General features: G+C 69.4%; 44 protein-coding genes and 1 pseudogene (2 of these 45 only partly in view). 35 read left to right on the top strand and 10 right to left on the bottom strand.

Going from position 1 to position 57,671, the window contains the following annotated elements:
- From phnE to Sp245p_RS25300, 4 genes are all read left to right on the top strand, one after another.
- A protein-coding gene (gene phnE, locus Sp245p_RS25315) for a phosphonate ABC transporter, permease protein PhnE (protein ID WP_014199520.1) crosses the window boundary here: on the top strand, positions 1 to 289 show its 3' end. 548 nt of this gene lie to the left of the window's left edge; the window shows 289 of its 837 coding nt (coding positions 549–837); its start codon lies beyond the left edge, outside the window; the stop codon is at positions 287 to 289.
- A 29-nt stretch (positions 290 to 318) separates the two neighbouring features.
- Positions 319 to 813 (top strand): PAS domain-containing protein, encoded by a 495-nt coding sequence (locus Sp245p_RS25310; RefSeq protein WP_014199521.1) that lies wholly within the window; start codon positions 319 to 321, stop codon positions 811 to 813.
- A 10-nt stretch (positions 814 to 823) separates the two neighbouring features.
- The gene (locus Sp245p_RS36320) at positions 824 to 2,122 is read left to right on the top strand and encodes a methyl-accepting chemotaxis protein (protein WP_014199522.1); all 1,299 of its coding nucleotides are present in this window, start codon (positions 824 to 826) and stop codon (positions 2,120 to 2,122) included.
- Positions 2,123 to 2,193: 71 nt separating this feature from the next.
- Positions 2,194 to 3,480, top strand: a complete 1,287-nt coding sequence (locus Sp245p_RS25300; protein WP_014199523.1) for a DUF2478 domain-containing protein — start codon at positions 2,194 to 2,196, stop codon at positions 3,478 to 3,480.
- 274 nt (positions 3,481 to 3,754) lie between these two features.
- Here Sp245p_RS25300 and Sp245p_RS25295 read toward each other — a convergent pair.
- A pseudogene (locus tag Sp245p_RS25295) lies at positions 3,755 to 4,522 on the bottom strand (TolC family protein); the annotation flags it as partial.
- Between the two features lie 521 nt (positions 4,523 to 5,043).
- Between Sp245p_RS25295 and Sp245p_RS25290 the strand changes: the two are divergent.
- The gene (locus Sp245p_RS25290) at positions 5,044 to 6,048 is read left to right on the top strand and encodes an IS481 family transposase (protein WP_014199526.1); all 1,005 of its coding nucleotides are present in this window, start codon (positions 5,044 to 5,046) and stop codon (positions 6,046 to 6,048) included.
- Positions 6,049 to 6,764: 716 nt separating this feature from the next.
- Here the strand turns inward: Sp245p_RS25290 and Sp245p_RS25285 are convergent.
- From Sp245p_RS25285 to Sp245p_RS25265, 5 genes are all read right to left on the bottom strand, one after another.
- A complete protein-coding gene (locus Sp245p_RS25285; RefSeq protein ID WP_014199529.1) occupies positions 6,765 to 8,687 on the bottom strand; it encodes a nitric oxide reductase activation protein NorD in 1,923 nt (640 codons plus the stop codon).
- 26 nt (positions 8,688 to 8,713) lie between these two features.
- Entirely contained in the window at positions 8,714 to 9,526 is an 813-nt protein-coding gene (locus Sp245p_RS25280) for a CbbQ/NirQ/NorQ/GpvN family protein (protein ID WP_014199530.1), read from the bottom strand.
- Positions 9,527 to 9,605: 79 nt separating this feature from the next.
- Entirely contained in the window at positions 9,606 to 10,958 is a 1,353-nt protein-coding gene (locus Sp245p_RS25275) for a cbb3-type cytochrome c oxidase subunit I (protein WP_014199531.1), read from the bottom strand.
- 16 nt (positions 10,959 to 10,974) lie between these two features.
- Positions 10,975 to 11,427 (bottom strand): c-type cytochrome, encoded by a 453-nt coding sequence (locus Sp245p_RS25270; protein ID WP_014199532.1) that lies wholly within the window; start codon positions 11,425 to 11,427, stop codon positions 10,975 to 10,977.
- Between the two features lie 213 nt (positions 11,428 to 11,640).
- Entirely contained in the window at positions 11,641 to 12,390 is a 750-nt protein-coding gene (locus Sp245p_RS25265) for a TrmB family transcriptional regulator (protein WP_014199533.1), read from the bottom strand.
- Positions 12,391 to 12,685: 295 nt separating this feature from the next.
- Here Sp245p_RS25265 and Sp245p_RS25260 point away from each other — a divergent pair, with 295 nt between their 5' ends.
- The 13 genes from Sp245p_RS25260 to Sp245p_RS25200 all read left to right on the top strand — a co-directional run bounded on the left by Sp245p_RS25260 (position 12,686) and on the right by Sp245p_RS25200 (position 26,583).
- Positions 12,686 to 13,525, top strand: coding sequence for an ABC transporter permease (locus Sp245p_RS25260; protein ID WP_014199534.1), 840 nt, complete (start codon positions 12,686 to 12,688; stop codon positions 13,523 to 13,525).
- A 17-nt stretch (positions 13,526 to 13,542) separates the two neighbouring features.
- Complete coding sequence (locus Sp245p_RS25255) at positions 13,543 to 14,385, top strand: ABC transporter ATP-binding protein (RefSeq protein ID WP_014199535.1); 843 nt, start codon at positions 13,543 to 13,545, stop codon at positions 14,383 to 14,385.
- Positions 14,382 to 15,440 carry an ABC transporter substrate-binding protein gene (locus Sp245p_RS25250; RefSeq protein ID WP_420867252.1) on the top strand — a complete coding sequence of 353 codons (1,059 nt, stop codon included), beginning with the start codon at positions 14,382 to 14,384 and terminating at the stop codon, positions 15,438 to 15,440. The genes Sp245p_RS25255 and Sp245p_RS25250 overlap by 4 nt, the downstream gene beginning before the upstream one ends.
- Positions 15,441 to 15,511: 71 nt before the next feature.
- The gene (locus Sp245p_RS25245; RefSeq protein ID WP_014199537.1) at positions 15,512 to 16,213 is read left to right on the top strand and encodes a flavin reductase family protein; all 702 of its coding nucleotides are present in this window, start codon (positions 15,512 to 15,514) and stop codon (positions 16,211 to 16,213) included.
- Positions 16,210 to 17,181 (top strand): carbon-nitrogen hydrolase family protein, encoded by a 972-nt coding sequence (locus Sp245p_RS25240; RefSeq protein ID WP_014199538.1) that lies wholly within the window; start codon positions 16,210 to 16,212, stop codon positions 17,179 to 17,181. Before Sp245p_RS25245 ends, Sp245p_RS25240 begins: the two co-directional genes overlap by 4 nt.
- A 301-nt stretch (positions 17,182 to 17,482) precedes the next feature.
- A complete protein-coding gene (locus tag Sp245p_RS25235; RefSeq protein WP_014199539.1) occupies positions 17,483 to 18,514 on the top strand; it encodes a ChuX/HutX family heme-like substrate-binding protein in 1,032 nt (343 codons plus the stop codon).
- A gap of 16 nt (positions 18,515 to 18,530) precedes the next feature.
- Positions 18,531 to 19,406: a heme/hemin ABC transporter substrate-binding protein gene (locus Sp245p_RS25230; protein WP_014199540.1), complete on the top strand. Its 876-nt coding sequence runs from the start codon at positions 18,531 to 18,533 to the stop codon at positions 19,404 to 19,406.
- Positions 19,403 to 20,512, top strand: a complete 1,110-nt coding sequence (locus Sp245p_RS25225) for a FecCD family ABC transporter permease (RefSeq protein ID WP_014199541.1) — start codon at positions 19,403 to 19,405, stop codon at positions 20,510 to 20,512. Before Sp245p_RS25230 ends, Sp245p_RS25225 begins: the two co-directional genes overlap by 4 nt.
- Before the next feature lie 2 nt (positions 20,513 to 20,514).
- Positions 20,515 to 21,336 (top strand): ATP-binding cassette domain-containing protein, encoded by an 822-nt coding sequence (locus tag Sp245p_RS25220; protein ID WP_109139002.1) that lies wholly within the window; start codon positions 20,515 to 20,517, stop codon positions 21,334 to 21,336.
- A gap of 62 nt (positions 21,337 to 21,398) precedes the next feature.
- Positions 21,399 to 22,067 carry a response regulator transcription factor gene (locus Sp245p_RS25215; RefSeq protein ID WP_014199543.1) on the top strand — a complete coding sequence of 223 codons (669 nt, stop codon included), beginning with the start codon at positions 21,399 to 21,401 and terminating at the stop codon, positions 22,065 to 22,067.
- Positions 22,054 to 23,526, top strand: coding sequence for a sensor histidine kinase (locus tag Sp245p_RS25210; RefSeq protein WP_109139001.1), 1,473 nt, complete (start codon positions 22,054 to 22,056; stop codon positions 23,524 to 23,526). Before Sp245p_RS25215 ends, Sp245p_RS25210 begins: the two co-directional genes overlap by 14 nt.
- Before the next feature lie 87 nt (positions 23,527 to 23,613).
- Positions 23,614 to 24,162, top strand: coding sequence for a heme utilization cystosolic carrier protein HutX (gene hutX / locus Sp245p_RS25205; RefSeq protein WP_109139000.1), 549 nt, complete (start codon positions 23,614 to 23,616; stop codon positions 24,160 to 24,162).
- 111 nt (positions 24,163 to 24,273) lie between these two features.
- Positions 24,274 to 26,583 (top strand): TonB-dependent hemoglobin/transferrin/lactoferrin family receptor, encoded by a 2,310-nt coding sequence (locus Sp245p_RS25200; RefSeq protein WP_014199545.1) that lies wholly within the window; start codon positions 24,274 to 24,276, stop codon positions 26,581 to 26,583.
- Between the two features lie 125 nt (positions 26,584 to 26,708).
- On the opposite strand, the gene Sp245p_RS25195 is transcribed toward Sp245p_RS25200, so the two are convergent.
- Together Sp245p_RS25195 and Sp245p_RS25190 are read right to left on the bottom strand one after the other, a co-directional pair.
- A complete protein-coding gene (locus Sp245p_RS25195) occupies positions 26,709 to 27,308 on the bottom strand; it encodes a hypothetical protein (protein WP_014199546.1) in 600 nt (199 codons plus the stop codon).
- An 11-nt stretch (positions 27,309 to 27,319) separates the two neighbouring features.
- Positions 27,320 to 28,129: a helix-turn-helix domain-containing protein gene (locus Sp245p_RS25190; RefSeq protein WP_014199547.1), complete on the bottom strand. Its 810-nt coding sequence runs from the start codon at positions 28,127 to 28,129 to the stop codon at positions 27,320 to 27,322.
- Between the two features lie 742 nt (positions 28,130 to 28,871).
- Between Sp245p_RS25190 and Sp245p_RS25185 the strand changes: the two genes are divergently transcribed.
- Complete coding sequence (locus Sp245p_RS25185) at positions 28,872 to 30,170, top strand: hypothetical protein (protein WP_014199549.1); 1,299 nt, start codon at positions 28,872 to 28,874, stop codon at positions 30,168 to 30,170.
- Positions 30,171 to 30,236: 66 nt separating this feature from the next.
- On the opposite strand, the gene Sp245p_RS25180 is transcribed toward Sp245p_RS25185, so the two are convergent.
- Both Sp245p_RS25180 and Sp245p_RS25175 read right to left on the bottom strand, forming a co-directional pair.
- Positions 30,237 to 31,085, bottom strand: coding sequence for a ParB/RepB/Spo0J family partition protein (locus tag Sp245p_RS25180; RefSeq protein WP_014199550.1), 849 nt, complete (start codon positions 31,083 to 31,085; stop codon positions 30,237 to 30,239).
- On the bottom strand, positions 31,075 to 32,070 hold the full coding sequence (locus tag Sp245p_RS25175; RefSeq protein WP_014199551.1) for an AAA family ATPase: 996 nt from the start codon (positions 32,068 to 32,070) through the stop codon (positions 31,075 to 31,077). Before Sp245p_RS25175 ends, Sp245p_RS25180 begins: the two co-directional genes overlap by 11 nt.
- Before the next feature lie 479 nt (positions 32,071 to 32,549).
- Between Sp245p_RS25175 and Sp245p_RS25170 the strand changes: the two genes are divergently transcribed.
- The 16 genes from Sp245p_RS25170 to Sp245p_RS25095 all read left to right on the top strand — a co-directional run.
- Positions 32,550 to 34,157: an ABC transporter substrate-binding protein gene (locus Sp245p_RS25170; protein WP_014199553.1), complete on the top strand. Its 1,608-nt coding sequence runs from the start codon at positions 32,550 to 32,552 to the stop codon at positions 34,155 to 34,157.
- Positions 34,158 to 34,173: 16 nt separating this feature from the next.
- Complete coding sequence (locus Sp245p_RS25165; RefSeq protein ID WP_014199554.1) at positions 34,174 to 37,827, top strand: hybrid sensor histidine kinase/response regulator; 3,654 nt, start codon at positions 34,174 to 34,176, stop codon at positions 37,825 to 37,827.
- A 30-nt stretch (positions 37,828 to 37,857) separates the two neighbouring features.
- Complete coding sequence (locus Sp245p_RS25160; protein ID WP_014199555.1) at positions 37,858 to 38,277, top strand: response regulator; 420 nt, start codon at positions 37,858 to 37,860, stop codon at positions 38,275 to 38,277.
- Between the two features lie 310 nt (positions 38,278 to 38,587).
- Positions 38,588 to 38,875, top strand: a complete 288-nt coding sequence (locus Sp245p_RS25155; RefSeq protein WP_014199557.1) for a hypothetical protein — start codon at positions 38,588 to 38,590, stop codon at positions 38,873 to 38,875.
- A gap of 3 nt (positions 38,876 to 38,878) precedes the next feature.
- Positions 38,879 to 39,196 (top strand): hypothetical protein, encoded by a 318-nt coding sequence (locus Sp245p_RS25150; protein ID WP_014199558.1) that lies wholly within the window; start codon positions 38,879 to 38,881, stop codon positions 39,194 to 39,196.
- Between the two features lie 43 nt (positions 39,197 to 39,239).
- Positions 39,240 to 40,880: a PepSY-associated TM helix domain-containing protein gene (locus Sp245p_RS25145; RefSeq protein WP_014199559.1), complete on the top strand. Its 1,641-nt coding sequence runs from the start codon at positions 39,240 to 39,242 to the stop codon at positions 40,878 to 40,880.
- Between the two features lie 152 nt (positions 40,881 to 41,032).
- The gene (locus Sp245p_RS25140) at positions 41,033 to 43,036 is read left to right on the top strand and encodes a TonB-dependent receptor domain-containing protein (protein ID WP_165360001.1); all 2,004 of its coding nucleotides are present in this window, start codon (positions 41,033 to 41,035) and stop codon (positions 43,034 to 43,036) included.
- 106 nt (positions 43,037 to 43,142) lie between these two features.
- Positions 43,143 to 44,393, top strand: coding sequence for an enterobactin transporter EntS (gene entS / locus Sp245p_RS25135; protein WP_014199561.1), 1,251 nt, complete (start codon positions 43,143 to 43,145; stop codon positions 44,391 to 44,393).
- Positions 44,390 to 45,475, top strand: a complete 1,086-nt coding sequence (locus Sp245p_RS25130) for an efflux RND transporter periplasmic adaptor subunit (protein ID WP_014199562.1) — start codon at positions 44,390 to 44,392, stop codon at positions 45,473 to 45,475. Before entS ends, Sp245p_RS25130 begins: the two co-directional genes overlap by 4 nt.
- A gap of 157 nt (positions 45,476 to 45,632) precedes the next feature.
- Complete coding sequence (locus Sp245p_RS25125; RefSeq protein ID WP_014199563.1) at positions 45,633 to 48,797, top strand: efflux RND transporter permease subunit; 3,165 nt, start codon at positions 45,633 to 45,635, stop codon at positions 48,795 to 48,797.
- 234 nt (positions 48,798 to 49,031) lie between these two features.
- The gene (locus Sp245p_RS25120; protein WP_014199565.1) at positions 49,032 to 50,237 is read left to right on the top strand and encodes an isochorismate synthase; all 1,206 of its coding nucleotides are present in this window, start codon (positions 49,032 to 49,034) and stop codon (positions 50,235 to 50,237) included.
- The gene (locus Sp245p_RS25115; protein WP_014199566.1) at positions 50,234 to 51,865 is read left to right on the top strand and encodes a (2,3-dihydroxybenzoyl)adenylate synthase; all 1,632 of its coding nucleotides are present in this window, start codon (positions 50,234 to 50,236) and stop codon (positions 51,863 to 51,865) included. The genes Sp245p_RS25120 and Sp245p_RS25115 overlap by 4 nt, the downstream gene beginning before the upstream one ends.
- 117 nt (positions 51,866 to 51,982) lie before the next feature.
- Complete coding sequence (locus Sp245p_RS25110) at positions 51,983 to 52,858, top strand: isochorismatase family protein (RefSeq protein WP_014199567.1); 876 nt, start codon at positions 51,983 to 51,985, stop codon at positions 52,856 to 52,858.
- Positions 52,855 to 53,607 (top strand): 2,3-dihydro-2,3-dihydroxybenzoate dehydrogenase, encoded by a 753-nt coding sequence (gene dhbA, locus Sp245p_RS25105; protein ID WP_014199568.1) that lies wholly within the window; start codon positions 52,855 to 52,857, stop codon positions 53,605 to 53,607. The genes Sp245p_RS25110 and dhbA overlap by 4 nt, the downstream gene beginning before the upstream one ends.
- Positions 53,608 to 53,632: 25 nt before the next feature.
- On the top strand, positions 53,633 to 53,839 hold the full coding sequence (locus Sp245p_RS25100; protein ID WP_014199569.1) for an MbtH family protein: 207 nt from the start codon (positions 53,633 to 53,635) through the stop codon (positions 53,837 to 53,839).
- 32 nt (positions 53,840 to 53,871) lie between these two features.
- Positions 53,872 to 57,671: the 5' portion of an amino acid adenylation domain-containing protein gene (locus tag Sp245p_RS25095; protein WP_109138997.1), read on the top strand. 3,391 nt of this gene lie beyond the right edge of the window; the window shows 3,800 of its 7,191 coding nt (coding positions 1–3,800); its start codon is at positions 53,872 to 53,874; its stop codon lies beyond the right edge, outside the window.

Raw genomic sequence — 57,671 nt, 5'->3', positions numbered from 1 at the left:
GCTGCGCAGCCAGGGCGTCTCGCCGCTGGGCGTCCTGCGCTTCAGCCTGTGGCCACAAATCATGCCGCGGATCGTCGACGTGACGCTCTACCGCTGGGAACACAATCTGCGCGCCGCCACCACGCTCGGCGTGGTCGGCGCCGGCGGGCTGGGGCTGGAGGTGGTGACGGCCTTCCACCTCTTCGAATACCGCGAGGCGCTGGCCCTGATCCTGGTCATGCTGGCCCTGGTGACCCTTATCAACGTCGCAGGCGCTGCCATCCGCGGCCATTTGCTTCACGGTGCCTGACGCCGCCCATCCGCAGGGGGACCACCACCATGGCCGAGCGCCGCTTCGACCGCGACGAGATCATCGTCAGCAAGACCGATCCCACCGGCCGCATCATCTACGCCAACGAGGTCTTCCTGCGCGTCGCCGGCTACCGCGAACGCGAGGTGATCGGCCGCCCGCACAACATCATCCGCCACCCCGACATGCCGCACGGCGTCTTCCGGCTCCTTTGGCAGACGATCCGCAGGGGCAGGGAATGCTTCGCCTATGTGCTGAACCGGGCGGCCAACGGGGACCACTACTGGGTTCTGGCCCACATCACCCCCACCTTCGGCACGGACGGGACGATCATCAGCTTCCATTCCAACCGGCGTTGCCCGCGTCCGCAAGCCGTTGCCAAGATCGCCGCCCTCTACGCCGAGCTGCGCGCGGCCGAGGCCGGCCGCGAGGGACCGGAGGCCGCCGAGACCGGATACCACACCCTTGTCGACCGGCTGCACCGGGCGGGCGTGAGCTATGACGAATTCGTCTTCGCTCTCTGACCGGTCATCATTGACTGGCGCCCTCTGGTCCGCCGGGCTGACCGCCGCGGCGCTGCTCGCCGGAATTGCCCTGCGGGAGGCCGGCGCGGCGGGGACCCCGGCACTCGCCGGCACCCTGGCCCTTGCCGGCGGCGGAACGATCGCCAGCCTGCTGTTCCTTCATCAACTCAGGCGCTCGCTCACCCGTTCGATCCTGGTGTTGGAGGCCGCGGCTCGCGGCCGCCTCGACATCCGGATCGTCGGCATTGCCGAGAGCGGCCTGCCGGGACGGCTCGATCACGCAATCAACCGCCTGCTCGACCTCACGGAAGCCTTCACCAAGGAGGCCGACGCCGCCATGGAGCGAACGGCCGAGGGCCGCTATTTCCGCCACATCCTGACGGATGGGCTGGTCGGCGACTTCTCCCGCCACGCCCGTCTCATCAACGAAGCCCTGGTTGGCATGGAGCGGCGAAGCGCCGACTTCGCCGGCGAGGCGGCGGCAATCGGGGCGACCGTACGCGGCACCGCGCGCGCCGTGGCCACCACATCCGCCGGACTGGAGGACACCGCCCGCCGCCTGACTGCGGAATCCGCCCTGACGAGCGAGCGGTCGGCCACGGTCGCCGGAGCGGCGGGCGAGGCCTCGGCACATCTCGCCGGAGTGTCCGCCGCGGTTGAGCAGGCATCAGCGGCCATCCGCGCCGTCGCCGCGCGCCTCTGCCAATCCGCCGGGGCGACCGACGCGGCCCGGCGCGCCACCAGCGACTCCGTTGCCGCCATGCAGCGGCTGAGCGACGCGGCGCAGAGCATCGGCTCCGTTGCCGACCTCATCGCCGGCGTGGCGGCGCAAACCAACCTGCTGGCGCTGAACGCCACCATCGAGGCCGCGCGCGCCGGGGACGCCGGCAAGGGCTTCGCCGTCGTCGCCGAAGAGGTGAAGGCGTTGGCCGACGCGACCGCGCGGGCAACCCACGACATCGGAGCACAGGCCATCGCCATGGCCGAAGCGGCCGAGCAGGCCTGCGGCCGGGTGGAGGCCATCGCCGCCATGATCCACCACATCGACGAGAACACGGCCGGCATCGCCGCGGTCACCGAGGAGCAATCGGGCGTCGTCGCCGACATCGCCACCGCGATCCGCGCCACCGCCGCCAGCGTCGACATCATTGCCGGCACCGTGACCGACCTGTCGGCGACCGCGGGGGTGACCGCCGCCGCGGCGCGTGTCGTTCTGACAGCCGCAACCGACCTGTCGGGCCGGACCGCGGCGATGGACAGCGAACTCGACGCCTTTGTCGTCCGCGTCTGCGGGGGCGACCGGCTGTGAGAGCGCCACCCGCCCCGCCCGCAACGCTCCGTCCCGGCCGCGCACCGCCACCCGCGGGAATGAGGTGACCCATGGACCGACCGACCATCACCATCCCAACCGCCGGGCCACCCGCCGCCCAGCCGTCACCGCCTTCGGGTCTCAACGCGGCGGCGTCTCCGGTGCCCTGGCTGAAGCCGGGCGTGGTGATGCACGACCCCTCCTTCCCCGTCGACCGGCTGCTCGCCGATTTCGCCCGAGCCGTGCAGGGACGGGGCTTCGCAGTCAAGGGCTTCGTTCAATGCAACCACCAGCCCGGTGAAGGCGCGGCGCCTCACATGGACCTGATGGATCTGTCGAACGGCAAGGTCATCAGGATCGATCAACACGCCGGTCCCCGCGGCGCCGGGATCGACATCGCGGTCGACACGCTGCGCCGGGCACTGCACGAACCCACCGACCTCGTGGTGGTCGGGCGCTTCGTTGCCCTGGAACGGGCGGGCCATGCGCTGGGCGACGCGGTGCGTGACGGCTTGTTGACCGGATTTCCGGTGCTCACGTCCGTCGCCGCCCGCTGCATGGCGAAATGGCAGAGCTTCTCGGGCCGCGAGGGCACGTTGCTGCCGGCAAGCGAGACGGCGCTGTGGCGCTGGTGGGGGCCGGACCGGCTCTATCCCGATCTGGTCCATGGCGTCGTGGACGGCGAGGTGCGGCGCATCGTCGTCGGGCCGCGCTGGCTGATGGTGGAAGGGGAACGAGGCACCGGGCTGGCCCACCTGTCCAAAGGCGGGGATGTGCTCCGTGCCCGGGCCGGGGTCTATCGGCGGCGGGGCCTGCGCGGCCTCGCGGCGCTGGCGCACGGCTGGGACCCGGCGGAGCGGGCACTGGCGGTGGCCGCCATCAACGCCTCCTACAATCGGCAGGACATGGATGCCCTTCCGGGCGACGGTCTGGATGACTTGGCCAGGGCGGACGGACGCACCGTTCTGATCGGCGCCATTCCCGGCTACCGCGACCGCATGCCCCGCGCGCAGGTCGTCGAAAGCAACCCGCGGGACGGTGAATTCCCCATGGCGGCCGCGGAATGTCTGCTGCCCGGCTGCACGACGGCAATCCTGTCGGCGGCCGGTCTCGTCAACCGCACGCTGCCTCGTCTGCTGTCCTTGGCCTGTCCCGCCCAAGTGGCGCTGACCGGGCCGGCGACGCCCCTGACCCCACGGCTTCACGCCTACGGTGTCGGAACGCTGGCGGGCTTTGTGGTGACCGATCCGGATGGTCTGGCCAACGCGATCGCCCAAGGTGCCAAACCCTGGGCCTTTGCTCCCTTCGGCCGGGTGGTGCATCGCCGCGGTGCGGTGTCCTCACCTATGACGGCGTGATGCCTCCAGAGGATCGGCGAAGAAAGCGGTCCGTACTCTGCTTCAACCCGATGGCAGTATATCATCGGCCGACGCCAAGAACTCCCCATGCCCCAATCTCAGCGACGGCTTCAAGGCCACCAGAACCTCAAGCTCAGCATCCTTGACGATGAGGCCGGCAGGAAAATCAGCACACCCTCGCGGAACTCCCACCAGAGGCCACTCTTCACCCTTCTCGTCAGCCGTCGGGTGCTTTTCACTTCGATTGTTTCGTGCTCAATCACAGATTGCTTGTTCAGCCACGTTTCGACGGTGACACGGCGCCAAGGGACGGAGTAGCGGGCTCGTCGTCGTCCATCGCGCCGCCCAGCGCCTTGTAAAGCGCAACCGCGTTGCCCAACTCGTCGCGACGCAGGTCCAGCAGGGCCTGCCACTCCGCATGGAGTTGGCGCTGGGAATCCAGCAGGTCCAACCGTCCCTCGACACCCGCACGGTAGCGCCGGCTGGAAAGCTCGACACGGCGCTCCGCGCTGGTGACCACGCGCGTCTGTGCTTCAATTTGGCGACGGAAAGTCGCCTGTCCCGCCAGACCATCGGCGACCTTGCGAAACGCGATCTGGATGGCGCACTCGTACTCGGCGACGGCGGCGGACTTGCGAAGTCCGGCCAAACGCAGTTCGGAGTTCAGCCGTCCGCCTTGGAACAGAGGCAGGGTGATCTGCGGCGCGAAGGTCCACGCCCCATGATCGGCACCGAACAGGCCGGCCATGGCCGGGCTGACGTAGCCCAGCGAGGTGGTCAGCGACAGACGCGGGAAGAACGCCGCCCGCGCCGCGCCAATGTCGGCGTTGGCCGCGATCAGAGCCTGCTCCGCCTGAAGAATGCCAAGCCGGCGAAGCAGCAAATCCGACGACAGGCCCGCCGGAGAGTGAAGCGTGACCGCCTGCCTTTCAAGCGGCAGGGCGTCCGGCAGGTCGGCTGGCGGTTCGACACCGATCAGGAGTTGCAGCGCGTTGCGAGCTTGTGCCACGGCTTGTGTCCGCGCCTCCAGATCGGCCTGGGCCGCGTCGGTTGGATGTTCACCCTGACCGCTACCGCTATAACCTGATCCGCCTGCCCAAGCTGCTGGCGGCGGCATAGTCATGCCCGGAGTCCGCCTAAACGGCGGCTCCGGGAGCCTCAGAGCAAGGAAAAGCGCCCAACCCGACAAAAGCGGGCGTAACAGACCCCAGTTTCAAGCTTCAGTGGGGGGAAAGAACGGCGTACCGGCCCGTTTTTCCGCGCCCTGCTAGGCTGTTTGATGGCGGAACGTTGTTGGGACCCGGTCTGTTGGGCCATTCAGGAATATGGCTGGTGGATCGAAAGGCGCTTGGGTCCTGCGCCACAGTAGGCCGGCTATTGGCGCAGTCCCGTCCGTCGTCGCCATGACAAGCCCAAAGCGCCCGCCGCGCGACGGCCGGTCAGCCCCACAGCCGCCTCCGGCGGTGGCCCGCCAGGGCCAGGGTTGACGGGCCGGACGCGGCGGGCATCATCCCGCGTGGCGGCGACGCTGAGCCTGTTCGGCCCCGACCGGGAGGAGCCGCCATGTACCACATCCATCCCAACGCCCGCACCACTCCGGCGGTACGCGCGGCCATCGCCGCCTCGACCGAACCCTCGGGCGTGCTGGCCAAGCGCTACGGCGTCAGCACCGAAACCATCCGCAAATGGCGCAGGCGTGGTTCCGAGGACATTCAGGATCACTCCTCGCGGCCCCAGCACCTGCGCTGGTGGGCCACCGAGGAAGAGCGCGCCATCGTCTGTGAGCTGCGCCGGAGCACCGGGTTCCCACTCGACGACCTCACGTTTACGGTGCGCCACTTCCTGCCCCGCCTCAACCGCGACGCCATCTACCGCATCCTGAAGGCCGAGGGCCTGGGGCGCCTGCCCGACCGCCCGACCGACGCGCCCAAGAAGGGCACCAAGCACTTCAAAGAGTACGACCTCGGCTTCCTGCACATCGACATCAAGCACCTGCCGATGCTGCACGTGATCGGCTCCGGGGCCCGCAAACGCTACCTCTACGTCGCCATCGACCGTGCCTCGCGCATGGTCCACCTGGCGGTCAAGGACGAGGAAACCGAGGCCTGCGCCACCGCCTTCCTCAGAGAGGCCGTGGCCGCCTTTCCCTTCACCATCACCCACGTGCTGACCGACCGCGGCAGTTGCTTCACCGCCGACGGCTTCGAGGCGGCCTGCCGCGCCCTGGGTGTGCAACACCGCACGACCAAGCCCTACACGCCGCAGACCAACGGCATGGTCGAACGCTTCAACGGCCGCATCGGACGGGAGGTTCTGATCATGTGCATCGGCACGCACAACGCCCTGGAGCGCCTGCTGCGCGGCTACAAGCTTGCCTACAATGCCCGCCGGCAACGCGTCCTCAAAGGCCACTCACCCGACGAGGTCATCCGCGAGCGCCTGAAGGCGAAACCCGAGCTGGCCAACCCCGCCTATCGACCTCCCGATCCCTGCTCCCTGACCAAAGCCAAGGTTGCCGCTCAGCTCGCGGTGTATGCCGCCAAGGACGTATCGCATCCTGACAACTAGGAAACCTGTGTGCAAGTGGGACTATCTGACGGGAAAATCCGGAGGTTAAGCGCCATGGAGGCGGTTGGTCGGCCGTCGAGCGTGCTGCCCGCAATCTCGGCACTGCGGCACGCTGGGCGCTGATCGATCTGCGCTTGGTCATCATGTCGTGACGGCCAGACGCCTGGAGGCCAGTTGGACCTTCGGCGCCGTCTTCGAATTGAGCGAAGCTATCGCCTTCATCACCGATGAACCAACCTTCTGGAACCCTACGTGACAGGACAGGCGTCCCAAAATGCGCAAACTGGAACATCCGCCGCAACGGCCCGAGGTCGGTTTCCAGCAGGGGATTGCTCCCCCCACATAATCGTCGGCAGACCGACGCGCTCCCATCCCAAAGGGACAACGCACCTCATCAATTCCGGGATGACGGCATGACCATGGGTCGCCAACTCGGTGAAGGCAGCTTCGAGATATGGCGATCCACACCGACCAGCCGGGCCGCTTCCGGACAACTCACTCCATCCGGAGCATGGGAAATGGCGAACATCCGTGCCGCCACCCGCCCATTGTTCCCTCGGCGCGCCAAGGCGCGCGACTCGCTGGCGCTCAGGTCTTTTCGGATCGGCAACGCCACTGGCATACGCTCCTCCTCGCGATGGGCAAGCGAATCGCGGATTGCCGGCGTTGGGGATCCCCCTCAGTGAGGCAGCGCTTCCGCTCACCGGTATAAGGGGCTACCCCACCACTTGCCGGTACAGCGCCGGCAGGGCCTTGGTCAGGTGCGTGACCTGCGGGAAGATCGCATAACCGCCCCGGCCGAACAGGTAGGGGAAATAGTCGCGCGCCTCGGCGTCCACGGTGATGCCGAACAGGGCGATGCCCTGGCGGCGGGCCTCCTGGATCGCCACGCGGGTGTCCTCTATGCCGTAGCGCCCCTCGTAATGGTCCACGTCGTTGGGCTTGCCGTCCGACAGCAGGATCAGCAGGCGGTGGCGGTTGGGCCGCTCCGCCAGACGCGCGGCGGCGTGGCGCAGCGCCGCTCCCATGCGGGTGTAATGGCCGGGCTTCAGCGCCTGGACACGCCGCTGCACCTGGGCGTTCAAGGGCTCGTCGAACTCCTTGACCGTCTGCACCCGCACCCAGTCGCGCTTCTTCGAGGTGAAGGCGAAGATGGCGTGCGGGTCGCCGCAGGCGTTCAGCCCGTTGGACAGGGCCAGCAAGGCTTCCTTCTCGACGTCCAGAACGCGGTGCCCGTCCACCCAGCCGTCGGTGGACAGCGAGGTGTCGACCAGCACCGCCACCGCCAGATCGCGCGCGGCGTTGCGCGCCGCCTGATAGACGCGGTCGCTGCCCGCCCCGCCCGCGCGCTGGTCAGCGCAGCGGCGCACCAGCGCGGTGAGGTCGAGGTCGTCGCCGTCCGGCTGGCCGGTGAAGACCATGCGCTTCGGGCGCAAGGCCTCGAACTGGCGACGGACCTGCCGGATTCGGCGCAGGGCGGCCTCGTCGGGCGCCCAGTCCTCACCGTCCTCCGGCGCCGGTTCGGCGACGACACGGCAATGGGCGGGGTGATAGGCGCGGCGGCGATGGTCCCATTCCGGATAGGTCAGCACCGCGGTCAGCGGCGCCGCGTCCACGGCGGCGGGCGCCAGATCGAGATCGAGTTTCAGCCGGGTCGAGGGCTTGCGCTGATGTTGGGCCAGCGCGATCTCCTCCATGTCATCGGCGGCCTGACGGGCGGCGTCCTCGTCGTCGTCATCGACCGGGCGGGGAATGTTCATCATCTCCGCCAAGCCGAAGATCTTTTCGAAGCGGTTCAGGATCAGCGGGTCCTCGCGCTGCACCTGATCGCTGTCGCGCCGCGTCGCCTTGCGACGCTGGCCGTCGCTTTCGGCGGATGGGGCTGCGGCGCCCTCCTCGGCCGCATCGGACACAGCTGGCGCACCGGACGGCGCGGGTCCCGAAACCTCGCCCCACAACGGCACCGGCAGGAAGGGCTTGTAGCCGGCCGGAGCGGTGAAGCGGTCCAACGGAATCGTCCCGTCCAGCACCGCGCCGCCGTCGCCGACACCCAGCAGAGCCAGCACCGCCGCCTCCACCATCGCCTCGTCCTTCGGCAGGGATCGCCGGGGCCGGACGGCGAGCAGCGCCGCGCACAGCTCACCATGCAGGCGGGCCAAACCCGGCCAGCGCCTGAGAACCCGGGCGGTGGTCGCCCGGGCCTGCCGCAGCGCCCGCACATCGGCTCGCAGCGGATCGGCCCGCAGCAGATCGGCGGCAGCCACGCCATCGGCCTCCGCGTGCGCGAAGTAGGCGGCCAGCCACTCATAGAGCCGCTCGTTCAACGCTGCGTCGGGAAACACGTCGAGCAGGGCGGGCAATTGCAGCACATCGCCGTCCAGCGCCGGCCGCTCCAGCCGCTCGGTGCCGAGGCCGATGCGCTCCAGCACCGACAGCCGGTGGCCGGAGGACGCCCGCGCCGCGGCGGCCAACCGCACGCCCCGGTCGCCGCCCAGCCCGCGGAAGAACACCGCCAGCCGGGGCCTGATCGCCTCCAGCGTCACCGCGGCATCCGGATGGTGTGGCAGGCTCGACCGGCCGCCGACCAGGCGGTGCCAGTGGCGGCCGATGAACTCCTCAGGCTCGAGCAGCGACAGCATGTGCGTTTCCCTTAGCCGAATTTCCCTTAGCCCAAGGCGATGTCGGCGACGCGCAGCAGCGCCTGCCGCACGTCGGCGTCGTCGGTCAGCGGCTCGATCAGCGCGGTGCGGATCGCCCGCTCGGGCTTGACGCCGGAGCGGATCAGCGTGGCGCAGTAGACGAGCAGGCGGGTGGAGACGCCTTCCTCAAGGTCCTGGCCCTTCAGGGCGCGCAGCGCCCCGGCCAGCCGGACCAGCGGGGCGACGCGCCCCTCCGGCAGGCCGCTCTCGCGGGCGACGATGACGGCCTCGTCCTCCGGCGCCGGGAAGTCGAATTCGATGGCGAGGAAACGCTGGCGGGTGCTGGGCTTCAGGGTCTTCAGGACGTTCTGGTAACCGGGGTTGTAGGAGGCGACCAGCATGAAGTCGTCGGGCGCCTCCAGCAGTTCGCCAGTGCGGTCGAGCGGCAGCAGGCGGCGGTCGTCGGTCAGCGGGTGGAGCACGACGGTCACGTCCTTGCGCGCCTCCACCACCTCGTCGAGGTAGCAGACGGCGCCCTCGCGCACGGCGCGGGTCAGCGGGCCGTCCGCCCACACCGTGTCGCCACCCTTCAGCAGGTAACGCCCGGTCAGGTCGGCGGCGGTCAGGTCGTCGTGGCAGGACACGGTGTAGAGGGGACGACCCAGCCGGGCCGCCATGTGCGAGACGAAGCGCGTCTTGCCGCAGCCCGTCGGCCCCTTCAGCAGCAGCGGCAGGCGGTGGCGGAAGGCGTGCTCGAACAGCTCGCACTCGTCGCCGACGGCCTTGTAGTAGGGGATGTCGAGGTCGTCCGCGACGGCCTTCAGGGCGCTGCGGGTCATGGGTGTCTCCTCGAAAGCGAGCGGAAGGCGGGAATGAGAGGTCCCCTCCCCCGGCGCGCGGAGGAGGGGAAGGTCCTGATCACTCGGCGGGCTGCACGGCGGCGCCGATCCCGGTGGTCTTGCGGGACGCGGGCACCGGCCCGAGCAGGGCGTAGAGATAGAGGACGGCGCCGATGAACACCGCCGCACCGGCGGCCAGACGCACCCAGTAGAAGGGGGCGATCTCCGCCTGGACGGTCATGTAATCCATGCCCATCACGCGCTGCAGGTGGACCTGCACGACCCCGGCGAAGGTCAGGGCGAAGGTCATCACCGTCATGCCGCCGGTCATCAACCAGAAGCTGGCCTTGTTGAGGGTCTGGTGGTAGGGCGCGACGCCGCGCAGATGCGGCATGGCGTAGCTGAAGATGGCGAGGTTGATCATCACATAGGCGCCGAAGAAGGCGAGATGCCCGTGCGCCGCCGTCACCTGCGTGCCGTGGGTGTAGTAGTTGACCCAGGACAGCGTGTGCAGGAAGCCCCAGACGCCGGCGCCGAAGAAGGCCGTCACCGCGCAGCCGACCGACCACAGCAGGGCGGCCTTGTTCGGGTGATCGCGCCCGCCCTTCAGCACCATCTTCACCGCGAAGACGACCATGAAGAAGAAGGGGGCGACCTCCAGCGTCGAGAACAGCGAGCCGATCCACTGCCAGTAGCCCGGCGTGCCGATCCAGTAGTAATGGTGCCCGGTGCCCAGCAGGCCGGAGAAGAGGGCGAGGCCGACAATGGCGTAGAGCCACTTCTCGACGATCTCGCGGTCGACGCCGGTCATCTTGATCATCAGGAAGGCGAGGATCGAGGCCATCACCAGCTCCCACACACCCTCGACCCAGAGATGGACGACGTACCACCAGTACATCTTGTCCAGCGCGAGGTTGGTCGGGTTGTAGAAGGAGAACAGGAAGAACAGCGCGATGCCCCACAGCCCCATCACCAGGATGTTGGTGATGACCGTGCGCCGGCCCTTCAGCACCGTCATGGAGATGTTGTAGAGGAACATCAGCGCGACGACGACGATGGCGACCTTGATCCACGTCGGCTGTTCCAGGAACTCCCGGCCCTCATGGATGCGAAAGACGTAGCCGACGACGGCGGCCAGCGCGCCGAACATGAACAGGCCGAACTGGATGTAGGCCAGCTTCGGGCTGTGCAGCTCGCGCTCCGCCTCCTCGGGGATCAGGTAGTAGGCAGCACCGAAGAAACCCATCAGAAGCCAGACGATCAGTGCGTTCGTGTGGATCATCCGCAGGATGTTGAAGGGAAGCAGTTCCGACAGGACGTTGGGCAGCACATAGACCGTGCCGGCCAGCAGGCCGACCAGGAGCTGAACGCCGAACAGCGCCAGCGCGCCGTAGAAGTAGGGCAGCGCGACCTTTTGGGATTCGTATTTCATGGCCTTTCGTCCTTCGTCAGCCGGAAATCTTGGGCGGCCAGTTCTGGGTGTTGATGCGGCTGGTCCACTCCAGGAATGCGGCGAGGTCGTTGACCTCCTGCTCCGTCAGGTGGAACTGCGGCATCTGGCGGCGGCCCTCGATGCCGCTGGGCTGGGCGGCCATCCAGCCGGCCAACGCGGCGCGCGCGCCCTCCGGGTCCTTGTCGCCGCCGTAGCGGATCCAGACATTGCCCAGTTCCGGCGCGAAATAGGCGCCCTCGCCCAGCAGCGTGTGGCAGTTGATGCAGGAGTTCTTCTCCCACACATGCTTGCCGCGGGCGACGCTGTCGGTCAGCCCCTTGCTGTCGGTGCCGGTGTTGACGACGTAGATGTGGCTTGCCGCCGTCAGCGAGACGAAGGCGGCGAAGAAGAAGAGCGACCCGCCGTAAAAAATGTTTCGGGCGGCCGCTTTGGTGAAGCGTTCCGTCATGCGTTCGTTTCTCCTGGGTCAGGCCCCCGAGTCAGACCTTCGTGGAACGGAGGGGCCTCGAGCGGCGTTGGCCGTGCGCCATGCCGGAGAAAGTTGACTGATTTGGTGCGACTATCCTTGACGGCGGTCAAGCGGACGGCCGCGGCCCGGATTTGAGGGTTGTGTGAAAAAGCGGGCGCCGGGCCAACCCGGCGCTTCCCGCGGCCGGCGCGCTCAGGGAATGGTCGGCGCCGGGGTGCTCAGGCTCCACATGGCGTCGAACATGGACGCCTGGAAGGCCGCGAAATCGGCGCTGTCGAGGATCAGGCCGTAGCTCTCGCGGCCCGACGAGATGACCGAAACCTTGCTGCCGTGGATGAAGCAGGTCATCGCGAGGTTGTAGGTGGCGGGCGCGTAGCGCAGTTCGCGCCGCTCCTCCTGGCTCGACGGCCAGATCGGCGCGATGTCGCGCTCCTCCGAGCGGATCACCCGCAGCCAGATGCCGCGCCGCGCCCGCTCCTTCAAATAGCGCTCCATCTCCTCCAGCCCCGGCTCGACCATCAGCTCCCGCATGGACAGGGTGGCGCGCAGTTCCTTCTCGTCGCCGCTCAGCGTCTCCCACAGGACGGTGCGGATGCCTTCGGGGCCGGGGTGGAAGCGGACGTTCGGCTGGCCGTTCTCGTGATGGTACATCGACCGCAGGACCGGCATCACGTCTTCGAGCATCTGCCGCCGGGCCTCGCTGCGCTCCAGCAGGATGCCCGGGTCCTGGGCGACCACGAAGCGGCGCTTGCCGTGATCGACGAAGCGGACGAGCCCCTCCGCCTCCAGCTTGGCGAGAGCGTCGTGCGCCGTGGTGCGGGCCATGCCGGCGCCTGCGGCCACCTCCGTGACGGAGCCGCCGCCAAGGCGGATCGTCGTCAGATAGAGCTTGTAGAGCGTCCCCGATATGCCGATCCGGGACAGCTTCTCCTCCAGATTCACCCACGTGCTCCCTTTTGAATCGCGTCGCAACATGCCCGATTCCGCGCCACCCGTCCATCGTCGGTTTCTGCCGATAAATTGCCGACATTCGACATTACCACTTTGGCAGAAAGGCGACAAAATGGGCTTTTATCCCGCCATATGCCCGTTAAAACGGCAAGTTTTGGGCTGCCAAGCGTCATTCATTTGTATTTTTCGAATTGACGGATTTTTCCGACACTGTCATCGTTTTGTCGTCGTCCAAGGACGCTGACGTCCCGCGAGACGGCGCCGAACGGTGGAACGAGGGAAGGTGATGGAAGCGAACACGAAAGCCCATGCGGCGGCACCGCCTTTCATGCAGAGGGCGCCGCGCCGCGCCGTGAGTCCCCGCATTCTGACGGACCGGTCCTTCCGCGCGGCGATGGGCCTCACGGCCTTCTTCGCCGTCTGGCAGGCGCTGACCTCGCTCGGCGTCATCGATGCCTTCCTGCTGCCGTCGCCGATCGCGGTGGCAGGGGCGCTGTGGGACATGGCGCTCGACGGCTCGCTGTGGGTCCATCTCGGCGCCAGCCTGCAGCGGGTGGCCGTCGGCTTCGCGCTCGCCTGCGTCGTCGGCATGGCGCTCGGGCTGATGTGCGGCTGGTGGCGCGGCGTCGCGGACTTCGTGCGGCCGGTGGTCGAGGCGCTGCGCCCCATCCCGCCGCTCGCCTGGATCCCGATCACCATTCTGTGGTTCGGGCTCGGTGACGCCGCGTCCTACTTCCTGGTCTTCCTCGGCGCCGTCTTCCCCGCCTTCGTCGCCACCTACACGGCGGTGCGCGGCCTCGACCGGAACCAGATGAACGCGGCGCTCTGCCTCGGCGCGACGCCCTGGCAGCTGTTCACCGACGTGCTGATCCCCGCCTCCCTGCCGATCATCCTGCCGGGGCTGCGGATCGCGCTGGGCGTGGGCTGGATGTGCGTGGTGACCGCCGAGCTGATCGCCGCGCAGACCGGCCTCGGCTACCTGATCCAGCAGTCGCGCATGCTGTTCCAGATCAACAACGTCGTTGCGGGCATGGTGGCCATCGGTCTCGTCGGCTTCGCCATGTCCGCCGTCCTCGAGCGGATCGAGCGTCGGGTGAACGCCTGGGCGCCTTCCGAGCGCAATTGAGCAGGAGGCGAAGGAACATGGCCGCCAACACCGCACTCAAGACCCCCGCCCCGCCCTCCGGCACGCCGCAGGCCCAGCCGGCCGACATCCAGATCGACATCCGGAATCTGGGCAAGGTCTATGGCGGAACCTCGTCCGACAACATGGTGGTCGCGCTCGACGGGGTCGATCTGCGCATCCGCCGCGGCGAGTTCATCTCGCTGCTCGGCCCCTCGGGCTGCGGGAAATCGACCCTGCTCGGCATCGTCGCCGGCTTCCAGTCGGCGTCGAGCGGGACGCTCCTGCAGAACGGGCGCCCCATCGTCAAGCCGGACCCGTCGCGCACGGTCGTCTTCCAGGACTACGCGCTGTTCGGCTGGATGACCGTGCAGCAGAACGTGGAGTTCGGCCTGAAGGCCAAGGGCATGGCGAAGAAGCAGCGCGCGGAGATCGCCCGCTCGCTGATCGACATGGTCCGGCTGACCGGCTTCGAGGAGAAGTACCCGCACCAGATCTCCGGCGGCATGAAGCAGCGGGCGGCCATCGCCCGCGCGCTCGCCCCGGACCCCGACATCCTGCTGATGGACGAGCCGTTCGGCGCGCTGGACGCGCAGACCCGCGTGCTTCTGCAGGAGGAGATCGCCCGCATTTCGTCCGAGGCCGGCAAGACGGTGATCTTCGTCACCCACGGCATCGACGAGGCGGTGTTCCTGGCCGACCGCGTGGTGGTGATGAGCCCGCGGCCCGGCCGGGTGCGCGAGGAGGTCACCGTGCCGCTGCCGCGGCCCCGCACGGCCGAGATGCGCTCCGATCCCTGGTTCGTCTCCACGGTCAACGACCTGTGGGAGACCCTGAAACCCGAATGGCAAAAAGGGGAATGAACGTGACCTCGACACTCTCGCGCCGTCGTTTCGGCCAGCTCGCCGCCGGCATCGCCGCCGCCGCAACCCTCGCCAAGCCGGCGATCCTCCGCGCGCAGGGCGCGGACGTCGTCAAGATGGGCTGGTTCAACACCACCACCGTGTCGGCCCAAATCGCCCATGTGCTGATGCGCACCGACATCGCGGCCCGCAACGGCCTGCGCATGAACATGATCCAGCTCAACGCCTCGCCGGCGGTGAACGAGGCGATCGTGTCGAACGCGGCCGACGTCGGCACGCTGTCCGACTTCGCCGCCGTCACCACCATGGCCGTCGGTGCGCCGGTCACCACCATCGCCTCGCAGGCGCGCTTCCGCTCGGCCGTGCTGGTGACCAAGAAGTCGGGGATCACCGACGTCGCCGGGCTGAAGGGCAAGCAGGTCTACGGCACCTTCGGCATCACGGCCTTCCAGAACGCCCAGGAGGCGATGATCAAGGCCGGCCTCACCCCCGGCCGCGACATGACCTTCGTCAATGTCGGGCCGGCGGAGCTGGCCGACGCGGTGGGCGCGCAACGGATCGACGCCTTCTTCACCTACGACCCGTTCGTGAGCTTCTTCGAGAACGCGGGCTTCGCCCAGGTCGTTTCGGAGAATCTGACCCCGGTCATCGTGCTGACCGCGAACAACCGCTTCTTCAAGGACCGGCCCGAGGTGGCGGAGCGCTTCCTGCTCGCCAACTCCCAGGCGCTGTACTTCGCCAGCCAGAACCACGACCTCGTCAACGGCTGGTTCCGCTCGCTGGAGCCGGCGAAGAACATCCCGGAGGCCGTGCTGGAAAAGGCGTCGGGCTACGACCCCGCCTGGAACGCCAAGGCGCCCACCGACATCAAGGCGGCGCTCTCCGACGAGCAGATCAAAAAGCTGAACCAGCTCGCCGAATGGGGCGTCGAGGCGAAGCTGCTGCCGCGCCTGCCGGACGTTTCGAAGTTCGTCGACACGACCATCGCCGGCAAGGTGGACGCCGCCTTCGCCGCCCAGAACTTCGATCCGAAGACGGTCAAGATCGTCGGCTGATCGGCCGGCGATCCCGACGCATCGTGCAGGACGGGGCGGCGGCCGTGCCGGGCCGCGCCAAAGGAGACTTCATGACCTTACGACTTGACGACGCCCCCGCCCCTCCAACGCGCCATTTCGATTTCGCCACGTTGCCGGCACCCGACCGCTACCGCCTTCTGACCGCCGCGGTCCTGCCACGGCCGATCGCCTGGGCGGTCACCCGCTCGGCCGAGGGACGGGTGAACGCGGCCCCCTATTCCTTCTTCAACGTCTTCGGCTCCGACCGGCCGGTGGTCTGTCTCGGCGTGCTGGCACGCCCGGACCGGCCGAAGGACACGGTGGTCAACATCCGGGAGACCCGCGAGTTCGTGATCAACCTCGTCCCCTTCGCGCTGGCGGAGGCGATGAACCTCACCTGCGTGGAGGCGCCGCCCGAGGTGGACGAGACCCGGCTCGCCGGGCTCGCCACCCTGCCGAGCGTTGCGGTCCGGCCGCCGCGCATCGCCGCATCGCCGGTCGCCTTCGAATGCCGTCTGATCCACGAGTTCGAAAGCGGCCCCGGACAGTGGCTGTTCGTGGGCGAGGTGCTGCACGCCCATGTCGCGACGCGCGTCCTGACCGGCAACCCCGAACGCCCCCGCATCGACCATGAGGCGCTCGACCTCGTCGCCCGCATGCACGGCCCCTCGGCCTATCTGCGCACCCGCGACGTCTTCGATCTGGTCCGGCCGGTCTGGGCCGACACCGCGCCTCAACCCACCGAAACACACTGCAAGGAACGACAAGCATGACCAAGGTTAAAGTGGCCGCGGTGCAGGCGGCGACGGTGCCGTTCGACGCCGCCGCGGCGACCGCCCGCACGGTCGACCTGATCGCCGAGGCGGCGTCCACCGGCGCGTCGCTCGCCGTCTTCCCCGAAGCCTTCATCGGCGGCTACCCGAAGGGGCTCGACTTCGGCTGCTCGATCGGCCGGCGCACGGCGGAGGGGCGCGCCGACTTCGCCCGCTACGTCCGCGGCGCGATCACGGTGCCGGGCCCGGAGACCGAGACGCTGTCGGCCGCCTGCGCGCGGCACGGCATCCACGCGGTCGTCGGCGTCATCGAGCGCGACGGCGGGACGCTCTACTGCACGGTGCTCTACCTGTCGCCGGACGGCCGGATGGGCAAGCACCGCAAGGTGATGCCGACCGGGTCGGAGCGGCTGGTCTGGGGGTTCGGCGACGGCTCGACCCTCACCGTCATGGACACGCCGTTCGGCCGTGTCGGCGGCGCCATCTGCTGGGAGCATTACATGCCGCTGATGCGCGCGGCCTACTACGCCAAGGGCGTCCAGCTCTGGGCGGCGCCGACGGCGGACGACCGCGAAAGCTGGATCGCCACCATGCGCCACGTCGCCATGGAGGGGCGCTGCTTCGTGATCGGCGCCTGCCAGGTGATGCGCCGCTCGGACTTCCCGGCGGACTACGCGAGCCGCATCGACGCCGGGCCGGACGAGTGGATGATGCACGGCCGCTCGGTCATCGTCGGGCCGCTCGGCGAGATCCTCGCCGGCCCGCTGGTCGACGCGGAGGGCATCCTGACCGCCGAGGTGGACGTCGAGGATCTGGTCGGCGCCAAGCTCGATTTCGATCCGGTGGGCCATTACGCGCGGCCGGACCTGTTCAGCATGCGCGTCGACGAGACCCCGCGCGCGCCGGTCGCCACGGTGCGCGAGACCGCCCTTCCGGAGCGCAACGAGGCGGTCGAAGAGGTGGCCTGACGGGCGAAGTGATCGCATTCAAATCCCCTCTCCCCTCTGAGGAGAGGGTTAGGGTGAGGGGGTTGCGCTTGTGCCGGACGCACCGCCACGCGCAACCCCCTCACCGGCCCTGCGGGCCACCCTCTCCCCGGAGGGGAGAGGGCTATGAAGGTCAAATGCGATTGCCCTGGCCCGCCGGGCGATTAATGCCGGTTAATGATCGGCGCCTTGTAACTGATAATGCTTCTCATGATCATTTGCGGGAGATTTGGCCCTGTCCGGACGGGCCGACCACACCGCATCTTGTCAAGGGAAGCCCCCAATGCCCGACACCCGCCTGCCCCCCGTTCTTCCGCCCGTCCTGCCGCCCGTCCTGCCGCCCGTTCTGCCGATTGCCGATCCCATCCTGTCCACCCTCCCCGGCTGGGAAAACGGTGCCGCCGCCCGCCCGACGCGGCTCGCGGTGGACTGGACCGACGCCCTGAGGACGCTGGACGTCCTGGGGACGGTCCGGGTCGTCACCGGCAACCGCAGCATCACCCATGAGAAGACCGGGCGCTTCGGCAACGTCGACGGCAACGGCCCGGCCCTGATCGTGCTGAACCGCGAAGTCGATCTGCGCGTCTTCCCGCGCCACTGGACCATCACCGTCCACACGCCGGAAGCGGACGGCGAGGCCGAGGCCATCCGCGTCTTCGACCGCCACGGCCGCGCCATCCACGCCATCCACCGCACCGCGGAGACCAACGCCGCCGCCTGGGACGCCTTCCTGATCCTGCACCGCGCCGCCGACCAGGACGCGCCGGCCCTTGAGCCGCCGCCCGCCCCCGCCGCCGAGCGGCCCGACGCCGAGATCGACGTGGAGGGGCTGCGCGCCGCCTGGAGCGCGATGACCGACGTGCACGAGTTCTTCGGCATGCTGAGGACCTTCGGGGTCGGGCGCCGGCAGGCGCTGCGCCTCGCCGGGCCGGGCTTCGCGCGGGAGCTGCCCGCCGCCGCCGTCCTGCCGCTGCTGGAGGCGGCGCGCGACCGCCGCCTGGACATCATGATTTTCGTCGGCAACGCCGGCTGCATCCAGATCCACACCGGCACGGTGGACCACCCGACGACGGCCAACGGGCTGCTGCGCATCGACGACACCGGCTTCACCCTGCGCGCTATCCAGGCGCGGCTGTCCAGCGCCTGGGTCGTCCACAAGCCGACCGACAAGGGCGGCATCACCACCGTCGAGCTGTACGACGACCAGGGCGACAACGCGGCGATCCTGTGCGGCCAGCGCGACGAGGACAAGCCGGAGCGGGCGGAGTGGCGCGCGCTCGCCGCCGAGCTGCCGGCGCTCGCCGCGTCCCTGTGACGGGGGGGACCGGCCGATGAGGCACGTGCGCTTTCTCCCCGCGGCGATCGCCGCCACCCTCGCGCTCACCACCGCCACCCTGGCCGGGGCGGCGGAGCGGCGGATCGTCACCGTTGGCCCGCCGGTGACCGAGCTGGTCTACGCGCTCGGCGACGGCGGCTCGGTCGTCGGGCGCGACACCAGCAGCCATTATCCGCAGCCGGTGAACGGCCTGCCCGACGTCGGCTACATGCGCGCCCTCTCGGCGGAAGGGGTGATGTCGCTGGCCCCGACCCACGTCCTGGCGATCCAGGGCGCCGGCCCGGAGACGACGCTCGACCAGCTGCGGGCGCTCGGCGTCACGGTGGAGGTGGTGCCGGAAACGCCGACGCTGGCCGGATTGCTCGACAAGGTGGAGCGGGTCGCCCGCCTGCTCGGCCGGGAGGCGGAGGGACGGCGCTTGGCGGACTCGCTGAATCGCGACCTCGCCGCGCTGGCCGCCGTCGCTGCCCAAGCCGGAACGAAGGACGGCGCGCCGGTCGTGCTCGGCGTGGTCGGCGGCGGGCCCGGCGGTCTGATGGCGGCGGGCAGCCGCTCCGTCCCCGCCGCGCTGATCGCCATGGCCGGCGCCCGCAACGCCCTGGAGGTGGAGCGCGACTATGTGCCGATGTCGTCGGAGTCCGTCCTGGCCGCAGCGCCCGACATCCTGCTGGTCAGCCGGTCGCTGGTCGACCGCTCGGGCGGGCTCGACCCGTTTTTGGCGACACCGCAGCTCGCCCTGACCCCGGCGGCCAAGGCCCGGCGGGTGGCGGTGGTGGATGGCGCGCTGCTGATGGGCCTCGGCCCCCGCACGGCCGAGGCGGTCGCCGAACTCACCCGCGTCCAGGACGCCTCTCCCCAAGGACAACCATGAGCCTGACCGTGTCCATGCCGTCCTCCCGGAAAGGGGACCGGGCGGCGCCGTCCTTCCGGCGCCCGCCCCTCGTCCCGGTGCTGGCGGCGCTGGCCGCGGCGCTGGCGGTGGCCGTGCTGACCGCCGTCGCGACGGGCGGCGTGTCCGTCCCGCTCGACCGCAGCCTGTCCCACCTCGCCGCCCTGCTCGGCCTGCCCGGAACGCCCCTGTCCGAACGCGACTGGATGGTGCTGACCATGCTGCGCCTGGCACGCATCGTCCTGGCCGCCGCGGTCGGGGTGACGCTGGGCGTGGCCGGGGTGGCGCTCCAGGCCGTGTTCCGCAACCCCCTGGCCGACCCCGGGCTGGTCGGCGTGTCGAGCGGTGCGGCGCTGGCCGGCTCCGCCGCCATGGTGCTTGGGGTGTCGGGGCTGGGGCTGGCGCGCAGCGGCCTGTCGCTCGCCACCGTGCTGCCGTTGGCCGCCTTCCTCGGCGCGCTGGCCGCCACCGTGCTGATCCTGGCGATCTCCCGCCGCGACGGGCGCAATTCCCCCGCCACCATGCTGCTGGCCGGCATCGCGGTGAACGCCATAGGCGGGGCCGGCATCGGGCTGTTCAGCTACCTCGGCGACGATCTGGCGTTGCGCCAGATGACCTTCTGGATGATGGGCGGCTTCGGCGGTTCGAGCTGGGCGCAGATCGGACCGGCGATGGTGCTGATGGGGCTGGCGACCGCCGGGCTGCTGGCCGGGGCGCGGCGGCTCGACCTGTTCGCCATGGGCGAGCGGGAGGCCTTCCTCCAAGGCCTCGACCCGCACCGCTTCGCCGTGCGCACGGTGCTTCTGGTGGCGCTGGGCGTCGGCGCGGCGGTGGCGGTGTCCGGCCTGATCGGCTTCGTCGGGCTGATCGTGCCGCACGTCATGCGGATTCTTCTGGGGCCGGTGCACCGCCGGCTGATGCCGGCGACGGCGCTGGCGGCGGCGGTCCTGCTGGTCCTGGCCGACACGGTGGCCCGCACCATCGCCGCCCCGGCCGACGTGCCGGCCGGCCTGCTGCTGGGCGCCGTCGGCGGTCCCTTCTTCCTGTGGCTTCTGCGCCGCCGCTCCGGCGGACTGGGAGGGGCCTGACCATGCTCGAAGCGATCGACGCCGGCCTGACCATCGGCCGCGCCCGCCTGCTCGACGGCGTGACCGCCGCGGTGCGGCCGGGTAGGGTCCTCGCCATCCTGGGACCCAACGGGGCCGGCAAATCCACGTTGCTCTCCCTCCTCTCCGGGGAGCGGCGGCCGACCGCCGGGCGCGCCCTGCTGGACGGGGTGGCGATGGCGGCCATCCCGGCGCCGCGGCTGGCCGTCCGCCGCGCCCTGGTGGCGCAGCACCAGCAAGTCGCCTTCGCCTTCTCGGTGGAGGAGGTGATGGAGCTGGCGACCGAGCCCTGGCTGATCCGCCCCTGCGACCGGCGCGCCCTGATCGCCGATTGCCTGATGCGCGCCGGGGCCGGCGGGCTGGCTGGCCGGCTGATGCCCCAGCTCTCCGGCGGCGAGCGCCAGCGCGTCGCCTTCGCCCGCGCGCTCGCCCAGCTTGCGGCGGGGCGGCACGGGCGCGACGTGGCGGGGCCCTCCTATCTGCTGCTGGACGAGCCGACGGCCAGCCTCGACCCCGCCCATCAGCACCATCTGCTGCGGGCGGCGCGCGACTGGGTGGAGCGGACCGGCGGCGGCTGCGCGGTGATCCTGCACGACCTGACGCTGGCCGCGCGCTACGCCGACGACGGGCTGCTGCTGGCCGGCGGGCGCGTCGCCTGGACCGGGTCCATGACCGGCCTGCCGGTGCCGGTGCTGGAGCGTGTCTTCGGCACGGCCTTCGTCCGGCTCGATCTGCCAGAGAAGGAGGGCGTGGTCTACGCCGCCACGGGACGCGCCGCGGCGTCTGGAAAAATCATTTGCGAATGATTATTATTAGCAAATAAGGACCGAGACGGGGCGCCCCAAAGAGGCGTCGGAGGGAGGGGACGGTGCGTGTTCTGGTCGTTGAGGACGACGCGGCGGTCAGCTACTGGATCGGGGCGAAGCTCGGCGGCTCCGGCCATTCCTGCCGCTTCGCCGGCGATGGCGAGGACGCGCTGCGCCTGCTGCGCGAGGAGGCGTTCGACGTGGTGGTGCTGGACCGCATGCTGCCCAAGCTGGACGGCATGGAGGTGCTGAGGCGCCTGCAGGGCACCCGTCACCCGCCGGTCCTGGTGCTGTCCGCCCTGGACGAGACGACGGAGCGGGTGGCCGGGCTGCGCGCCGGGGCCGACGACTATCTGGGCAAGCCCTTCGACTTCGCCGAGTTGCTGGTCAGGCTGGAGCATCTGGCGACCCGCCGCGCCGTCCTGGCCGGGGCCGGCGACGTGCTGGAGGTCGCCGATCTGGTGATGGACGTCACCCGCCGGCACGTGACCCGGCGCGGCGTGCCCATCGAGCTGACCGACAAGGAGTTCAAGCTCCTGCACATCCTGATGAGCAACCCCGGCCGCACCGTGACCCGCAGCATGCTGCTGGAGAAGGCCTGGGGCTACGGCTTCAACCCCCCGACCAATCTGGTGGAGGTCCATGTCTTCAAGCTGCGGGCGAAGATCGACAAGGAATTCGACCCGCCGCTTCTGAAGACCGTGCGGGCCATCGGCTATGTCCTGGGCTAGCCCGTCCGGGGCCGGGCCGGCCTGGGTCCGGAGGGTCCGCCGCCATCTCGACACGCGCAGCTTTCGCCAGGCCATGGCCATCGGCGCGGTCTTTCTGGTGGTGGCCGGCGCCGCCGTGCTGTGGAGCCGCGCCCTGCTGGTGGAGCTGGTCAACGAGCATGTCGTCGACCTGCTGGAGCGCGACCAGGAAACGCAGCGCCTGCACGGCGGCTTCGGCGACGCCGCCGCCCTGGTCGCGGAGTTGCGCCGCCGCGAGCGCTTCGCGCCGGAGGGCACGCGGCGGCGCATGGTGATCGACCGCGACGGCCATGTGCTCTACGGCGACGAGGCGATGGCCCGGCGCCTGCTCGCCGTCATCGCCTGCGGCGGTCCGGCCCCCTGCGAAACCGGCCGCATCGACCAGCGCGGCGACGGCTGGAAGGTGCGCGGGATGGTGGTGCGGCTGGGCGACGGCGGGCGCTACGTCAACGCCTACGACCTCCAGCCCATGCTCGACCAGCTCCGCGCCGTGCCGCTGGCGGCGGGCTGCGGCGTGCTGGTGTTCCTGCTGACCAGCGTGGCCTTCGGCCTCCGTTTCAGCGCCGGCACGCTGCGCCGGGTGTCGGCCATCACCATGGCGCTGACCGCCTACGCGGCGGGCGACCGCGACCGCCGCGTCGCCATCGCCGGGCCGGACGACGAATTCGCCCGCCTCGGTCGCGAGATCAACCGCACGCTCGACCGCGTGACCCGGCTGGTCGAGGAGGTTTCCAGCGTGTCGAGCAGCATCGCGCACGAGATGCGCACGCCGCTGACCCACCTGCACAACCGGCTGATCACCATCGCCGAGAACTGCCCCGACGACGCGCTACGCCGCGAGCTGGAGGAGGGGATCGAGGAGACGCGGCGCATCCAGCACCTGTTCCGCGCCATCATGCGGCTGGGCGAGATCGAGACCGGGCGCTGCACCCTGGCGGTGGAGCCGCTTGACGCCAGGGCGCTGCTCGACGAGGTGGCCGAATCCTACCTGCCGCTGGCCGAGGTCACCGGCACCGTCATCACCGTCGCCGTGGAGCGCGACCTCGATCTGCGCGGCGACCGCACGCTGCTGTTCCAGACCATCGCCAATCTGGTGGACAACGCCCTGAAATACGCGCCGGGCGAGGCGCTGCACCTGTCGGCCGGACGGCGCGACGGCTGGAACGAGATCACCGTCGCCGACCGCGGTCGGGGGCTGGCACCCGGCCAGCGCGCGCTCGCGGTGCAGCGCTTCTGCCGGCTCGACCCGTCGGACCGGGTGCCCGGCCATGGGCTCGGCCTCGCCATCGTCGACGCCATCGCCCGGCTGCACGGCGGCGCCCTGCGGCTGGAGGACAACGGGCCGGGCCTGCGCGCCGTGGTCCGGCTGGAGCGCCGGGGCCGGCCGGTCCCCTCCCCCACTTCCGCCGTTCCCGGCGCCATCACCGTCCTTCTCCATTAAGCGAAATTAAGCGAAGCGCCGTTGAGCCGATTTGCAAATGCGAACTATTCTCAATTCAGTTTGCAACCGACGCTTCGGACCGCTTCCATGCCGCACAGCACCCCCACCGCCCCGCCCCCCGACACGCTCGCCGCCCTGCGCGAACGCCTCGCCGCCGCGCCGAACGGCGTGCTGGAGGCGGTCGCCGCGGAGACCGGCGTCAGCCTGCTCGCCGTCACCGAATGCCTGCCGGACGGCTTGCGCGCCTTCGCGCCGGGGGAAACGGCCGAGGCGGCGATGCTGGACATGGCGGAGTGGGGCACGGTCACCGTTCTGGTTCACAGCGCCGACCTCGTTTTGGAATGCAAGGGGCCGCTGCCGCGCGGGCAGTTCGGGCGCGGCTTCTACAACCTCGCCGGCGGCAGCCCGATCGGCGGCCACATCCGGCTGGACCGCTGCCGCACCGTCGGCTTCGTCCGCCGGCCCTTCATGGGCAGCGCCGACAGCGCCTCCGTCGTCTTCTTCAACGGCGACGGGGAGGCGATGTTCAAGGTCTTCGTCGGCCGTGACGACGCCCGCCAGCTTCTGCCCGATCAGGTGGAGCGGTTCGAAGCGCTGAAGGCCCGCCTATGCGGGGCGCCGGGCCAGACCGCCTGAGTCAGCGCCAGCGCCGGCGCCGGGCGGCTTCAGCCTATTATTTGCGAATAATACGCAATCGCATTTCCACAAAAACAACACGCCAGAAAAACCTCGTGCAGAGAGACAGAGATGATCGTGCCACCCGTGTCCCACCGCCCTGCCCTCCCACCGTCCCGCCTGCGCGCGGCGCTGTGGCTGTCGGCCTCCGCCCTGACGCTGCTGGCCCCCGCCGCCCAAGCGCAGCAGACTCAGCAGGCCACCACCCAGACCGCGCAGGCGACCACCTCGCCGCCCCCGACCATCCTCGACGCGGTGACGGTCTATGGCGAGCGCGGCCTGCGCAGCGTGGGCGAGAACACGGGCACGGTGTCGGTCATCCCCGATTACGAGCTTGAGAAGCGCGGCGTCCACCGCCTCCAGGACCTGCCGCGCTACGAACCCGGCGTGACGGTCAGCAACTCCCCGTCCCGCGCCGGGGCCGGCGGCTTCACCATCCGCGGCATTAGCAACAACCGCATCCTGATGCAGGTCGACGGCACGCGCCTGCCGGAATCCCCAGCCTCCGCCGCCCCGTCCGCCGGCTACAACCGCGATGTGGTCGATCTGGACTCGGTCAAACAGGTGGAGATCGTGCGCGGCCCCGCCTCGGCGCTCTATGGGTCGGACGCGCTGGGCGGCGTGGTGACCTATGTGACCAAGGACCCCGCCGACTATCTGCGGCCCGGCCGCGACAGCTTCGTGTCGCTGAAGACGACCTATGACAGCGTCGATTCCAGCCTGTCGGAGACCGGCACGGGGGTGCTGCGCTCCGGCGACTTCTCCCTGCTCGGCATCTACACGCGCCGCGACGGGGAGGAGTACAAGTCCAAGGACAAGGCCTACCGCAACCCGCAGGACTATGAGGGCAACAACGGCCTCGCCAAGCTGGTCTGGGACCACGGGCCGGACAAGGTGACGCTGACCGGCGAGTATTTCCACCGCCACACCGACACGACGCTGCGCAACGACGTCGGCGGCAGCGCCAGCTACATCTTCTCCATGGTGCCGATGCGGATGACGCGCGGCGCCTTCACCAGCTCCACCGCCGACGACACGGCGACCCGCTGGCGCGTCAGCCTGGAGCACGCGCACGACGCGCCCATCGGCTTCATCGACCACATCGACTGGCGCCTCTACGGCACCCAGTTCGACCGCGAGGAGAAGCGCACCCGCAACGCCCGCGTCGCCACCTCCACCAGTCCGCTGTTCGCCGCCGGCACCGCCCTGCGGGAATCCACCAGCAACGAATCCAAGCAGACGATCATCGGCGGCGCCGTCAACCTGCGCTCCGACACCCAACTCTTCGGGCTGCGCAACAGCATCTCCTACGGCTTCGGCGTCGATTCCATCCGCACCGAGCGGATGCGCGACGTGACTCTGACCAACCTCGCGACCGGGGCCACCGCGAAGAGCTACAACGGCGACACCTACCCCAGCCGCACCTTCCCCAACACCGACACGCTGATGGCCTCGGCCTACGTGCAGGACGAGATCACCATCGACCGGCTGCGGCTGGTGCCGGCGCTGCGGCTCGACTATTACCGGATGGACCCGGACAAGGACGCCGCCTACTTCGCCGCCCGGCCGTCCACCCAGCCGGAGAAGCTGGACAAGCTGGCCCTGTCGCCGAAGTTCGGCGCGACCTACGACCTGACCAGGGAATACGCGCTGTTCGGTCAGTACGCGCACGGCTTCCGCGCGCCGCCCTACGACGACGCCAACCTCGGCTTCTCCAACCCGACCTACGGCTACGAGGTGCTGCCCAACGCCGACCTCAAGCCGGAGAGCAGCGACGGCGTCGAGGCCGGCCTGCGCGGCAAGTTCGGCGACGGGTCGAGCTTCCAGGTCTCAAGCTTCTACAACCGCTACAGCGATTTCATCCTGCAGAAGGCGGTCGGCACCGGCGCGGGCGGCATCCTGCGCTATCAGGCGCAGAACGTCTCGAAGGTCGAGATCTTCGGCGCCGAGGGCAAGGGCGAGTGGCGGTTCCGGCCGGGCTGGGCGCTGTTCGGCGCGGCGGCCTTCGCCCGCGGCTTCGACATCGACGCTGGCACCGCCATCGACGAGGTGGCGCCCTTCACCGTCAACGCCGGCCTGTCCTACACCGCGCCGGATGATTTCTGGGGCGCGCAGGTCGCCGCCACCCATGTGATGGCGAAGACGGCGAGCGACGTGAGCAACCCGACCTACCTGAAAGCCCCGGCCTACACCACGGTGGATCTGGCCGCCTACGTCAACCCGACGGAGAACATCAGCCTCGGCACCTCGGTCAACAACCTGTTCAACCAGGGCTATTACAACTACGTCAACGTCGTCGGCGTCAGCGAGACCTCGCCCGACCGCCGCCGCTATCTGGAAGCCAGTCGCTCCTTCCTGGTGCACGCCACGCTCAAGTGGTGACCATACACGCCACTGTCCATTCGGCGCGTCCCGGCACCGCCGCTCCGTTGGGGGCGGCAGTGCCGACCTGTGTTCGATCGGGTCATCCTTCAGAGGATCCGGCACCCAGGGCTTCTCGCATCGGCTCATGGAAACCGGCGGATCTCCGCCAGCCCGGTTCCGGCATCGGAAGCCTGAAACGCCTGGACGATCTGCCGGAGCCGTTGCGCCACGGCGCGCTCCTTGGCGCAGGCCTCCTCGCACAGCGCGCGCAACTCGGCGATGCTTGGCCTCCACTTCCTCGTCCGGCGCCACGCGCGCGCCGCGTCGTCGATGGCCCAGGCCGGAAACTCGCCCAGGTCCTCGACCCAGTCCATGGCGACCAGCCGCTCCACGTCGGGAGGCAGTCCCTTGGCCGGAAAATGGGACAACAAGGCCAGCACACGGCCAAGAAGATGGTCGGGCTCGGCCGGCGCGAGGATGGAATCCTGCAGGTCTGCCAGCACCCGTTGCGCCACGGCGACTTGCCGGGCGGAAAGGGCCGCCGGCGGTAACCAGTTTTCCTGAAGCCCCTCGAACCCGTTCTCGCCGAAACGCGGACGGTGTTCCAGCGTGCCGGCGGCCAGAATCTCGCGCAAGGCACCGGGAAAAGCGGCGACGAGAAGCCGGCAACGCTCAGCCGGAGCCATCGTTGGGTCGAAGGGCAGCGGGGACCGTTCCGGCAGCGGCATCATGGCGACGGACATCGACGCTCTCCTCAGAAACGGGGACGGGGGGTGGGTTGGACGCCCTTGAGCCTCGCGGCAACGGTCATCCAGGCATCGACCCGCTGTTCGGCGACACTCTGGCGAGCATGGCTGATGTTCATGACGGCCGTCCCATCGGACGGGGCGGATTTCACCGTCGGCGCTTTGCCGGCCGCCACGTCCTGGGCCAGCCACGCCCGCCACGCGGCGGAGATGTCGCGGTACCGGTAGCCGTGGGCTTGGCAGCGCAGGACGAATCCTTCGACATGCCGGCTGAGATCGACCGTGCCGAAACGGCTCCCGGCCCAGGCGAGGTCGTCGGCGCTGGGCATCCAATCCGCGGGCACCTCACACACCGGCCCGCGCCCGCCCGAAGCGAGCGAGTCCGGATTCTGTTCAGGATGATGGTGTTCATGACTCGGTACTGGACAGGGGACGTTCGTCAGCGAGTCATCCCTGTCGCTGGTCGGAACAGGGCGCAATGGGGCTTGGTCGCCGGCGGCTTGGGGGAAGGTCTCCTCGCACTGGGCGACGCGCAGCCGGTACAGGCAAGACAGCCGTGAGCCGTCGCGGCCGCGGCGGTGCTCGATGGTGACCAGACCCATGTCGTGAAGGCGCTGCAGGATGCGGTTGATGGTCGGGCGCGACCGTTTCAGTTTCACCGCCAGCGTCGACTGCGACGGCCAGCAGACGCCGTTCTCGTTGGCGAAAGTGGCAAGCGCCGCAAGCACGGCGAATCCATCCGCGTCGAGGTCGGGATGGTCGAGCCACCAGGCGGGGATCTTGCCCCAACGGCTGTTGCTCTCGGTCGTGGTGGTCATGCGGCGCTCCCGCGAGATCGTGGAACCGGCGTCGGCCGGCGTTCTTGCAGGCAGGATTCCCCGGATGCTTCGGAGTCAGCAAAGCGCGCCCGTCTCCTATCGACAGGTGGCGGGCGCGCTCGTGGTAGGTGCCAGGCGCAATTGCGAAGGTTGCAGGCGCGGCATCGGCAGGCGACAGACGCGCATATGGAGGTGGCAGGCGCGGTAACCAACGCGACTCGGGACGCGGCGAAACGCGCCTGTGACCTATCGGTGTGTCGAAAAGACTCCGGAGTTGCCCCATTCTATAGGAGGCAGGCGCGTTTCGCGAGGCTTGGGATAGGTCGCAGGCGCGCTTCGACTCGTTGGATTCTCTAGGTGACAGGCGCGGTCAACGGCCGGACCGCTCGGTAGGTGACAGGCGCGCTTCGCCGCGGTGCCGAATCTCCAGCCTGCGGAGCCTGGGAAAAGTCCTGCCGACGCGCTCCTGCGCCGGGGCTGGGCCTTGGGGGCCGCGCAATGGCGAAGTGCGGCGCGACGCCATCCCCGTGTCGAAGAAGCGCCCGTCCGATTCGGTCCCATGCCGGGGAGTCGTTCGGCAAACGCGCCTGCGACCTACTGCCTGTGCGCCCGTTGCCTACCGGAAGCGCGCCTGCCACCTACTGCAAGCGCGCCTGTCACCTTGGGTCCCACGCGCGACGTCATTGCGTTGGACGGTGGAAGAGACATAGGCTTGGTGTTCAGGATTTCGGAGAGGCACCAGATGTCGGGGCAGATCGTCGTCAAGCAGCGCCGTATGGAGACGCAGGGGCAGACCGTCCAGGGCACGCTGTTCGAGCACATCGACGCCACCACGGGCCGGCGCCACAGCGTCAACATGGTTTCTCTGTACGATCTGGCTCCCAAGTATATTTTCGACAGCCCTGAATCGAAGGCCAACGGGCAGGCGGCGCACAGCCTGGAACCCCGTGACCCGGCGGCTCAGGACGACCGCCTGCCGATGATCCACCGTCAGTTTTCCTTCGCCGATCAGATCTACCACCTCACCGTCGTTCCGGCGCGCATCCAGCGCCGGGTGAAGGGCAAGGACGGCCGTTTCGTCCGCGACGCCAGCGGGGCTCAGGTGGTGGAGGAGATCGACGCCTATCCGGGTGAACGCGAACAGATCATCGAGGACGTGATCCGCAAGCTGGCCTCGGACCCGGCGCGCCTGTCGGTGGACAATGGGGAGGCGATCCTGCGCTTCTCGCTCTACGAGGTCTGGCAGGAGCTTCGCTCGGTCCGGCACACCCTCAGCATTCCCGAGATCAAGGAAGCGCTGATGATCATGCGGCGCTGCACGGTCCAGATCGAGCGCCGCGGCCGCCGCAAGGTCATGATGGACTCCGGCATCTTCGCCGGCCTCGGGTTGCGGCAGCGTCCCAGCGAGACGGACGACGCCGACGACTCCTCGATCCTCGATGACGAGAGCAGCGATGCGGAGACCTTCGTCCAGTTCAACATGATGCTCCGCGAGGCAATCCGCCGGGTCGATTGGCACTCGATCTCATACGAAGCCTTGATGAAGATCCGCAACCCGTTCTCGCGCTGGCTGTTCAAGCGCATCGCGGAAACGCTGAGGCAGGACCCCTCGCAGTCGGTCGTCAGCATCACCGCCCGCGACATCATCCGCGATTCCGGAATGTCGGAGTGGTCGCGGTTCCGCGACATGCGGCTGCGGATTCACGACGTGGTCAAAGCGCTCGCCGACACGCAGATCGGGGCTCTCGACCGCATCGAGATCGAGGAGATCAAGGAGGGGCGGAAGTACGTCGACGTCGAGTACAACCTTTATCCCTCCCAGTCCTTCCTCGACCAGATCCGCCGCGCGGTGGCGGAGCGGGCCGTCAACGAACGCGAACTCACCTTGGTCGTCAACAACGACGATCTCGACGAGAGCGGGCGCCCCAAGCGTTTCGTTCCGGTCACTCCCGAGGTGGCCAACCAAAGCCGCCGTCGCCGTCGCGCGGCGCTGCCGAAGGGTGGCGACGGGCAGATGCCTCTGCTGGACATCGTCAAGTAAGCGTAGGCAAGGGGGCACATGTGAACAGCCCCCGCCCTCCCCTGCCGGCCCGATGAGGCAGGCCGTTCAATCGGCGAGGAGCGCCGCCAGCTTCGTCTGAATCGCTTCGAGCGTGGAGCGTTCGGCAGCGCCGATGCCCTCACGGTTCTCCTCGAGCTTGGCAACCATCTGGACGAGCCCCCGGACCGCGGCGCCGGCGGCGCGTCTCTTGAGCAAGAGGCCATCCGGCTCCTTGCGCTTCATCTCCTGACGCTGCTCGGTGATCGCCTTCGCCGTCGCTCCCCTTCTGGCGAGCCTCCACAGCTTGCGCTGCCCGTCTTCGCTGGGCGCGGCGGCGACCTCCTCCAGCGTGGTTTGCGGGACGCGGTCGGCGAGGGTCATGTACTCGTCGAGGACGTCCTGCGGCAGAGTGAGGATGCCGAGCGCCCGCGAGATCGCCGCGGGAGTCTTGCCGATCACTTCGGCCAGCTTTTCCTGGGTGTAGCCGTGCTTGTTGCGGAGGCCGTCGAGCGAGCGGGCCGTCTCGACCGCGTTCAGTGATTTGCGCTGCAGATTGTCGACCAGCGCCAGCTCGTCGGGGTCTCCCGAGAGCACCCGCGCGAAGATCGTGGTTCGGCCCAGCAACTCGAAAACCCGCAGACGCCGTCCGCCGCCGACCAGGGCGTAGCCGCCTCCACCTCCGGGGGTCACCAGGATCGGATACATCAGGCCATGCCGCAGGATGGACCGCCGCAGTTCGGTGAGGGAGGCATCGTCCTGCACGGCGCGCGGCTGGTGCGTGTGGCGGTCGATGCGATCGATGTCCAGTTCGAGCACCGAGGGGAAGTCGTCGGAGAGGTCGAATGCCTTCGGCGCCGGTCCGGTCACCTCGGCCGATGCGGTCAGGTCGGTGCGGCGGGCGAGCTTACGCGACATGGGCCTTCATCTCCTTGGCGGCAGCGCGGGCGGCGGCGGCGATTTCCTCGAAGACGGCGCGGCCGGGGATGTTCTTGACGGCGGCGAGAGGAATCACGCCCGACGCCGCCGCCTGGGCGAACACGGTCGCCCTCGGAATGGGATCGAAGATGCGGTAACGATCGCCGTAGCCCCGGCGCAGATCCTCCAGCGTCGCCTGGTCCTGGGTCAGGCGGGCGGAGAACAGCGTGGGAAGGATACCCAGCATGCGCAATCCGGGATTGCGGCGCCGTCGCAGGTTCTCCAGGGAGTGCAGCACGTTTCGCAGGCCGACGAGCGCCAACGCCTCGGTCTGGCACGGCACCAGCAGAAGGTCCGACGCCTCGAGCGCGCTGACGGTGACGGCGCCCAGGTTCGGGGCGGTGTCGAGAACGATGAAGTCGTACTGGTTCCGGACTTCGCCGATGCGCTGCCGAAGAGGGGCCAGCTTGCCAAGGGCAAGTTCGACGTCGGCATCCGCCAGGCTCATGAAGGCGGGAAGGAGGTCGAGCCGCGGTTCCGGGGTTTGGATGATGTAGTCGGCGAGCGGCCTGTCGTCCGCCAGGGCGTAGTACAAGGTCCGGCGCTCGACCTCCATCTGGTCCATCTGGGTCGGCGAGTAGCCGAGATGAACGGTGGCGCTGCCCTGGCTGTCGCAATCGATCAGCAGAACCTTCGACCCCTGGGCGAGCAGGCAATAGGCGATGCACAGGGCCGAGGTTGTCTTCGAAACGCCTCCTTTCGCCGAGCCGCACATCACGACGGTGGCGTGGCGCGGCCGATCGGTCCTGCGCTCGGTCTCGACAGCGTCCACGACCGCCTTGGGGGTCCGCTCCGATCCGCTTTCCCAGCGCGAAATCTGCGCCCGGTCGTATTTGCGGCCCAGGCTCTTGTTGAGCCAAGCGGCCAGCTCGGTCTGGCTCCACCCGCGCTCCTCGCGCAGCCCCTTGAGGCTTTCTCCGGCCATGGTTCGTGGGGTCTCCCGTCCGCTTGTCCGGCCGCATCCTTCGTCACACCCTCAACATTGTCAACGGATTTTCCCAAGATTGCCTCAACAGAGAGGTTTCGGCTTTTCAATATGAGAAGTTGCGAAATTTTGTGATTTGCGCACGTTTTGCGAGCTTAAGTCGACTTAACCTCACACCGGTCCGCTTCCGTGCGGCTGAGCCGCGCCGCTCTGGCGACAGTCCATATCGGCGCCTGTCCAGCCGCTCAATGAAACGGCGCGCTCCTCGCCATCCCTCTCGATGCGTTCGGATCGTTATAGAAAATTTCGACGGCGAAGCATTGTTTCCCCGGAGAAACTTAAAGATTGTCTTTTGAAAGATATCATCAATTGCAAGTATGCGTTCGTTGGCTTTAATCTCCGCAAACCAATTGGGGGCTCGGGCAGGTGATCCGTTGAAGGAGTGCGGTGCAGTGAAGGCAGGTTTGTTGAAAAATGGGTTGGCCCGGTTGGGCGGGGCATTCCTGATCGCGGCGACAGCTCTGGCGGGCGCCGGAGCGCAGCAGAAGGCCCAGGCGGCATCGACGTTGGTCTTCTGTTCGGAAGGCAACCCGGACAATCTGGCCCCGGCGCTGGCCCGCACCAACACCAGCTTCGACGCGATCCTGCACGCCTACGACACGCTGGTGCGCTTCGACGCGGAGTCGAAGAGCATCGTGCCCGCGCTGGCGGAATCCTGGACCATCTCGCCGGACGGCACCGTCTACACCTTCAAGCTGCGGTCCGGCGTGCGCTTTCACGACACGCCCGGCTACACGCCGACGCGCACGCTGACCTCCGCCGACGTGCTGTTCAGCTTCTTCCGGCAATGGCACAAGGACCATCCGTACCATTCGGTCGGAAACGGGGCCTACAACTACTTCAACGACCTCTCCATGGGCTCGATCCTGAAGTCGATCGAGGCGGTGGACGACCTGACGGTGCGCTTCACCCTCAACCGGCCGCAGGCGCCCTTCCTGGCCAACTTGTCGATGGTCTTCGCCGCCATCACCTCGGCGGAATACGCCGACACCATGACCAAGCGCGGGACGCCGGAGCTGTTCGATCTGGAGCCGGTGGGGACCGGCGCCTTCCAGCTTCTCTCCTACCAGAAGGACAATCTGCTCCAGTACAAGGCGTTCGAGGGACATTGGGCGGGGCGCCCGCCGCTGGACAACCTGGTCTTCGCCATCACCCCCAACGCCACGGTCCGGCTGAACCGGCTGCAGGCCGGCGAATGCCACGTCATGCCCTATCCCAACCTGACCGACCTGCCGAAGATCCGGAACAGCCCGTCGCTGACCCTGTTGCGGCAGGAGGGCTATAACGTCGCCTTCCTCACCTTCAACGTCGAGCGGAAGCCGCTGGACGACGTGCGGGTGCGCCGGGCGCTCAGCATGGCCATCGACAAGGAAACGCTGGTCGACGCACTCTACGGCGACACCGGGCGCACGGCGAAGAATCCGTTGCCGCCGACGAGCTGGGGCTACAACGACGCCATCACCGACATTCCCTACGACCCCAAGCGGGCGAGCCAGCTCCTGGCCGAGGCCGGCTACGCCAACGGCTTCGAGATCGAGCTGTGGCACATGCCGGTGGCCCGGCCCTACATGCCCGCCGGCAAACGGGCGGCGGAAATGATGGCCAACGATCTGGCCCAGGTCGGCGTCAAGGCCACCCTGGTGACCGACGACTGGTCGGTCTACATGAAGCGGCTGATGAACGGCGACCACCAGCTGGGCATGATCGGCTGGACCGGCGACAACAGCGACCCCGACAATTTCCTCTACACGCTGCTGAGCTGCGAGGGAGCCCGCAAGGGCGGCGGCAACATGGGCAAATGGTGCGACCGCTCCTTCGACGACGCCATCATCGAGGCCAAGCAGACCACCGACGTCGCCAAGCGCACCGCGCTGTACCATCGGGCGCAGGAGATCTTCAAGGATCAGGCGCCGTGGCTGCCGCTGGCCCATTCCATGGTGTTCATGGTGCTGCGCGAGGAGGTGACGGGCTATCGGATGAATCCCTTCGGCCTGCACCTGTTCCACCGCGTCGATCTCGCCCGGTGAGCGGCGGCGCGCGGTGATGACCCGCACCAACATCGCCCAGCGGATCGCCGCGGTCGGCGGCATGCCCGTGCTGGTGGCGGCGGCCATCGCCATCGTCGCGTGGTTCCTGCTGCAGCAATCCGACCGCGCCAACGGTTCGGTGGTCACCGCCGGCACGATCTACCGCGAACTGCTGGGGGCGGAGGCGGCGCGCTCCGACTATCTGAACACCGCGGCCAGCCGGCGGGCGGCGCAGGCCGTCCGTTTCGACGCCCACACCGGCGAGGCGCGCCGCCATCTGGACGCCCTGGCCGACGCCACCGAGGACGATGCGCTGGAAAGCGCCGTCAGCGAGACGCGGCGGATTCTGGACCGCTACGCCACGCAGATGGAGGAGCTGAAGGCGGTCACCGAGCGGAACGACGCCCTGATCGGCGCCATGGCCCAGCAGGCGGCCCGGCTGATCGACATCACCGACGCCGCCCGTCAGCGGCAGAACCTCGCCAACCTCGGCTATGCCGAGACGGTGGCGGACTCCGACCGCCGCCTGACCCTGCACCGCGACGTGCTGGACAACGCCCGCAGCATCTACGCCGCGCTGGCCGGTCTGTGGCGGCACGAGGCGGCCCGGTTGTCCCGCGAACACGGCCAGCCTCAAGGCGGTGGCGCCGCACCCGGCAATTCCGGTGCGCACGACACCGGCGTGCTGATGCTGCGCCTGAGCAACAGCGCGGACACGCTGGAGGAGGCACTGGAGCGGGCCGCCGTCGCGGAAGGGCGCGGGAGCCGGGGGCAAAAACGCATCGTCGCGGCGGTCTCGCAGGTGTCCAGCGCGTTGATGGACGGCGGCGACATCCGGGACAGCGCGCAGGAGCTGGAAAAGCGCATCGACCAGATCCTGAACGTCTACGGCACGGCCTACGCCGCCACGCTGAACGAGGTCACCGAACTCACCGCCCACGCCGTGTCGGCCAACGAGACCGAACAGCAGGCGCAGGGCGTGACCATCGCCGTGCTGAAGCTGGCGCACGCCACCGCCGACGCGGTGAGCCACCGGGACATCGGCGCGACCATCGCGCTGATCGCGGACGGCGCGGCGGTGGAGGAGCAGATCGCGCGGATCGCCCTGCCCCCGCTGGTGCGCGGTGGCATGATGTCCGCCGTAGCCAGCTGGCGGGACAGCCTGGACAAGGTGCGCGAGGGGCTGAGCGTCCAGGACCTGATGATCGCCCAGATGGACGCGGACGCGAAGGAGATGGCGTCGGGCGCCAGCGCGCTGAACGACACGTTCCGCAGCAACGCCGAAACCATCGGGGCCTTCCTGCGGTCCGCCCTCGTGCTCGGGGCCACCGCCGGCCTGCTGCTGGCCATCGCCGGAGCCTTCTACGCCGCCCGCTCGATCACCCGTCCGCTGGACCGCCTGCAACGGCAGATGGTTCATCTGGCGGGAAACCCGCTGACCGGCGCCATCGTGGACACCGGACGCCGGGACGAGGTCGGGGCCATGGCCCGCTCGGTGCAGCATTTCGTCACCGAGATCGCCCAGCGGGAAACCGCCCTGCACGAGGCCAAGAACCAGGCGGAGGAGGCGACGCGGGCGAAGTCCTCCTTCCTGGCGGTGATGAGCCACGAGATCCGCACGCCGATGAACGGTGTAACGGCAATGGCCGAGATGCTGGACCAGACCGACCTGACCGAGGAACAGCACGGCATGCTGGGCGTCATCCGGTCGTCGGCCCAGGCGCTCCTCATCATCATCAACGACATCCTGGACTTCTCCAAGATCGAGGCTGGGAAGATGGAGATCGAATCCGTCCCCTTCTCCCCCCTGGAGGTGGTCGAAGAGTCGGCGGAGCTGGTGGCCGGGCGCATCGAGGAAAAGGGGCTTCAGTTGTCCGTCGACGTCGGACCGGGCGTTCCCGACCGGCTGACGGGCGACCCGACGCGCGTGCGGCAGATCCTCATCAACCTGATGGGCAACGCCGTCAAATTCACCGAGAAGGGCAGCGTCGCCGTGACGGTCAGCGCCGAACCGCGGTCCGGCATGGATGGTGCCGCGGACGGCGGGGTGACGCTGCGCTTCGCCGTGACCGACAGCGGGATCGGCCTGACCGAGGAGCAGCGGGCCAAGCTGTTCCAGCCCTTCCAGCAGGCCGACAGCTCCACCTCGCGCCGCTTCGGCGGCACCGGGCTCGGCCTGACGATCTGCCACAAGCTGTGCACCATGATGGGGGGCGGCATCGGTGTGGATTCGGTGTTCGGCGAGGGGTCCACCTTCTGGTTCGAGCTGCCCTTCGCGGTGGCCGCCCCCATCGCCGACTGCCCGCAGCCCCGGACGCCGGCGGCCCCGGCGGTGGCGGTGGACGACGCCCGCGTGGTGGCTGTCGGCTTCGACGGCGCCGGCCGCCAAGCGCTGGAGGGCATTCTGGCCACCGCCGGCATCGCCCCGCTGGGCTGGTACGACCTGACCGGCGGCCTCGAGGCGGTGACCGGTACCCAGGCCGGTCCGGGGCGGCTGGTGGTGCTGGTCAATGGCGGGGTTCAGTCCGAAACCGCCATCGCCTGCTGCCGCGCCATCGTGCAGTCCCCTGCCTTCGCCGGAGGTCCCGTGCCGGCGGTCATCCTGGCCGTGCCGCGGGCGCTGGCCTCCACCATGTCGGAAGCCGACCGCATCGGGCTGCTGTGCGCCGTCAATCTGCCTCTGCGGCGGCGGCGGGTCTGGCTGGCCATCGCGGCGGCGCTAGGCCGGGCCAGTTTGGAACGGCGGTCGGAACCGCGGGAGCACGACGCCACCGGCTGGGAACCGCCGCCCATCGAATCCGCCATCGCGGCCGGGGCGCTGATCCTGGTGGCGGAGGACAACCCGATCAACCAGACAGTGATCCGCCGCATGCTGAACAAGCGCGGTTACGCCATTGAAATGGCCGACAACGGCGCCCGCGCGCTGGAGATGCTGCAGCCCGGCCGCTATGGCCTGCTGTTGACCGACTTCCACATGCCGGAGATGGACGGCTTCGGCCTGACCCACGCCATCCGTGCCCGCGAGCGGGAGCTGACGGAGGCGTTGGGCGCCGGTGCGGTGACCCGGCTGCCCATCGTCGCCCTGACCGCTGACGCCCTGCCGGGCACACAGCAACGCTGTCTGGAAGCGGGGATGGACGGCTATCTGACGAAGCCCATCGAATCCCGGCTGCTCGCCGAAACGCTGGACCGCTTCCTGCCGCAAGCCCGCTCGCTGCGCCTGCCGGCCCGCCGGACGCCTGCCAAGCCGGAGCCGGCCGCCGTGGCCGAAGCGCCGCCCGCGCCGAGCTGGGCGGACGCCGACATCGACCCGCAGATTTTCGACCTCGGCCAGCTGAGCCAGAATTTCGGCCGCGACGACCCGGACGCCATGGTCTTCCTCGGCGATTTCCTGGGCATGGCGCCGGGGCTGATCCAGGCCGCCGTGACGGCGCTGGAGGCCGGAGCCGCCGGCCCGGCCCGCGACGCGGTCCACACGCTGAAGGGGGCGGCCCTGTCGATCGGGGCGGCCCGGCTGGGCCGGCTGGCCGCCGACACCCAGGACCTGCTGGACGCCGGGGACGCGGAGACTGCCGCGCTTCTCGCCAGCATGCTGGACGCCACCCTGGACGAGTTGATCACCGCGACCGCCGCGATGCGGGCGTCGCACAGTCCCGCACCGACGTCTTGAAATCGACGTCTTGAACAAGGGCAGCCCATTATGGTGGTAGATTACGCGAAGCTGAGCATCCTGATCGTCGAGGACGACAACTTCACCCGCGGCCTGATCCGCAAGGTGCTGAAGGAGATCGGCGTCCGCTCGATCCAGGAATCCTCGAACGGCAAGGACGGGCTGATGGAGGTGGTGCGCACACGCCCGGACATCGTCTTCTGCGACATCCACATGGCGCCGATGAACGGCAAGCAGTTCCTGCAGGGCGTGCGCGGGATCAAGGTGAAGGACGTGGACAAGACCCCGGTGATCTTCCTGACCGGTGACGCCGACCTCAGCACCGTGCGCTTCGCCAAGGAGCACAACGTCAACGGCTATCTGGTGAAGCCGATCAGCCTCGCCAAGCTGCGCGACAGCATCGACGCGGTGGTGTCCAGCAGCGCCGGAATGACGCAATGGCTGACCTGAAACCAGCCTGAACCTGCCATTGCAAACGCCCTGAGGCCGGCGTCGCCGTTCTGCCGTGCGTTCGATGGGCGGGTGAGAAACGCTTCGGCTTGAGCGACACCACGCGGCGGCCCGTCCACCCGCGCTCCGCAGCCATGGGCAAAGCCAGCTTCCGAGGCTTCTTGAAAGAACACGGAGCAAGGGTCGGTCACCCGCCGCGGCCATGATTCTTAATGCAAATAGGAATCACTTGCAATTTCAATTCCTGATTGGCAAAACATGGCCTTTCTCCACCAAATCGGATTGGCGCGCCATGATTGGAACCGCACCGATGGCAGAAGCCGCCTTTCACGGGCTGGCTTTGGCCGCGACCGTGGTCGGAATTACCTGCTTTTATCTTTCGGCACCGCGCCAGCAATGGCTGACCCGCCCGCTGGCCGGTCGCCATAGCCGGATGATCGGGACGCTCGCGCTGCTGGAAGGGTGGCTGCTGTGGTCAGTGGTGATGCATCCGGTGACCGCGCTGTTCACCAGCCTTACCGTCGGGATGTTGGTCCTCACCATCCTGCCCTTCGCCGCCGCCGTCCGCGGAGCCATGCCCGCACGCCGGGAGGGCTGAGCGATGACCGACGCATCCTCCATCCGCAACACACACGCCCCGATCCATCCGGACTGGTGGAGCAAGAGTGTGGCCGGGGTGGTCCTGGGATTCTCGCTGGCCATCGCCGTGGCGGGACTGTTCGCCTGGATCGGCCCCGGCGGGCCGGCCGCGGTGAACAAGCTGCAATTCATCATGTGGCTCGTCGTTCCGATCTGGCTGGGGGTGGCCAGCGTCTGCTTCCTGTTCCGCAGCGGGCGTCAGGCTTGGCTGTGGCTGGGCTGCGCCAACATCCTGGCCCACACGGCGCTGCTCGCCGCGCGCAGCCCGCTGCTGCACTGACCTTTCGCCCACCCGCCCCGCCCTCACAGCCGCGAGCCGAGCCATGGCCATCCGCACCGACGTTGTGCGCCTTTACCGGCAGGTCCACACCTGGACCGGCATCCTGACCGGACTGATCCTGTTCGTCTGCTTCTATGCCGGCGCCCTCACCATGTTCAAGGAACCGCTGGAACGCTGGATCACGCCGCCGGTGGCGGTGACTCCGGCGACGCTCGACCGGGCGGAGGACCTGGTCGCCGCCACGCGCGCCCTGCGGCCGGAGGTGCGGGACTTCACCCTGGCGGTCGAGCCGGCCCTGGCCGGAGAGGCGCCGTTGCGTCTGACCTGGACGGAGGAACGCTTCGACCCCGCCCCCTGGGCCGCCACCCTGGCGCCGGACGGATCGGTGGCCGTAGAGCAGCTCAACCCATCCGGCATCGGGCTGCTGGTGGATTTCCTTCACCGCACCGTGGGCATCCCGGGCGATCTCGACATCGGCACAACGGTGACCGGCATCGCCAGCGCGCTCTACGTCGTCGCCCTGGTGTCGGGCGTGATCATCCTGCTGCCGTCGCTGGTCAAGGATTTCCTGATCCTGCGCGTCACCCGGAACGTGAAGCGCCTGTGGCTGGACGCCCACAACGTGCTGGGGCTGATCAGCCTGCCCTTCCACCTCGTCATCGCCCTGTCGGCGGTGGTGTTCGGGTTGCACGACCACATCTACGACACGCTGGACCGCGTGGTCTATGGCGGGCAGATGCGCGCCGTGGCGGCGGCCAGCAGCCCGTTCCGCACCGTCTCGAAGGACATGGGTCCGGCGGGCATGCTGCCGCCCAAGGAATTCCTGACCCGCGTCCACAGCCTCGCCCCCGGCTTCCAGCCGGTCAGCCTGGAGTATCACGACGCCGGCACCGGGGCCGCCACCGTGCGCGTCTGGGGCTATGATCCGCGCTACCTCGTGCGGCGGGAGGGCTTCGTGCTGATGGGGGCGGTGGACGGCCGGATCATCGACACCGAATACATGCCGGGGCATCAGAACGGATGGTCGGCCACCGTCTCCGCCTTCTTCGCGCTGCATTTCGGGAGCTTTGGCGGCGGCATCGTGCGCTGGTCCTACTTCCTGCTCGGGCTGGCCGGGGCGGCGCTGTTCTACACCGGCAACCTGCTGTGGATCGAATCGCGGCGGCGGACGGAGCGGCAGGCAAAAGGCCGGTCGATCGTCGGCCCGGTCGAGCAGAGCCGCACCACCCGCCTGCTGGGCGCCGGGACGGTTGGAGTCTGCCTGGGCTGCGTGGCCGGTTTGTCGCTGACCATCGCCGCCGGGAAATGGCTGAGCGGGCTGGTGGACGACCTGCACGCTTGGCATTGGGGCATCTACTACGCGGTCTTTCTGGGCGCCTGCGCCTGGGCCTTTTTTCGCGGGGCGTCCCGTGCGGGGGTGGAACTTCTGTGGGCCAGCGCGGTGGCCACCGCGGCCATCCCGGCGACCTCGCTGCTCGGCCTCGTCATGCCGGGTCTTTGGCTGTCGGATGGGTTGATCGGAGTCGATCTGGTGGCGTTGGCCGGTGGGCTGGTCTTCGCCGCGATGGCCCGTGGAGCGGAGCGGCGCGCCCTCAGCGGCCCGCGGGACAGCGTCTGGGCCTCCCCGGTCGAGCGCTCGGACTCGGAGATGGGCGTCCAACCGCTTGCCCACCCGGCGGAATGACCCCCCTGGTGAGTGATGGCGCCCGCCTGAAAAACAACCGGGCCGAGTCATAGTCCTTGCGGCGAAAAGGGATATGCACTAACAATCGAAAGAGGTAGTTGCGAATGAGTCTCATTAGCAATTACGGAATTGCCTAATCAGGGGATATGAGCATGACCATTCGCACATCGGGGGCGTGTGCAGAGGAAGGGGCGGCGGCGGGTCGTCCAGTGGCTGCGGCGAAATCCGCAACCATGGTGGGTGCGGCTCTGGTGGTCGCGCTGGCGGGGGGAACGCCGGCGCTGGCCCAGCAGGCCGCCGCACAAGGGGCGCCCGCCGTTCAGACGCTGGGACCGGTGACGGTGACGGCGACCGGCACGCCGGAAAGCACGCTGACCGCTCCCGCCTTCACCACCGTCATCACGTCGGAAGACCTGAAGAAGGAAGGCGTCGCCTCCTCCGGCCTGCCGGAAATCCTGGGCCGTTCGGTGGGCGTGAACGACCGCACCGACGCCACCGGCCGCGACGAGGTGGTGATCCGCGGCATGGGCGCCAACTACTCGCTGGTGCTGGTGAACGGGCGCCGGGTGTCCACCTCCGACGCGCTGTGGCGCGGCGGCGACTTCGACTACCACTCGATCCCGATGTCGGCGATCGAGCGGGTGGAGGTCGTGCGTGGTCCCTTGTCGTCGCTCTACGGATCGGACGCCATCGGCGGTGTGGTCAACATCATCACCAAGAAGCCGACCGACAAGTGGTCGGGCGAGATCAACGGCGACTACCGCGTCGTCGAACCGGGCCGCGGCGGCACCCAGTACCGCACCGGCCTCTACGCCGCCGGCCCGATCGTGGACAAGGTCTCGGCCTCGGTCTCCGCCGAATACTTCAACCGGCAGGCCTGGTACGACGACTCCCGCTACAACGGCGTCGTTCCGGTCCTGGAAAAGAAGAACCTGGCGAACCTGCTGACCACGCTGGCCTTCGACGTCACCGAGAACCAGACGCTGGAGGCCAACTACGGCCTGAACCGCGACAACCGGCCCCGCGGCTATTACGACCGCTGGCTCTCCTCCCAGAAGCAGGAGATCGTTCGCAACACCTTCGGCGCCGCCCACCGCGGCAACTGGGGCTGGGGCGACACGCTGGTGGAGGCCAACTACGAAGACGGCCGCATCGACGACTTCAACTCGTCCTTCAACGCGCCGCAGCAGCGGCACCTGAAGGAGAAGAACCTGTTCCTGCACGGCCGCAGCAACTTCCAGCTCGGCTTCAACCGGCTGACCGCGGGTGCGGAATACCGCAAGCAGACGGTGGAGGACCCCAACACCTTCCTGCAGTCCGGCAAGTCGGAGATCGGGCAGAAGGCCGTCTATCTCCAGGACCAGATCGGGCTGATCGACGGGCTGACCCTGACGGTCGGCACCCGCTACGACCACCACGAGATCTTCGGTGGCAACTTCACCAGCCGTGCCAACGTCGTTTACGCGCTGACCGACGCGCTGTCGCTGAAGGCCGGCGTCAGCCAGGGCTACAAGGCGCCGGACGCCTACCAGCTCAGCCGCGAATACCGGATCGTGAGCTGCGGCGGCCGCTGCTTCCTGTCGGGCAACCCGGACCTCGAACCGGAGACCAGCACCAACTACGAAATCGGCCTGGAAACCCGCTATGACCGCTGGGACGGCAGCGTCGTGCTGTTCCACAACAAGGTCAAGGACATGATCCAGGCGGTCTACAATGCCGGGCCGCCGCCCTCCCGCAATTGGAGCAACATCAACAATGTGGACATCTCGGGCGTCGAGGTGACCGGCTCCGTCAGCCTGACGCCGAAGCTGCTGCTGTCGGGCAATTACACCTACCTCTACACCGAACAGAGCAACGGTGCGGAACTGGACTACCGTCCGCGCCACAAGATCAACGCCTCCCTGACCTGGCAGGCGCTGGACAACATCAGCACGTCGGTGTCGACCAGCTACACCGGCCCGCAGCTCCAGGGCACCAGCAAGATGCCCGGCTACACTCTGCTGAACTGGGGTGTCAGCGCCGACGTCACCGAGGCGCTGACCGTCGGGGCCGGCGTCAAGAACATCACCGACGTCATCCTCAGCGAGAAGAACGTCAACTTCACGTCGGTGGAGGTGGGGCGCAACTACTACGTCTCCGCCAACTACCGCTTCTGATCCGCCGCCGCCCGCCCCCGGCCCGCGCCGGGGGCGGGCGCGCCCGCCTTCTGAAAGCCGCCCTCGGTCCCGTTGCCGCGGGCGCCGGTGCCGGAAAGGCCCGCCCATGACCCTGTCGAACCTTTTCGTCGATCTCAGCCTCCTGAAGACCAACCCCGATTTCCGCCGCGTGCTGATCGCCCGGACGATTTCGCTGATAGCGCTCGGCCTGCTGTCGGTGGCGGTGCCGGTCCAGGTCTACGCTCTCACCGGGTCGAGCCTTCAGGTCGGGATCGCCGCCGCCTGCGACGGCGTCGGCATGTTCCTGGGCCTGCTGCTGGGCGGCGTGCTGGCCGACCGGATGGACCGCCGCCGCCTGATCCTGCTCGCTCGCAGCGTCTGCGGCCTGGGCTTCCTCGGGCTGGCGGCCAACGCGGCGCTGCCCTCCCCGTCCCTTCCGGCGATCTACGCCCTGTCCTTCTGGGACGGCTTCTTCGGAGCCATCGGCGTCAACGCCCTGATGGCGGCGATGCCCCATCTCGTCGGGCGCGCCAATCTGGTGCAGGCCCGCGCGCTGGGCATGCTGTCGATGCGCGTCGCCACCATCCTGTCGCCGGCGCTGGGCGGCCTGCTGATCGCCGGGCTGGGCGTTGGCTGGGTCTATCTGCTGACAGCGCTGGGCACCGGGCTGACCGTTCTGACTCTGCTCGGCCTGCCCCGGATGATGCCGCAGGGCGAGGCCGGGGAGAATCCGCTGCGCGCCATGGCGCAGGCCTTCGTCTTCCTGTTCGGCCACAAGGTCATCGTGAGCGTGGTCGCGCTCGGTTGCCTGACCACGGTCGCCACCTCCATCCGCATCCTCTTCCCGGCTCTGGTCGAGGAGGTGTTCGGCGGCGGCGCCTTCGAGACCGGGTTGATGTACAGCGCCGTTCCCATCGGGGCGACGCTGGGCGCCGCGTTCAGCGGCTGGGCCGCGCGGCTGGAGCGGCCGGGTCTGGTGATGGGCGGCGCCTGCATGGGCGCCTTCGCCTGCGTCGCCGTGATCGGGGCCGCCGGGAGCCTTTATGTGGCGCTGCCGCTGCTGGTGCTGTTCGGCTACGCCACCTCCATCGCCTCGCTCCTGGAATACAGCATGGTCCAGGGTCACACGCCCGACCACCTGCTGGGTCGCGTCAACAGCCTGTGGACCGCGCAGGACGTGTTCGGCGACAGCGCCGGCACCATCGGCATGGGCCTGCTGGCGACGCTGCTGAGCCCCGCCGTGGGAATCCTGGCGCTTGGCCTGGGTGCCTTGGCGCTCGCCGCCGCCGTGACCGCCACCGCCACCACGATGCGCGAAGCGCCAATGAGCGACCCTGCCCTGGAGGGAACCGGATGATGACCCGTGCCATGCCGATCCTGCTGACCGCCGCTTTGCTCGCCGCGGCGCTTCCTGCCGCCGCCCAGACGCGGGTGAAGGTAACGGCGGTGGTCGCCGCCCCCGTCCGCCAGACGCTGCACCTCCCCGGCACGCTGGTGTCGCCGCAGAGCAGCGCCCTGTCCGCTCAGGTCGAGGGCCGGGTGGATGCCTTGCTGGTCGAGGCCGGCGACCGGGTGGAGGCCGGGCAGCCCCTGCTGCGGCTGGACGACATCGTCGCCCGGTTGGAACTGGAGCGGCTGGAACATTCCCTGGCCGAGGCCGAGCACCTCCAGCGCGACGCCCTGCGGCTGGCCCGCGAGGCCGAGGCGCTGGCCGGCGTGCAGAGCGTCTCGCAGTCCCGCTACCGCACGCAACTCGCCCAGGCCGCCATCGAGGAGGCCAAGGTCCGCCAGCTCCGCGCCGCCGTCGCCATCCAGCGGGAGCAGGTGGCGCGTCACGGGCTGACCGCGCCCTTCGCCGGGGTGGTCACCGAACGGCGCACCGGGCGCGGGGAGTGGGTAGGGTCCGGCGGCTCGGTGCTTCAACTCACCGCCACCGACCCGCTGCGCGTCGTCGTCGATGTGCCGGAGCGCCAGCACGGGCGCATCACGGCCGGCACGCCGGTCACCGTTCTGGTCGCCGACGCGCCGGAGGGGGCCGGCATCGCCGCGGCGGTGGAGCGGGTGGTGCCCGCCGCCGATCCGGTCAGCCGCAGCTTCCGCATCCACATCGCGCTTCCCAACCCCGAGGGGCGGCTGATGCCCGGCATGTCGGCGCGCGTCGGCGTCGCGCTCGGCCCGGCGCCCGGAGTGGCGGAGATCGCGCTGCAGGTCCCGGCGGACGCGGTGCAGCGCCATCCCGACGGCAGCGCGCGCGTCTGGGTGGTGCAGCGCGGTGGCGACGGGGCGGTGGCCCGCCCGGTGACGGTGCGCACGGGCCGCCATTCCGGCGACCATGTGGAAGTCCTCAGCCCCGAGCTTCGCCCCGACGATCTGGTGGTCGTCCAGGGCAACGAGGGCCTGCGCCCCGACCAGCCGGTCGTCCCGGACATGGTGGGGTGAAGAGTTCAGCCCTCTCCCCTCTGGGGAGAGGGTGCCCGCGAAGCGGGCGGTGAGGGGGTTGCGCTTTAGCCGGACGTTCCGCCGAGCGCACCCCCCTCACCCTAACCCTCTCCCCGGAGGGGAGAGGGGAAACCGCAAGTTCCTACCCGGAGTCACGATGACCCGCCTGATCCTGCGCAACCCGCTGGCCGCTTTGGTGTCGGTCCTGATCCTGTGCCTGCTGGGCGCGGTGTCGGTCTTCCGCATTCCGGTGCAGATGATCCCCGACATCAGCCCGCGCCGGATCATGGTGGAAACCAACTGGCCCGGCGCCACCCCGCAGGACGTCGAGCAGGACATCCTGATCGAGCAGGAGAAATACCTGCGCGCCATCCCCGGCCTCGTCCGCCTGTCCTCCAGCGCCGAGTTCGGCGGCGGTCAGGTTGAACTGGAATTCCCCTCCGGCACCTCCATCGACGAGGCGCTGATCCACATCGACAACGCGCTGTCCCAGGTCACCGATTACCCGGAGACGGTGGACCGCCCGCGCATCGTCGCCGAATCCGCGACGGCGGAGCCCTTCCTGTTCTTCGGCGTCGAGCGGCTTGACGGAGCCACCGACCCGGACTCCATCCAGCGCGAGACCAACTGGATCGAGAACGTCCTTCGCCCGCGGCTGGAGCGCGTTGCCGGCGTGGCGAAGGCCGAGGTGATCGGCGGGGCCGCGCAGGAAATCCACATCCTGCTCGACCCGCTGAAGCTGTCCGCCCGCAACCTGAATGTGGGGACGGTGCGCGACGCCGTGCGGGCGCGCAACCGCGACGTTTCCGGCGGCGACCGTGACTTCGGCAAGCGCCGCTACTTCCTGCGCACCATCGGGCGCTTCGCCGACCTGGAGGACTTGGCCAACCTGATCGTCGCGCGGGAGAACGGCACGGCCATCCGCCTGCGCGACGTCGGATCGGTGACCATGGCGACCCAGGAGGCGCGCAGCGTCGCCTTCGCCGACGGGCGTCCCACCCTGCTCGTCACCATCGGCAAGCGGGCCGGCGCCAACGTCATCGCCGTCAAGGAGGCGGTGACCGGGGCGGTGGAGGAGCTGAACCGCCACGCCCTGAAGGAACGCGGGCTGTCCATGCGGCTGCTGTCGGAGGACGTGCGCTACATGGAACGGTCCATCGACAACGTGCTGAGCAACCTGATCGCCGGCAGCGTCCTGGCCGCGGTGGTGCTCCTGCTGTTCCTGCGCTCCATCCCGGCGACCGCGGCGGCGGCGGCGAGCATGCCGGTCTGCACGCTGGCGACCCTGCTGGTCCTGGCGGCGGCGGGGCGCAGCATCAACGTGATCTCGCTGTCCGGCGTCGCCTTCGCCATCGGCATGACGCTGGACAACAGCGTGGTCGCGCTGGACGCCATCGCCCGCCATCTGCGCATGGGCAAGTCGAAGGCCGCCGCGACCGAAGACGGCATCGCCGAGGTGTGGCCGGCGATCCTGTCCTCCACCCTCACCACCGTCCTGGTCTTCCTGCCGGTGCTGTTCATCACGGCGGAGGCCGGGCAGCTCTATTCCGACATCGCCATCGCCATCACCGGCGCCGTCATCATGTCGATGGTCGCCGCCCTGGTCCTGGTCCCCGTCGTCGCCGGGCGCTGGTCGGTGGCGTCCCCGGCAGCGTCCGCGGCAGGAAAGGCTCCCGAGAAGGAGGGCGCGCTGAGTGTGGCGGTGCGCTGGATGCTGCGCAGCGCACGGCGGGAGCTGGCGATCCTCGCCGTCTCCGCCGCGGCCATGATAGCCGTCATGCTCACCATGGTGCCGCCCGCCGAATATCTGCCGGAGGGCGAGGAGGCCACCATCTTCAGCTTCATGGCCGCCCCGCCCGGCTACAGCATGGACTCGATGCAGGAGGTCTGGCGGCAGATCGACCCGCTGCTGAGCCGTCAGGTGGGCGCGGCAAGCACCGACGCCGAGACCGGCATTCCGCCGCTGCGCGTCAATCTGAGCTTCATCCGCCCCGGCTTCATCCGCTTCGTGACGGAGCCGATCAACCCCGCCGACACCGACGCGCTGATCGCCAACGTCACCAAGCGGATGAGGGCGATTCCCGGCATGCGCGGCTTCGCCGCGCGCGGGTCGATCTTCTCCGGCAACAGCGGCGGCGCCCGCGCCATCCGTCTGGAGCTGAGCGGCGGCGACCTGACCACGCTCTACGCCACGGCGCTGACGGTGCTCGACCGCGCGGGCGACCTTTTCCCCGAGGGGCAGGTCAACAGCGACCCCTCCCCGCCCACGCTCGCCATGTCGCAGCCCTTCCTGGAGCTGCACCCGAACTGGGAGCGCGCGGGCGAGATGGGCATCGGGCTGGCCGAGCTGGGCTACACGCTGCGCGCCTATTCGGATGGCGCCTTCGCCGACGAGTATCTGCTGAACGACGAGACGCTGGACATCCAGCTGCGGGTGGCCGGGGGCCTGGGCCGCGACCGCCAGGGCTTCGCCGATCTGGTGCTCCACACCGGCCGCGGCGTTCCGGTGCCGCTGTCCAGCCTCGCCGAGCTGCGGGAAACCGTAGGCTCCTCCAGCATCGCGCGGATCGACGGATTCCGGACGGTCACCCTGACCATCATCCCGCCGCGGTCGGTGGCGCTGGAATCCGGCATCGCCGCGGTGCGGACCGATCTGGTGGACCGTCTGCGCGCCGAGGGCGTGATTCCCGACGGGATGAGCACCCGCATCACCGGGGCCGGCGGATCGCTGGACGAGTTGCGCTCCGCCCTGACCGGCGGGTTCCTGCTGGCGCTCGCCATCACCTATCTGGTTCTGGTCGCCGTCTTCTCGCACTGGGGCTACCCGCTGATCATCATGGCGGTGGTGCCCACGGGGATCGGCGGCGGGCTGGTCGGGCTGTGGCTCTACAACCTCGTCGCCGGCCTGCCCGGAGGCTTCGGCCCGCCCCAGCCCTTCGACGTGCTGACCATGATGGGCTTCCTGGTGCTGGTCGGGACGGTGGTGAACAACCCCATCCTGATCGTCGAACAGGCCGCCGTGAACCGACGGACGCACGGCATGTCCGGGGCGGAAGCCATCGCCGACGCCTTGCGGAGCCGACTGCGCCCCATCCTGATCACCACGGTGACGACCGTCGCCGGCCTGATCCCGATGGTTGCGGTGTCCAGCGCCGGGACGGAGTTGTACCGCGGGCTGGGGCTGGTCGTGCTGTGCGGCCTGCTGATCTCCAGCTTGGTAACGGTGACGGTCCTGCCCGTCGTGCTGTCCCTGGTCTTCCGCCTGTCCGACCGCTTGGGCGCCAGAACGCACGACCGGAGGGTGGCGGAAGCGGGCGATTAAGTCCGAGGGAGAAAAATCCCGCGCCGGTTGCAGAAAGCGCTTGCGCGAAATCGGACATATCCCTATATTGCGAATGAGAATTATTCGCATCTTTATGTATGCGGACGCCACTCATGGCTCCGGCAGAACGCCGGTGGTGATTCCCGCGTCCGCCCGAACCGTCAACGGCGCGCTTTTTCCGAACATGTCAACGTCGTCCGCGCTGGCGGATGGACAGTGGAGGCTCGTGTTTCCATGGACGTTCTACCCCTGCCTGCCGGGGAGCGGCCGCTCGGCGGCCGTTCCGACCCGGATTTCGCCTTCGCCTCGCGTGGCCGCGTCCTGAAAGCCTATGGCGTGGATGAGCGGCTGGACGTCGCCCTCGACGACCGCAGCTTCGCCGATGGCCGGTGGGAGGAGGCGCTGGACCGCGCTTTCCGCCGCCGCAAGGCCCAGGGTGTCGAGAATCCCATCCTGGTCGGCGCCGTCCCCTTCGATGGACGCCAGCACGCCCGCCTGTTCATTCCCGAGCACTGCGATTACGAGGACGCCGGCCGCATGGCCGCCGATCCCGACCCCGTCGCGCTGAACGCCGTCGAGGAGACGGTGGGGCGCAACGCCTTCGAAGCGGCGGTGGCCCAGGCCATCGACCTGTTCCGCGACACCGCGTTGAGGAAGGTCGTACTGTCGCGCCCGCTCGACGTGGAAGCGCGCGAGGCCTTCGCGCCGAGCCGCCTGCTGCGCGCCCTGCTGCGGCAGAATCCCGGAGCCTACGTCTTCGCGGCCCCGGTCGCCTACGGACAGACCCTGGTAGGGGCGAGTCCCGAACTGCTGATCCGCAAGACCGGACGAACCGTGATCAGCAATCCCCTGGCCGGGTCCGCCCCGCGCAGCCTGTCCGCCGAGGTGGAGCGCCAGCGCACCGCGGCCCTGCTCGCCTCCACAAAGGACCGGACGGAGCACCGGTACGTCGTCGATGCGGTGCGCGCGGCGCTCGCCGGCCATTGCAGCCCGTTGGCGGTGCCGGACGCGCCCAGCGTGATCCGCACCCCAACCATGCTGCACCTGTCCACCGAGCTGACCGGTGAATTGGCTGATCCCATGGTGTCGTCGCTGCGGCTCGCCCACGCGCTGCACCCGACGCCGGCGATCTGCGGCACGCCGACCGACCTCGCCCGCGACGCCATCGACCGGCTGGAGGGATACGCCCGCAACTGGTACGGCGGCATGGTCGGCTGGATGGACAGCCGGGGCAACGGCGAATGGGCGCTGTCCATCCGCTGCGGGCTGGTTCAGGGCCGGCACCTGCGGCTCTACGCCGGGGCCGGCGTCGTCGCGGATTCCGACCCGGCGGCGGAGTGGGAGGAAACGGCGGCCAAGCTGACCACCATGCTGAACCTGTTCGGCGTCGCGTCCGCCCGGCCCTCCAACACCGACCTTCCGGTGGAGCTGGCGTCGTGACCATTCCCTTCACGCCCTGGCCCGCCGCGTTCGCGGAGCGCTACCGCGCCAAGGGCTACTGGACCGGCGACCCGCTGACCGACGTGATCGACCGCCACCAGGGTGTGGCAGCGGAGGCCACCGCGATCCTCTGTGGGGAACGCCGGCTCCGCTACGCCGATCTGCAAACCCTATCGCTCCGTCTGGCGGCGGCCTTCCGCGCGCAGGGCCTGCGGCCCGGCGACACCGCGCTGGTCAGGCTGCCCAACCGCGCGGAATTCTATTTGGTCTTCTTCGCCCTGCTGCGCTGCGGGGTGGTGCCGGTCAACGCGCTGAACAGCCACGGCGTTTATGAGCTGACCGCCTACGCGCGCCAGATCGAGCCGGCGCTGGTCGTGCTGTCGGCGGCGGACTCGTCCCTGGTCGCCCTGATGGCACAGACGGTCGGGGCGGAGCGGCTGCTCCTGCTCGGCGCGCCGTCCGACGACGGGATCGGCGGCTTCGCCTGGGCCGACGGCGATGCGCTGGGGGAGGACGCAGCCGGGCCGGACCCCGTCGCCGATCCGTCCGGCGTTGCCTTCTTCCAGCTGTCCGGCGGCAGCACCGGCACGCCGAAGTTGATCCCGCGCACCCACGACGACTATCTCTACAGCGTCCGCCGCAGCGTCGAAATCTGCGGGCTGGACGGGTCCTGCCGCTTCCTCTGCGCCCTGCCGGCGCCCCACAACTTCACGCTCAGCTCGCCCGGCGCGCTCGGCGTGTTCCACGCCGGCGGCACGGTGGTGATGGCCGGCGACCCCAGCCCCGCGACCTGCTTCCCGTTGATCGCGCGTCACCGCGTCACCTGGGCGGCGCTGGTTCCGCCGATGCTGTCGGTCTGGCTGGAGGCCGCCGGCGGCGGCGGGGACCTGTCCAGCCTGGAGGTGGTCCAGGTGGGCGGCGCCAAGCTCAGCCCCGCCATCGCCGAACGGGTGCCGGAACGGCTGGGCTGCCGTCTCCAGCAGGTGTTCGGCATGGCGGAAGGGCTGGTGAACTACACGCGGCTCGACGACGATCCCTGGACGGTGGTCAACACCCAGGGCCGGCCGATGAGCCCCGACGACGAGATCCGCATCCTCGACGCTGCCGGCCACCCGGTCCCGCCCGGCGCGGTGGGGGAGTTGTGGACCCGTGGTCCCTACACCTTCCGCGGCTATTACAAGGCCGACGCGCACAACGCCCGTGTCTTCGACGCCGAGGGCTTCTATTGCAGCGGCGATCTGGTCAGCCTGGCGCCGGGCGGCAACCTCGTCGTCTGCGGGCGCAACAAGGACCAGATCAATCGCGGCGGCGAGAAGATCGACGCGCAGGAGGTCGAAGACCTGCTGGCCGCCCACCCCGCGGTGAGCCACGCCGCCGTCGTCGCCATGCCCGACGCGCTGATGGGAGAGCGGTCCTGCGCCTTCGTCATCGCCACGCCAAGCACCAAGCCGTCGGAGCTGCGCCGCTTCCTGCGCGGCCAGGGGCTGGCCGACTTCAAGCTGCCCGACCGCTTCGTCTTCGTCTCGGACCTGCCCAAGACCGCCGTCGGCAAAGTCGACAAGCAGACCCTGCGCGAGCGGGCGAAGCATCAATCCCCCCTCTCCCCTCCGGGGAGAGGGTTGGGGTGAGGGGGGTGCGCGTGTGCCGGACGCACCGCCACGCGCAACCCCCTCACCCGGCCCTTCGGGCCACCCTCTCCCCGGAGGGGAGAGGGATCGAAACGCCTTCACGGACCTCATCCCATCATGACCATCCGATCCATCGCCCCCTATGCCCTGCCCACCGCGGCGGAGCTGCCGCAGGACAAGGTGTCCTGGAACATCGACCCCGCCCGCGCGGTCCTGCTGATCCACGACATGCAGGACTATTTCGTCGGCTTCTACGGCGCGGCGAACCCGGCCATCGTCAGCTGCATCGACCGGATCGTCCGGCTGAAGCGCCATCTGAAGGCGCTGGGCGTGCCGGTCGTCTACACGGCCCAGCCGCCGGTGCAGTCCGACGCCGACCGTGGCCTGCTGAACGACCTGTGGGGGCCGGGCCTGACGGCCAAGCCGGATCTGGCGGGCATCGTCGCCCCGCTGGCCCCGGACGCCGACGACCGGGTGCTGACCAAATGGCGCTACAGCGCCTTCTTCCGCGCCCCGCTGGCCGAGATGATGGCGGAGGCGGGGCGCGACCAGCTCCTGATCTGCGGAATCTACGCGCACATCGGCGTGATGCAGACGGCGCTGGACGCCTTCATGCGCGGCATCAAGCCCTTCCTGATCGCCGACGCCATCGCCGACTTCTCGCGCGAGGATCACATGATGGCGCTGCGCTACGTCGCGCGCAACGCCGGGCGGACGATCCATTCCGACAGCCTGCTGGCCGCCCCGGCGGCGGTGCTGAGCAAGGACGGGCTGCGGCGCATCCTGCTCGCCTCCCTGGACGAGGTGCCGGGGGACGACGACAACCTGATGGATTTCGGTCTGGACTCCATCGCGGTGATGCAGGTGGTGGACCGCTGGAAGGCCGCAGGCGTCGAGGTCGGCTTCGCCGAGCTGGCCGCGCAGCCGAGCATCAACGGCTGGTGGGCGCTGATCGAGCCCCGGCTGGCCGCTTCCGGGCGCGTCGCGGCATGACGGACTTTGCGGGCCGGACCGCCTGGGTGACCGGCGCCGGGCAAGGCATCGGGCGGGCCGTGGCCGACCTCTTCCACGCCCGCGGCGCCATCGTCGTCGCCTTCGACCGCCACTGGCACGACAGCGGGGAGCGGCCCTACCGCGCCGTGACGCTGGACATCGCCGACGCCGACGCGGTCGCCGAAACCTGCCGGGCGCTGTTCGCGGAAGGCACGCGGATCGACGCGCTGGCCAACGTCGCCGGCATCCTGCGCATGGGACCGGTGGAGGCGACGACCGACGCCGACTGGAGCGACAGCTTCGCCGTCAATGTAGCCGGTCCCTTCCACATGATGCGGGCGGTCATCCCGGCCTTCAAAAGCGGCGGGAGCGGCGCCATCGTCAGCGTGTCGTCCAACGCCGCTCACGTGCCACGGATCGGCATGGCCGCCTATGGCGCGTCGAAGGCCGCGCTGACCAGCCTGACCATGACGGTGGGGCTGGAACTGGCGCCTTACGGCGTGCGCTGCAACGTCGTTTCCCCCGGCTCCACCGACACGCCGATGCAGCGCGCGCTGTGGAGCGGGCCGGATGGCGCGGCGCAGACCATCCAAGGCAATCCCGGCCAGCACAAGCTCGGCATCCCGCTGGGCAAGCTCGCCACGCCACGCGACGTGGCGGAGACGGTCGTTTTCCTCGCCTCCCCCGCCGCTGGCCACATCACGCTGGCCGACCTGCTGGTGGACGGCGGGGCGACGCTGGGGCGCTAGTCTTTTCATTTCAGGGACGCACCCGATGACCAACGACCAGTATGTGAACCCCTTCGACGACGAGCGTCACGACTTCCTGGCGCTGGCGAACGATGCCGGCCAGTTCAGCCTGTGGCCGTGCTTCGCCGCGGTGCCGGAAGGCTGGGCCGCGGTCTTCGGCCCCGCCGGACGCGCCGCCTGCCTCGACCACATCGAGGCCGCCTGGACCGACCTCACCCCCGCCGCCGCCTGACGGTTTTTCAAAGCATTCATGAGGACAGGGCCATGCGCATCATCCCCCTGCTGGGCACGCAACTGGGCATCTGGCTGGCGGATCAGGTCGCGGCCCGGAAGAACGCCTATGTCATCGCCCACGCCATCGAGTTGAACGGCGTCATCGACGCTGCGCGCCTGTCCCAAGCCATCCGCGACGGGCTGGCGGAGGCCGATACGGTGACTGCGCGTTTCGCCGAGCGGGACGGACGCGTTGTCCAGATTCCGGGCAGCGATGCGGTGGCCGAGCCGGAGCGTATGGACCTGACCGCGGCCTCCGACCCGGAGACTGCGGCGCACGCCGTCATGGCCGACGATCTGGCCGGCGACCTGCCCGCCGACGGCGAGCGCCCACTGTGCCGCCAGATCCTGTTCGACGTCACCGGGGCGGATGGCGCGCCGCGCTGGATCTGGTACCAGCGCTACCACCACATCATGCTGGACGGCTACAGCTTCAACGCGCTGACCCGGCGCATCGCGGATTTGTACGGTGCATCCGTGCAAGGGCGGGCGCCGGCCCCCTGCCCCTTCGTCGCCGTCGCCGCGGTGGCGGAGGAGGAAGCGGCCTATCTCGCCTCCGACGCGCTGGTCCGCGACCGCGCCTATTGGAGCGGGCTGTGCCGGGATTTTCCGGCGCCGCTGACCCTCTCCGTCCAGGGCGCCAAGCCGACCGAGCAGCAGGCGACGTCGGAGGTGGTGGCCCACACCGCCGCCCTGCCCGATCCTCTGGCCCGCGCGCTCGCCGGGCTGGCGGAGCGTTGCGGCGTGTCGGTCGCCGATCTGGCGATGGCCGGCATCGTCGTCTATCTGCACCGGCTGTCCGGCGATCCCCGCCCGGTGGTGGGCGTGCCCTTCATGCGGCGCATGGGCTCCGCCGCCGTCCATTCCGTGGCTCCGGTGGTCAACGTGCTGCCGGTGCGCATCGACCTGACCGCGGCCGGCACGCTGGCCGAGGCTGCCGGTCGGGTGCGGGCCGCGCTGCGGGAGGCGCGCCGGCACCAGCGCTACGACGCGGAGCGCATCCCCCGCGACCTCGGGCAGGTCGGGTCGGGAAAGGCGCTCTACGGCCCGGTGGTCAATTACCGCCTGTTCGATTACGACCTCGACTTCGCGGGTGTGGAGGCGATCACCCACCATCTGGCGACGGGTCCGGTGGACGACTTCGAGTTCGGCCTGATGACCCGCGGCGGCGGCATTGCGCTGGAGCTGCGCGCCGACCGCACCCGCTACGACGCCGCTGAACTGGCCCGCCACGCCCGGCGCCTGGTCCGGCTGCTCGATGCGGCGGCGGCCGGCGCTCCGCTGGACAGCTTGCCGGTGATGGACGCCGACGAGGAAGCGGCCATCGCCGCCTGGTCCAGCGGTCCCGTCTTCACCGCGCCGGAGCGCCCGGCGACCCTGGTGGAGGTTCTGGACCGCCAGTCCGCCGAGACGCCGGAGGCCACGGCGCTGGTGTTCGGCGACACCCGTATCACCTTCGCGGAGCTGTCGGGCGCGGTGTCGCGGCTGGCGCGTCTGTTGATCGCGCGCGGCGTCGGTCCCGGCGACGTGGTGGCGGTGGCGGTTCCGCGCTCCGCCGACGCGGTGGTCGCCATGCTGGCCGTGCTGGCGAGCGGCGCCACCCATCTGCCGCTGGACCTCGACTATCCCAGCGAACGGCTGGCGATGATGTGCGAGGACGCCGGGCCGCACTGCGCGCTGACCTGGACCGCGGTGGCCGGGCGGCTGCCCGCCGGGCTGGAGGCGCTGTGCCTGGACGACACCGACCTGTTGGCCGCCTGCGCCGCCCTGCCCGGCGGACCCGTCGCGGCGGCGGAGCGCAGGGCGCCCCTGACGTCGGCCCACGTCGCGACCATCATATTCACCTCCGGCTCCACCGGGCGCCCGAAGGGGGTGATGAACACCCACGGCGCGCTTCTGAACCTGCTGCTGTCCCACACGGCGACGGTCTACGGACCGGCGCTGGAGGCCGTCCACCGGCGCTATGGCGCGCGGGTCTTGAGGGCCGCGCACACTCACTCCTTCGCCTTCGATTCCTCCTGGCTGCAAATCTTCTGGATGCTGCTGGGGCAGGAGCTTCACGTTTTCGACGAGGAGATGCGGCGCGACGCCCACGCGCTGGTGCAGGAGGTGCGGAGCCGGCGCATCGACGCCATGGACCTCCCTCCCTCCTTCTGCGCGCAGATGCTGGCCTGCGGCCTGATGGAGCCGGGCCATCACCAGCCGACGCAGATCCTGATCGGCGGCGAGGCGGCTTCCCCCGCCCTGTGGGCGGATCTCCGCGGCCATGCCGATCTGATGGCGGTGAACCTTTACGGCCCGACCGAGAACACGGTCGACACGCTGCGCGCGCCCGTCACGGTGGCGGAGCGGCCGGTGGTCGGGCGCCCGGTCGGCAATGTGCGGGTCCATGTGCTGGACACCCGGCTGCGCCCGGTGCCGGTCGGCGCCGTGGGCGAACTCTACATCGGCGGCGCTGGTCTGGCGGCGGGCTATGTGGGCCGTCCGGGACTGACCGCACAGCGCTTCGTCGCCGATCCCTTCAGCACGGGCTCCTTGGGGTCCGGCGGGCGTCTCTACCGCACCGGCGATCTGGTGCGCTGGACCGGCGACGGGCAGATCGACTTCATCGGACGCGCCGACCATCAGATCAAGGTCCGCGGCTACCGCATCGAGATCCCGGAGGTGGAGGCCGCCCTGCACCGCCTGCCCGGTGTATCCGGAGCGCTGGTGGTGGCGGAGGCGGTGAACGGCAGCCACCGGTTGATCGCCTACTGCACCCTGGCCGACGGAGCGGGCCGGACGTCCCGTGACCTGCTGCATGAATTGCGCGAGCGGCTGCCCGACTACATGGTGCCCTCGGCGCTGGTGGTGATGGACGCCTTCCCGCTGACCGTCAACGGCAAGGTGGACCGGGCGCGCCTGCCCGCCCCGGCGGTGGAGAGCGGCGGCGCGGCTCCCGTCACTCCGGCGGAGGTGCTGCTCTGCCGGGCCATGGCGAAGGTGCTGAAGCTTGGGACGGTCGGCGCCGACGCCGATTTCTTCGCGCTCGGCGGCGACAGCATCAGCGCCATCGCGCTGGGCTGCGCGCTGCGCGCCCACGGGTTCGAGCTGCGCCCCCGCGACGTCTTCGCCGGGCGCGACCCGCGGCGCATGGCGCTCGCCCTGAAGGCGCTGGTTCCCGAACGCCGGACGGCCACGGCGACGCCCGCCGTCGATTTGGCGGCGCTGGCGGCCCGTCATGGCCCGGTCGCCGCGGCGGTGCCATTGCTGCCCTTGCAGAAGGGCATGCTGTTCCAGAGCCAGCTCGGCGGAAAGGCCAGCGCCTACAACGCCTTCACCGCGCTCGACCTCGACGGGCCGCTGGACGCGGAGCGGCTGGGACGAGCCTTCGACGCGGTGCTGCGCCGCCACCCGCAGCTTGCCGGACTGTTCGACCATGACGCCAATGGCGAGCCGCTGCTGGTCGTCCCCGCCCTGCCGGACGGCGGTGCCGGGCTGTGGCCCTTTGAACGGCACGATCTGTCGGACGGTGCGCCGGAGGCCCGTGCCGCGGAACTGGCCCGCATCGAGGCTGCTGCGGCGGAGCGCGCGAACCCGACCGACCGCTTCCTGGGTCTGGTGAAGGCCATCCTCGTCCGCACCGCGCCCGACCGTCATCGGTTGCTGATCGCCGTGCATCATCTGGTGGTCGACGGCTGGTCCACGCCGCTGCTGCTGCGCGACCTGCTGACCGCCTACGGGCAGGGACCCGACGCGCTGACGGCCCCGGCCATCGGCTATCCGGCGGTGGTCCACGGCCTGCTGGTCCG

The sequence above is a fragment of the Azospirillum baldaniorum genome (assembly GCF_003119195.2).
Classification (GTDB): domain Bacteria; phylum Pseudomonadota; class Alphaproteobacteria; order Azospirillales; family Azospirillaceae; genus Azospirillum; species Azospirillum baldaniorum.
Note: the sequence above shows the minus strand (reverse complement) of the source record. Positions and strands in the feature narration are given on the sequence as shown.

Bases quoted from the DNA above. Each gene is read 5' to 3' on its own strand.
- Sp245p_RS25220 (WP_109139002.1), top strand. From the start codon at position 20,515: ATGCTCGAAGCGATCGACGCCGGCCTGACCATCGGCCGCGCCCGCCTG.
- Sp245p_RS25160 (WP_014199555.1), top strand. From the start codon at position 37,858: ATGGTGGTAGATTACGCGAAGCTGAGCATCCTGATCGTCGAGGACGAC.
- Sp245p_RS25125 (WP_014199563.1), top strand. From the start codon at position 45,633: ATGACCCGCCTGATCCTGCGCAACCCGCTGGCCGCTTTGGTGTCGGTC.
- Sp245p_RS25190 (WP_014199547.1), bottom strand. From the start codon at position 28,129: ATGACCACCACGACCGAGAGCAACAGCCGTTGGGGCAAGATCCCCGCC.
- Sp245p_RS25200 (WP_014199545.1), top strand. From the start codon at position 24,274: ATGATCGTGCCACCCGTGTCCCACCGCCCTGCCCTCCCACCGTCCCGC.
- Sp245p_RS25100 (WP_014199569.1), top strand. From the start codon at position 53,633: ATGACCAACGACCAGTATGTGAACCCCTTCGACGACGAGCGTCACGAC.
- Sp245p_RS25260 (WP_014199534.1), top strand. From the start codon at position 12,686: ATGGAAGCGAACACGAAAGCCCATGCGGCGGCACCGCCTTTCATGCAG.
- Sp245p_RS25235 (WP_014199539.1), top strand. From the start codon at position 17,483: ATGCCCGACACCCGCCTGCCCCCCGTTCTTCCGCCCGTCCTGCCGCCC.
- Sp245p_RS25225 (WP_014199541.1), top strand. From the start codon at position 19,403: ATGAGCCTGACCGTGTCCATGCCGTCCTCCCGGAAAGGGGACCGGGCG.
- Sp245p_RS25180 (WP_014199550.1), bottom strand. From the start codon at position 31,085: ATGTCGCGTAAGCTCGCCCGCCGCACCGACCTGACCGCATCGGCCGAG.
- Sp245p_RS25185 (WP_014199549.1), top strand. From the start codon at position 28,872: ATGTCGGGGCAGATCGTCGTCAAGCAGCGCCGTATGGAGACGCAGGGG.
- Sp245p_RS25255 (WP_014199535.1), top strand. From the start codon at position 13,543: ATGGCCGCCAACACCGCACTCAAGACCCCCGCCCCGCCCTCCGGCACG.
- Sp245p_RS25145 (WP_014199559.1), top strand. From the start codon at position 39,240: ATGGCCATCCGCACCGACGTTGTGCGCCTTTACCGGCAGGTCCACACC.
- Sp245p_RS25245 (WP_014199537.1), top strand. From the start codon at position 15,512: ATGACCTTACGACTTGACGACGCCCCCGCCCCTCCAACGCGCCATTTC.
- Sp245p_RS25155 (WP_014199557.1), top strand. From the start codon at position 38,588: ATGGCAGAAGCCGCCTTTCACGGGCTGGCTTTGGCCGCGACCGTGGTC.
- hutX (WP_109139000.1), top strand. From the start codon at position 23,614: ATGCCGCACAGCACCCCCACCGCCCCGCCCCCCGACACGCTCGCCGCC.
- Sp245p_RS25195 (WP_014199546.1), bottom strand. From the start codon at position 27,308: ATGTCCGTCGCCATGATGCCGCTGCCGGAACGGTCCCCGCTGCCCTTC.
- Sp245p_RS25250 (WP_420867252.1), top strand. From the start codon at position 14,382: ATGAACGTGACCTCGACACTCTCGCGCCGTCGTTTCGGCCAGCTCGCC.
- entS (WP_014199561.1), top strand. From the start codon at position 43,143: ATGACCCTGTCGAACCTTTTCGTCGATCTCAGCCTCCTGAAGACCAAC.
- Sp245p_RS25240 (WP_014199538.1), top strand. From the start codon at position 16,210: ATGACCAAGGTTAAAGTGGCCGCGGTGCAGGCGGCGACGGTGCCGTTC.
- Sp245p_RS25140 (WP_165360001.1), top strand. From the start codon at position 41,033: ATGACCATTCGCACATCGGGGGCGTGTGCAGAGGAAGGGGCGGCGGCG.
- Sp245p_RS25285 (WP_014199529.1), bottom strand. From the start codon at position 8,687: ATGCTGTCGCTGCTCGAGCCTGAGGAGTTCATCGGCCGCCACTGGCAC.
- dhbA (WP_014199568.1), top strand. From the start codon at position 52,855: ATGACGGACTTTGCGGGCCGGACCGCCTGGGTGACCGGCGCCGGGCAA.
- Sp245p_RS25280 (WP_014199530.1), bottom strand. From the start codon at position 9,526: ATGACCCGCAGCGCCCTGAAGGCCGTCGCGGACGACCTCGACATCCCC.
- Sp245p_RS25270 (WP_014199532.1), bottom strand. From the start codon at position 11,427: ATGACGGAACGCTTCACCAAAGCGGCCGCCCGAAACATTTTTTACGGC.
- Sp245p_RS25110 (WP_014199567.1), top strand. From the start codon at position 51,983: ATGACCATCCGATCCATCGCCCCCTATGCCCTGCCCACCGCGGCGGAG.
- Sp245p_RS25130 (WP_014199562.1), top strand. From the start codon at position 44,390: ATGATGACCCGTGCCATGCCGATCCTGCTGACCGCCGCTTTGCTCGCC.
- Sp245p_RS25175 (WP_014199551.1), bottom strand. From the start codon at position 32,070: ATGGCCGGAGAAAGCCTCAAGGGGCTGCGCGAGGAGCGCGGGTGGAGC.
- Sp245p_RS25275 (WP_014199531.1), bottom strand. From the start codon at position 10,958: ATGAAATACGAATCCCAAAAGGTCGCGCTGCCCTACTTCTACGGCGCG.
- Sp245p_RS25310 (WP_014199521.1), top strand. From the start codon at position 319: ATGGCCGAGCGCCGCTTCGACCGCGACGAGATCATCGTCAGCAAGACC.
- Sp245p_RS25290 (WP_014199526.1), top strand. From the start codon at position 5,044: ATGTACCACATCCATCCCAACGCCCGCACCACTCCGGCGGTACGCGCG.
- Sp245p_RS25120 (WP_014199565.1), top strand. From the start codon at position 49,032: ATGGACGTTCTACCCCTGCCTGCCGGGGAGCGGCCGCTCGGCGGCCGT.
- Sp245p_RS25230 (WP_014199540.1), top strand. From the start codon at position 18,531: ATGAGGCACGTGCGCTTTCTCCCCGCGGCGATCGCCGCCACCCTCGCG.
- Sp245p_RS25300 (WP_014199523.1), top strand. From the start codon at position 2,194: ATGGACCGACCGACCATCACCATCCCAACCGCCGGGCCACCCGCCGCC.
- Sp245p_RS25165 (WP_014199554.1), top strand. From the start codon at position 34,174: ATGACCCGCACCAACATCGCCCAGCGGATCGCCGCGGTCGGCGGCATG.
- Sp245p_RS25210 (WP_109139001.1), top strand. From the start codon at position 22,054: ATGTCCTGGGCTAGCCCGTCCGGGGCCGGGCCGGCCTGGGTCCGGAGG.
- Sp245p_RS25150 (WP_014199558.1), top strand. From the start codon at position 38,879: ATGACCGACGCATCCTCCATCCGCAACACACACGCCCCGATCCATCCG.